The following is a 55441-nucleotide window of genomic DNA, read 5'->3' on the forward strand; positions in this document are numbered from 1 at the left end:
CCTGTTCTACACGGGCGTGAACCACAAGATCGGTGAAGTTCACGATGGCGCCGCCACCATGGACTGGATGGAACAGGAACAAGAGCGCGGCATTACCATTACCTCGGCAGCGACGACCTGCTTCTGGAAGGGTATGGCTAACAACTTCCCTGAGCACCACATCAACATCATCGACACGCCAGGCCACGTTGACTTCACCATTGAAGTTGAACGTTCGATGCGCGTGCTGGATGGTGCTTGCATGGTTTACTGCGCAGTGGGCGGTGTACAGCCACAGTCGGAAACCGTATGGCGTCAGGCTAACAAATACAAAGTGCCACGTCTGGCCTTCGTCAACAAGATGGACCGTACCGGCGCCAACTTCTTCAAGGTCTACGAGCAGATGCGCGCTCGCCTGAAGGCGAACCCGGTCCTGATCCAGATCCCTATCGGCGCTGAAGAAAACTTCAAAGGCGTGATCGATCTGGTCAAGATGAAAGCCATCCTGTGGGACGAAGCGTCCCAGGGCATGAAGTTCGACTACGTCGACATCCCTGCAGAGCTGGCCGAGTCGGCAGCCGAGTGGCGCGAGAAGATGGTTGAAGTCGCTGCTGAAGCGTCCGAAGACCTGATGAACAAGTACCTGGAAGAAGGCGACCTGTCGGAAGCCGAGATCAAGAAAGCGCTGCGCGAACGCACCATCGCTTCCGAAATCGTTCCGATGATGTGCGGTACCGCCTTCAAGAACAAGGGCGTACAGGCCATGCTGGACGCGGTCATCGAATACCTGCCGTCGCCACTGGACATCGACGACGTCGGCGGTACCGACGAGGACGAACAGCCGACCACCCGTAAAGCATCGGACGACGAGAAGTTCTCGGCGCTGGCTTTCAAGATCATGACCGACCCGTTCGTCGGCCAGCTGGCCTTCTTCCGCGTGTACTCGGGCGCCATCAATTCGGGCGACACCGTGTACAACTCGGTCAAAGGCCGTAAAGAGCGTCTGGGTCGTATTCTGCAGATGCACGCTAACCAGCGCGAAGAGATCAAAGAAGTTCGCGCCGGCGACATCGCCGCCGCAGTTGGTCTGAAAGACGTGACCACCGGCGAAACCCTGTGCGATCCGACCGCGATCATCATTCTGGAGCGTATGGTCTTCCCTGAGCCGGTGATTCAACAGGCTGTGGAACCAAAGACCAAGGCTGACCAGGAAAAAATGGGTCTGGCACTGAACCGTCTGGCTCAGGAAGATCCTTCGTTCCGCGTGAAGACCGACGAAGAGTCGGGCCAGACCATCATCGGTGGTATGGGCGAGCTGCACCTGGAAATTATCGTTGACCGTATGAAGCGCGAATTCGGCGTGGAAGCGACCGTCGGCAAGCCACAGGTTGCCTACCGCGAAACGATCCGCAAGGTTTGCGAAGAGTCCGAAGGCAAGTTCGTCAAGCAGTCCGGTGGTCGTGGTCAATACGGTCACGTGGTTCTGAAGATCGAACCGCAAGAACCAGGCAAGGGCTTCGAATTCGTTGACGCGATCAAGGGCGGTACCGTTCCTCGCGAATACATCCCTGCGGTGGAAAAAGGCGTGCGCGGCACCCTGAACACCGGTGTTCTGGCTGGCTACCCGGTGGTCGACGTCAAGGTCACGCTGTTCTTCGGTTCGTACCACGATGTGGACTCGAACGAAAACGCGTTCCAGATGGCCGCTTCGATGGCGTTCAAAGAAGGCTGCCGCAAAGCGTCGCCAGTTATTCTGGAGCCGATGATGGCTGTGGAAGTGGAAACGCCGGAAGACTACGCCGGTACCGTGATGGGCGATCTGTCGTCCCGCCGCGGTATGGTGCAGGGCATGGACGAGATCCCAGGCGGCGGTGGCAAGATCATCAAAGCTGAAGTGCCTCTGTCGGAAATGTTCGGTTACTCGACCACCCTGCGTTCCGCAACGCAAGGTCGTGCTACCTACACGATGGAATTCAAGCACTACTCGGAAGCGCCTAAGCACGTTATCGACGCGATCGTTACCGCTAAAGCTAAGTAATTTGTAATTTTTGCGCCCGGGGAGATCCTCCGGGCGCATATTTAAAACATTGTTCTAAGGAAGAATAAAATGGCAAAAGAGAAATTCGAACGGACCAAGCCGCACGTCAACGTCGGTACCATCGGCCACGTCGACCACGGCAAGACCACCCTGACCGCAGCGATCGCTACCGTTCTGTCGAAGAAATTCGGCGGCGAAGCTAAAGCCTACGACCAGATCGATGCAGCACCAGAAGAAAAAGCACGCGGCATTACCATCAACACCGCGCACGTCGAGTACGAAACCGCTACCCGTCACTACGCTCACGTTGACTGCCCAGGCCACGCCGATTACATCAAAAACATGATCACCGGTGCAGCGCAGATGGACGGCGCGATCCTGGTTTGCTCCGCAGCCGACGGCCCAATGCCACAGACCCGCGAGCACATCCTGCTGGCCCGTCAAGTTGGCGTTCCATACATCGTCGTGTTCCTGAACAAGTGCGATCTGGTCGATGACGAAGAGCTGCTGGAACTGGTCGAAATGGAAGTTCGCGAGTTGTTGTCGAAGTACGAATTCCCAGGCGACGACCTGCCTATCATCAAAGGTTCGGCACGTAAAGCGCTGGACGGCGACACCGGTCCTCTGGGCGAAGTAGCCATCATGGCTCTGGCCGACGCACTGGACAGCTACATCCCTACGCCAGAGCGCGCAGTGGACGGCGCCTTCCTGATGCCAGTGGAAGACGTGTTCTCGATCTCGGGTCGCGGTACCGTGGTTACCGGTCGTATCGAGCGCGGCATCATCAAGGTCGGCGAAGAGATCGAAATCGTTGGTATCACCGACACCGTCAAAACCATCTGCACCGGCGTGGAAATGTTCCGCAAGCTGCTGGACCAGGGTATGGCTGGCGACAACGTCGGTCTGCTGCTGCGCGGCACCAAGCGTGAAGACGTACAGCGTGGTCAGGTTCTGGCGAAGCCAGGCTCGATCAAGCCGCACAACCACTTCACCGGCGAGATCTATGTTCTGTCGAAAGACGAAGGCGGCCGTCATACTCCGTTCTTCAACAACTATCGTCCACAGTTCTACTTCCGTACGACTGACGTGACCGGTTCGATCGAACTGCCAGCGGACAAAGAAATGGTTATGCCAGGCGATAACGTGTCGATCACCGTCAAGCTGATCAACCCGATCGCGATGGAAGAAGGTCTGCGCTTCGCAATCCGCGAAGGCGGCCGTACCGTCGGCGCCGGCGTTGTTGCTAAAATCATCGCTTAATTTTTAAGCGCTGAGATGAAACAGGGTCGGCATGGTGTGATACCATGTCGACCCTGTTGCAGTAATACTCGTTCTTTTAAACATTGCTGACGCTACATAGTTGTCAGTTCGCTCTTTTGAGGAAATATCATGTCCGCACCAAACCAGAAAATCCGTATCCGCCTGAAAGCTTTCGACTACAAGCTGATCGACCAGTCCGCACTGGAAATCGTTGACACCGCTAAGCGCACCGGCGCCGTTGTCAAGGGCCCAGTCCCACTGCCAACCCGCATCCAGCGTTTCGACGTTCTGCGTTCGCCACACGTCAACAAGACCTCGCGCGACCAGTTCGAGATCCGTACCCACCAGCGCCTGATGGACATCGTCGACCCAACCGACAAGACCGTTGACGCACTGATGAAGCTGGACCTGCCAGCTGGTGTTGACGTCGAAATCAAACTGCAATAATCGCTTTTAAGCCGGCCGGCGGAGCTGTTTTTTCCGCCGCCAGCTGATGATGGGGCCGGGCCTGTTCGCCAACGCGAACGCGCCCGGCCCCATTGTCGTTTGCATCACTGTTTTTGGAAGAAATTGTTCCATAAAACAACAAACTCACAAATAAACTAACTAAATTGTAATGTAACGTTCTGTATCCCTTGTCAGGTGCACCATGTATGTGCAGAATTTGCGATTAGACGTGAAAAGCTAGGCTCATCGTACCCCGGTGAGCGATAGCGAACGCGCAGATTATCTACACCACATCTGGGAGCAGTTCTTGAATAAACCACTTTTTAAAAAAAGTGCGATCGCTATCGCATTGACCGTCGCGTTCTCGCAGCACGCCATCGCTCAGCAAGCCGCTGAAGCCGAACCTAAGCTCCAACGCGTTGAAATTACCGGTTCCAGCATCAAGCGTACCGACAACGAAGCTTCCGCCTCGGTCCAGATCCTGAACCGCGACGACATCGAGCGTACCGGTGAGCACACTGTGCTCGGCATCCTGCGTTCGTCGTCGGCCACCAGCACTAGCATCGATTCGGCAACCGCCAGCTCGGGCAGCTTCGCGACCGGTTCGTCCGGCGTCAGCATGCGCGGCCTGGGCAAGGTGTCGACGCTGATCCTGGTCAATGGTCGCCGCATCGCTTCCTATGGTCTGGCCGACGGCGCCCAGCAAAACTTCACCAATCTGGATGCGATCGCCAGCGAAGCGGTCGAACGCATCGAGATCCTGAAAGACGGCGCATCGGCTATCTACGGCTCCGACGCCATCGCCGGCGTGGTCAACATCATCCTGCGCAAGGACTACGAAGGCGGCCGGGTTTCGGTCAACTACACCACCGCCGACGGCTTCCAGGATAGCCGCAGCCGCAACGCTTCGGCCATCTACGGCTATGGCGACATCGACAAGCAAGGTTTTAATACCTACGTGACCTTCGAAGGTTACAAGAGCGACGGCTTCACCATCGGCGAACTGCGCAACAAGTATCCGACCTGGAACCGCCAGACCCCGGGTCGTTCGACCTGGGATGCCAAGAGCACCTACTCGCCGACCGGTAACTACTTCCTGAGCAGCACCAACATCGTTGCCGCCAAAGGTTGCCCAGCCGACCAGATCGACCCAGCCGACAAGCTGTGCAAATGGGACGCGCTGCCGTACTCCGGCCTGGCCACCAACGCCAAGCGCTACGCCGCCGTCAGCAACACCCATTTCAAGATCGGCGCCAACATCGACGCCAACCTTGAAATCACCAATGCCGGCGCCAGCAACGACTACATCGTTACCCCGTTCAGCTCCAACAATGGCGGCACCACCACCGCCACCAGCGTCTGGTACAACGCGGTCGCCGGCAAGATGGTCGGTCCGTTCTCGTATCCGAAACTGCCAGTTGGCAACAATGGCAACCCTTACACCTTCCCGGTTGAGTACCGCGCCCGCCTGCTGGACACCGGCGACGGCTTCAACTTCAACCGCACCGAGTCGGACCAGACCCGCGTCATGCTGGCACTGAACGGCACCATCGGCGAATTCGACTGGAAATCGGCGGCCGGTTACATGGACTCGGCGGCCACCAAGGCCACCCGCGCTGTCAGCGCCAAGGGCTACACCGACGCGATCGTCAACAACACCTATAAGTTCGGCCAGAAAAACGATACGGCGCTGCTGGAATCGATGTTCCCGGTCCGTACCACCAAGGGCAAGTCGAAGATTTCCTTCTTCGACGCCACCGTCTCGGGCGCCGTGGCGCAACTGCCGGCCGGTCCGCTGAGCATTGCAGTGGGTACCGACCTGCGTCGTGAATCGTATGAAATGTCGAGCTCGGACAACGTCCTGAACGGCGAGCTGGTCGGCGTGTTCGGCCTGCAAGTCAAGGATACCGTCAGCCACTACGCCGTGTTCACCGAAGCGACCATCCCGGTCGTCAAGAAGGTGGAACTGAGCGCCGCCCTGCGCGCCGACAAGACCAGCGGCAACGAAGCCCACATTTCGCCTAAGGTCGGCCTGAAATACAACGTCACCGACGCTCTGCTGCTGCGCGGCACCGCATCGGGCGGCTTCCGCGCGCCGAACATCGTCGAATCCGGCAATGGCCTGGGCCGCAGCTCGGTGGCTACCAACGTGGTCGACCCACGTCGCTGCCCGATCGCCTCGGACCTGAACAACCTGGTGCAGAACTCCAAAACCGCGAGCGCGGTCGACAAGCAGCAAGCCAACACCTATCGCAACTTCGACTGCCTGTCGTCGCTGCCGAGCTTTGTCAAGTCGAACCCCGACCTGAAGCCGGAAACCTCGCGTTCGTACACGCTGGGCATGGTGTTTGAACCGGTCAAGAACTGGACCCTGGCCCTCGACTACTACAACATCGAGCGCAAGGATGAGATCGGCACCCGTTCGGTTGGCGACGTGCTGAAAAACGAAGCCGCGCTGCCTGCCGGCCAGTTGATCCGCGTAGACAACACCGCCACCGACAACGAGTTCCTGGCGCTGGTGAAGAAATACGCTCCGGGCACCACCACCACCTTCCAGGGCATCGGCAAGCTGGGCCTGGTGTACAACCCGTATGTCAACTCCGGCAAGACCCGTGCTTCCGGCTTTGACTTCGACCTGACCGGCCGCATCAAGATCGCCAACGTTGGCGACCTGCGCCTGAAGATGGAAGGCACTTACGCGTTGAACTACCAGTCCTTCGTGGTGGCCGACAACGCCTACGGCATGAATGCGGCCGGCAACTACGACATCGGCGCGCGTCTGCGCACCAAGCTGCGTGCTTCGATGAAAGTTGGCGCGTTCGACCATGGCGCTACGCTGAACTACACCAGCGGCTACAGCCTGAACAGCGACGATACGCCAGACTACTGCATCACCAACAAGGTGGCGCCGGAGAACATGGCCGCTTGCAACCGTGTACGCAGCACCACCACCGTGGACTACAACCTGGCCTACACCGGTATCAAGAACGTCAAGCTGAGCCTGTTCATCAACAACCTGTTGAACCAGGATTCGCCGATCAACTATCGCGACGGCTACGCTGTGGCGGGCAATCCGCTGCCGCTGTTCCGCACCTTCGGTGTGAACGCCGCCTACACCTTCTAATCGCTTAGAACTGGAAGGCTGAAAGCCGGGCACTTGCTGCCCGGCTTTTTTTTTCGTCTGTTGCTGCTGGACAGGGGCGCGCCGTAGCGCTAGAGTCGCTTGCCAAATACTCGACCGTAACGACCATGCTTGCTGCGCTGGACCACCACCTGCTCGACCATTCCGCCCGCCAGGGCTTGCACGGCCGGACACGCTTCGCGGCCGAGTTCCTGTACTTCGGCCTGAAGGAGGCGAGGGCTTGCCTGTTCGTCGCGCTGTTCTTCGGCGCCGTGCTGCTGACGCCGCGCGCCGGCGTGCTCGGCTTGCCGCGCTACGATGTGCTGCTGATCGTGGCGCTGGCGATCCAGCTCGGCATGGTGTGGGCCGGGCTGGAGACCTGGGACGAGCTGAAGGCGGTCAGCCTGTTCCATGTGGTCGGCTTCGCGCTGGAAGTGTTCAAGGTGTCGGGCACGATCCAGTCATGGAGCTATCCCGACTTCGCCTACGCCAAGCTGTGGGGCGTGCCGCTGTTCTCGGGCTTTATGTACGCGGCGGTGGGCAGCTACATCATCCAGGCCTGGCGCCTGTTCGACTTGCGCATCCGGCATCATCCGCCGTACTGGATGGCGGTGCTGATCGCCGTGCTGATCTATGCGAATTTCTTTACCCACCATTACATCGGCGACTACCGCTGGTACCTGGCGACCTGCGCGCTGGGCCTGTACGCCCGCACCACGGTGGTGTTCCGGCCGCTGGACCGCGAGCGCCGCATGCCGATGCTGCTGGCCTTCGTGCTGATCGGCTTCTTCATCTGGCTGGCCGAGAACCTGAGCACCTTCTGGGGCGTGTGGCGCTATCCCAACCAGCTGGGCGCGTGGTCGGCGGTGCACGTGAACAAATGGAGCTCGTGGTCGCTGCTGGTGGTGATGACCTTCACCATCGTCGCCCACCTCAAGCACATCAAGGCCAGCATCCACGTGCCCGAGCATTGACAGCCCGCCGCCGGGGCGGGCGTGGCGCGGGGTTAGCCGGGCTTGCGGCGGCGCGCCATGAGGCCGAGGAACATCAGCCCGGCGCCCAGCATGGCGTAGCCTTCCGGCTCCGGCACCGAAGGTATCGGATCGGGAGTGAAGATCCAGGCTTGGGATGTCGTATAAATATTCCAGAAGAGGTACTGTGCGTCGTCGCTATTGTTCGCATACTCGAACAGAAAGTCGCCGCTGTACCCTGCCTGGCTGGTGAGTGCGTCCAGACTGACATTTTTGGAAAAATACCCGAGCTCCGCATGGTCGCTGCCCAATCTGGACAGTGAGGCGGCCGTCCGTGCGAGTCCCTGTCCGTTCTCCACCCCCGCATCGCGCTGGGCGAAGCCGGCCGCATGGCCGGAAAGGCTGATCGCGCTATGCGGCAGCAGCCAAAAAGTCATGCTTTGCCAAATGTTGGCTCGCGCGTCCGTAGGCATGTAAGGAGGCGGAATATTGCTACTTTCCGCGCGTGCCCGGAGGTCGCCGAAGTCACCGGTGCTAATCCACGCTTTTCTGTCCAGGTCGGTACGAGAGTCGCTTACTGCCCGGAAATCACTGTAGTCCTTGAAGGTGGCGAAGCCGGCCTCGACCTCATATGCGGTTTGGCGGTACTTCACCGTGATGCCGCCGGCCTGGGCGTCGCCGGGCGTCAGATCGGTCACCTGGAATTGAAGATTGGTCACGGATGAGCCGGCATTGGTCAGCGCCGCCTGGCTGAGCGGCGCGGTCAGCGAAAGGGTCAGTCCCAGCGTGGCGGCGAGGGCGAGGTGTTTCATTTTCATGGGATGCTCCGACGGTAGGGGCAGGGCGCCCGGGGTGAAAATGTTATCATATTTTTATTGTTAAAAATAAAATATAACGGATAAGGCAATCAGTGTCCCGGCCTTCCCTCCCTGCCGCGCAAATCGGCGGCGCGAAACCCGACATACCCCGTATTAAGTTGTTGCGTCAAGGGTCTTTTCGCGCTACACTAGCCGGCTTCGGTATGGATACGTCTTTTTATTGGTCCGTACTAATTTTAGTAGTTCAACATATCCCCGCCCAATCGTAGGTGGGAATTGGAGAAAAAATGAGCCTTGGCCTTCTCGGTCGCAAGGTTGGTATGATGCGCATCTTCACCGATGACGGGGATTCGATCCCAGTCACCGTGTTGGACGTATCGAACAACCGTGTTGCGCAAATCAAAACTCCTGAAACCGACGGTTATACCGCGGTTCAGGTCGCATTCGGTCAACGTCGCGCTTCCCGCGTAACGAAGGCTGTTGCTGGTCACCACGCTAAAGCCGGTGTCGAAGCTGGTACTCTGTTGAAAGAGTTCCGCGTTGACGCAGCTAAAGCCGCCGAACTGAAAGCTGGCGACGTAGTTGCTGCTTCCCTGTTCGAAGTCGGTCAGAAGATCGACGTTCAAGGTGTCACGATCGGTAAAGGCTACGCCGGTACCATCAAGCGTCACCACTTTGCTTCGGGCCGTGCTACCCACGGTAACTCCCGTTCGCACAACGTTCCAGGTTCCATCGGTATGGCGCAAGATCCAGGCCGCGTGTTCCCTGGTAAGCGCATGACCGGTCACCTCGGTGACGTCACCCGCACGGTGCAGAACCTCGAAATCGCCCGTATCGATGCCGACCGTCAGCTGCTGCTGGTCAAAGGCGCGATCCCAGGCGCGAAAAATGGCCAGGTTGTTGTATCGCCTGCTGTCAAAGTTAAAGCAAAGAAGGGAGCTTAAACGATGGAACTCAAGCTCTTGAACGCTCAAGGTCAAGCCGCCTCTAACGTAGCTGCCGCCGATACCATCTTCGGCCGTGACTACAACGAAGCCCTGATCCACCAAGTCGTCGTTGCTTACCAAGCCAATGCTCGCAGCGGCAACCGTAAACAAAAAGACCGTGAAGAAGTCCACCACACGACCAAGAAGCCATGGCGCCAAAAAGGTACCGGCCGTGCTCGTGCTGGTATGTCGTCGTCGCCACTGTGGCGCGGCGGTGGTCGCATCTTCCCGAACTCGCCTGACGAGAACTTCACCCACAAAGTGAACAAGAAGATGTATCGCGCAGGTATCTGCTCGATCCTGTCCCAGCTGGCCCGCGAAGATCGCCTGACGATCATCGAAGACCTGACGATCGAAGCGCCAAAGACCAAGCTGCTGTCGCAAAAGCTGACCGGCATGGGCTTTGACTCGGTACTGATCATCACCGACGTCGCCAACGAAAACCTGGAACTGGCATCGCGTAACCTGCCTAACGTACTGGTTGTTGAACCACGTCACGCAGATCCAATGTCCCTGGTGTTCTACAAGAAGATCCTGGTCACCAAAGCTGCACTGGCTAAGATTGAGGAGATGCTGGCATGAGCGCATTGAAATTTAGCGAAGAGCGCCTGATGAAGGTGCTGCTGGCTCCGGTCATTTCCGAAAAGGCCACCATGGTCGCGGAAAAGAACGAACAGATCGTGTTCCGTGTAACCACCGACGCGACCAAGCCAGAAATCAAAGCCGCTGTTGAACTGCTGTTCAAAGTGGAAGTGGAATCGGTGCAGACCGTCAACCGCGAAGGTAAGCAGAAGCGTTCCGGTGCTCACACCGGCCGCCGCAACCATACCAAGCGTGCTTTCGTGTGCCTGAAACCTGGCCAGGAAATCAATTTCTCCGAGGAGGCTAAATAATGGCACTCGTTAAGATGAAGCCAACCTCCCCAGGCCGTCGCGGCATGGTGAAAGTTGTGAACCCGGACCTGTACAAAGGTCGTCCGTTCGCAGCCCTGGTTGAGAAAAAATCGAAAACTGCTGGTCGTAACAACAACGGCCACATCACCACCCGCCACATCGGCGGTGGTCACAAGCAGCACTATCGCCTGATCGACTTCAAGCGTCAGAAGGATGGCATTCCAGCGAAAGTGGAACGTATCGAATACGATCCAAACCGCACCGCGAATATCGCCCTGCTGTGCTACGCCGACGGCGAACGCCAGTACATCATCGCAACCAAGGGCATGTCCGTTGGCGATGCGGTGATGAATGGTTCGGAAGCGCCGATCAAGTCGGGCAACTGCCTGCCGATCCGCAACATCCCGGTCGGTACCGTCATGCACTGCGTCGAAATGCTGCCAGGTAAGGGTGCCCAAATGGCCCGTTCCGCCGGCGCCGGCGTGGTCCTGATGGCCCGTGACGGCACCTACGCTCAGGTTCGCCTGCGTTCGGGTGAAGTGCGTCGCGTGCACATCGAGTGCCGTGCAACCGTGGGTGAAGTCGGCAATGCCGAACACAGCCTGCGTAAAATCGGTAAAGCTGGCGCGATGCGCTGGCGCGGTGTTCGTCCTACCGTTCGCGGTGTGGTCATGAACCCGGTCGATCACCCGCACGGTGGTGGTGAAGGTAAAACTGCAGCTGGTCGTCATCCAGTGTCGCCTTGGGGCCAACAGACTAAGGGTAAGAAGACCCGCAGCAACAAGCGTACTTCTTCCATGATCGTCTCGCGCCGCGGCAAGAAATAAGGGGTAGCACATGACTCGTTCATTGAAAAAAGGGCCGTTCTGTGACGCCCACCTGGTGAAAAAAGTCGAAGCCGCGCAAGCTGCCAAAGACAAAAAGCCAATCAAAACCTGGTCCCGTCGTTCGACCATCATGCCTGACTTCATCGGCCTGACGATCGCCGTCCACAATGGCAAGCTGCACGTGCCAGTGTACGTTTCCGAGAACATGGTTGGTCACAAGCTCGGTGAATTCGCGCTGACCCGCACGTTCAAGGGCCATGCCGCTGACAAGAAGGCGAAGAAATAATGGAAACCAAAGCTATCCTCAAGGGTGTGCGCTTGTCGGATCAAAAAGGTCGCCTCGTGGCTGACCAGATCCGCGGCAAGAAAGTTGACGCTGCACTCAACATTCTGCAATTCAGCCCAAAAAAGGGCGCGACCATCATCAAGAAAGTGCTGGAGTCCGCAATCGCGAACGCCGAGCACAATGATGGCGCCGACATCGACGAACTGTTCGTAAAAGTCATTTACGTCGAAAAGGGCCCGATCCTGAAGCGCTTCACTGCACGCGCTAAGGGCCGGGGCGATCGCATCTCGAAACAATCGTGTCACATTTACGTGACCGTCGGCAACTAAGGAGCTAAAAATGGGTCAAAAAATTCACCCAACCGGCTTCCGCCTGTCGGTTACCCGTAACTGGGCATCGCGTTGGTACGCGGGCAACAGCAACTTCGCTTCGATGCTGAACGAAGATCTGAAGGCGCGCGCTTACCTGAAGACCAAGCTGAAGAACGCTTCGGTCGGCCGCATCGTTATCGAGCGTCCAGCCAAGAACGCACGCTTCACGATCTACAGCTCGCGTCCAGGCGTGGTCATTGGTAAAAAAGGCGAAGACATCGAAGTGCTGAAGTCGGCGCTGACCAAGATCATGGGCGTTCCTGTCCACGTGAACATCGAAGAAATCCGCAAGCCGGAAATCGACTCGCAACTGATCGCCGATTCCATCGCTCAACAGCTGGAAAAACGCATCATGTTCCGTCGCGCCATGAAGCGCGCGATGCAAAACGCCATGCGTCTGGGTGCCCTGGGCATCAAGATCATGTCGTCGGGTCGTCTGAACGGTATCGAAATCGCTCGTAAAGAGTGGTATCGCGAAGGCCGTGTGCCACTGCACACCCTGCGCGCCGATATCGACTACGGCACCAGCGAAGCTTCGACCACCTACGGCATCATCGGTGTCAAGGTGTGGGTATACAAGGGTGACCGCGCGCCTAACGGCGATGCGCCAGTCATCGATACCCCGCCGGACGAGAAGAAGCCACGTGGCCCACGTCGTGACGACGGCAAACCAGCTGGCCGTCCGCGTCCAGCAGGCGCCGGCGCCAAGCCAGCGGCTCCAGGCGCTCGTGTTCGCACTGCCGCCAAGCCGGCCGAGAAAGCAGGAGAATAATCATGCTGCAACCAGCACGCAGGAAGTATCGTAAAGAGCAGAAAGGCCGCAACACCGGCATTTCGCATGGCACCGGCACTTCGGTGTCGTTCGGTGAGTTCGGTCTGAAAGCCGTTGCCCGTGGTCGTATCACGGCACGCCAGATCGAAGCCGCACGTCGCGCCATGACCCGTCACATCAAACGTGGTGGCCGTATCTGGATTCGTATCTTCCCGGACAAGCCAATTTCGAACAAGCCTGCCGAAGTCCGTATGGGTAACGGTAAGGGTAATCCGGAATACTACGTCGCTGAAATCCGTCCGGGCAAAGTCCTGTACGAAATGGACGGCGTAGACGAAGTACTGGCGCGCGAAGCATTCCGCCTGGCCGCTGCCAAACTGCCACTGGCGACCACCTTCGTGGTCCGTCAAGTCGGCCAATAACAGGAGTGAAATATGAAAGCATCTGAACTCCGCGGCAAAGACCAGGCAGCTCTGCAAAAAGAGCTGAATGACCTGTTGAAGGCCCAGTTCGGCCTGCGTATGCAAACCGCTACGCAGCAGCTGAGCAACACTTCGCAGCTCAAGAAGGTACGTCGCGATATCGCACGTGTAAAAACGGTAATGAACACGAAGGAAGCCAAATGACCGAACCAGTAAAGTCGCTCAAGCGCACCCTGATCGGTAAAGTGGTGTCCGACAAGATGGACAAAACCGTCACCGTTCTGATCGAACGTCACGTCAAGCATCCTTTGTACGGCAAGATCATCGTGCGCTCGAACAAGTATCACGCGCACGACGAGACCAACCAGGTGAAAGCCGGTGACACGGTGGAAATCGTGGAAGGTCGTCCGATCTCCAAAACGAAGGCATGGACCGTGACGCGCGTGGTGCAAGCCGCGCAAATCGTTTAATTGAAGTCGTCGCCTCCGGTCTTCGGGCCGGGGGCGATTTTCAATTAGTTCTTGCAAGCCCGCGAGTTGTATGTAATACTTGCGGGCTTCGTTCATGTAACGCCGCAAAGTGTCTGGCCACAGACGCTGAACCGTGCGGTCAGTAGCAAGACGAAGGTCAAGCACCCAAACAGTGGGCTCTTCATGAGCGCTCTGGCGGGACCAAGACTGACCGCAGGTCCGCATTGTGTGGATTCTTCGGCTTAAGTTGGGAAAGAGAATACTATGATTCAAACTGAAAGCCGGCTCGAAGTGGCTGACAATACCGGTGCCAAAGAAGTAATGTGCATCAAGGTATTGGGCGGCTCCAAGCGCCGTTATGCTGGCATTGGCGACGTGATCAAGGTAACCGTTAAGGTTGCTGCGCCACGTGGTCGTGTCAAAAAAGGTGAAATTTATAACGCCGTGGTAGTGCGCACCGCTAAAGGTGTTCGCCGCCAAGACGGTTCCCTGGTGAAGTTCGACGGCAACGCTGCCGTTCTGCTGAACGCCAAGCTGGAACCGATCGGTACCCGTATTTTTGGACCAGTGACGCGCGAGCTGCGTACTGAAAAGTTCATGAAGATCGTGTCCCTGGCACCGGAAGTCCTGTAAGGAGTCGTAATGGATAAGATTCGTAAAAACGACGAAGTCATCGTTCTGACCGGGAAAGACAAGGGCAAACGTGGCGTCGTTCAGCAGCGTATCGATGCTGAGCATGTCGTGGTTGAAGGCGTCAACGTCGCTAAAAAAGCGACCAAGCCTAACCCAATGACTGGCGTACAAGGTGGTATCGTCGATAAGACTATGCCGATTCACGTGTCCAACGTTGCATTGTTCAATGCAGCGACTGGCAAGGCAGACCGTGTCGGTTTCAAAGAAGTGGATGGCAAAAAAGTCCGCGTCTTCAAATCGTCCGGCGAAGTAGTGAAGGCTTAAGAAATCATGGCACGTCTCCAAGAATTCTATAAAGAAAAAGTCGTCGCTGACCTGACCGCGAAATTCGGTTACAAGTCGGTGATGGAAGTTCCACGTCTGACCAAGATCACCCTGAACATGGGTGTTGGTGAGGCCATCGCGGACAAGAAAGTCCTCGAACACGCTGTCGGCGACCTGACTAAGATTGCTGGCCAGAAGCCAGTGACCACCAAGTCGCGCAAAGCTATCGCGGGTTTCAAAATCCGTGAAGGCTACCCGATCGGTACCATGGTCACCCTGCGCGGCGCTCGCATGTACGAGTTCCTGGATCGCTTCATCACCGTGGCTCTGCCGCGCGTGCGCGATTTCCGTGGTGTCAATGGCCGTTCGTTCGATGGTCGTGGTAACTACAACATCGGTGTCAAAGAGCAGATCATCTTCCCGGAAATCGAGTACGACAAGATCGATGCGCTGCGTGGTATGAATATTTCGATCACCACCACCGCCAAGACCGACGACGAAGCGAAAGCTCTGCTCGCCGCCTTTAAATTCCCGTTCAGGAACTAAGAAGATCATGGCAAAACTCGCACTGATTAACCGTGAGCAGAAACGCGTCGACCTGGCAAACAAGTTTGCTGCCAAGCGCGCTTCGCTGAAGGCCATCATTGATGACCAGTCGAAGTCGGAAGAAGAACGTTACGAAGCGCGCCTGAAACTGCAAGCGCTGCCACGTAACTCGGCTCCGACCCGCCAGCGTAACCGCTGCGCCGTCACCGGTCGTCCACGCGGCACCTTCCGTAAATTCGGTCTGGGCCGTATCAAGCTCCGTGAATTCGCCATGCGTGGTGAGATCCCGGGTATGACTAAAGCAAGCTGGTAATAGGAGAATATGCAATGAGTATGAGCGATCCTATCGCCGATATGCTGACCCGCATTCGTAACGCCCAAGGCGTGCAAAAGACGACCGTGGCCATGCCATCGTCGAAAGTTAAAATTGCGATTGCCAACGTCCTCAAGGACGAGGGTTACATTGAAGATTTCGCCGTAGCCGAAGCTGGTGGCAAAGCGGAACTGAAAATCGGTTTGAAGTATTATGTTGGCCGTCCCGTCATTGAGCGCCTTGAGCGCGTGTCCCGTCCGGGCCTGCGCGTCTACAAGGGCAAAGACGAGATCCCTACTGTGATGAATGGCTTGGGTGTGGCGATCGTGTCGACTCCGCAAGGCGTCATGACTGACCGCAAAGCACGCGCTACCGGTGTCGGCGGCGAAGTTATTTGCTACGTCGCATAAGGAGTTAGACATGTCTCGTGTAGCTAAAATGCCAATCGCTGTGCCAGCTGGCGCTGAAGTCGCCATCTCCGCAGCAGCGATCACCGTCAAGGGCCCGCTGGGCGTCTTGACCCAGGCCCTGAACGGCCAGGTAACGGTGGAAAACAATGCAGGAACCCTGAGCTTTGCCGCCGCTAATGACAGCCGCGAAGCCAATGCCATGTCCGGTACGCTGCGCGCACTGGTCAACAACATGGTCACTGGCGTGACCAAGGGTTTCGAGAAAAAGCTGAACCTGGTTGGTGTGGGTTACAAGGCGCAAGCGCAAGGCGACAAGCTGAATCTGTCGCTGGGCTTCTCGCACCCTGTAGTGCACTCGATGCCAGCCGGCGTCACCTGCGCAACCGCAACGCCGACGGAGATCATCATCAAAGGGATCGACCGTCAGCAAGTGGGCCAAGTGGCTGCTGAAGTTCGCGCTTACCGCTCCCCTGAGCCTTACAAGGGCAAGGGCGTCCGTTATTCGGACGAAGTGGTTAAGATTAAAGAAACCAAGAAGAAGTAACTAGGGGCTGACGATGGACAAGAAAGAATCACGTCTGCGCCGCGGACGCCAAACCCGGATCAAGATCGCGCAACAGAAAGTGAACCGCCTGTCGGTACACCGCACTAACCTGCATATCTACGCGAACCTGATCTCGCCGGATGCCAAAATTCTGGTATCGGCGTCCACGGCAGAAGTCGAAGTGCGCAACGAACTGGCTGGCAAATCGGGCAAGGGCGGCAACGCTGCTGCTGCCGCGATCGTCGGCAAGCGCGTCGCAGAGAAAGCACTGAAAGCAGGGATTACCGAAGTCGCGTTCGACCGCTCCGGTTTCCGTTACCACGGCCGTGTGAAGGCGCTGGCAGAAGCCGCGCGCGAAGCCGGTCTGAAGTTCTAAGGAACGATCATGGCAAAAATGCAAGCAAAAATGGCAAGCGACAAGCCGGATGACGGCATGCGCGAAAAAATGATCGCGATCAACCGCGTGACCAAAGTGGTCAAGGGTGGTCGTATCATGGGTTTCGCCGCGCTGACCGTGGTTGGTGACGGCGATGGCCGCATCGGCATGGGCAAGGGCAAGTCGAAGGAAGTCCCGGTTGGTGTGCAAAAGGCAATGGAAGAAGCCCGTCGCAACCTGATCAAGGTCAACCTGAAGAACGGCACCCTGCAGCACACCGTTACCGGTCGTCACGGCGCGTCGAAAGTAATGATGTCGCCTGCTAAACCAGGTACCGGCGTCATCGCTGGCGGCGCAATGCGCGCAATCTTCGAAGTAATGGGCGTGACCGACGTCGTGGCGAAATCCACCGGCTCGAGCAACCCTTACAACCTGGTTCGCGCCACGCTGGATGGTCTGGCAAAAATGAGTACTCCTGCTGAGATTGCTGCGAAACGCGGCAAGTCGGTAGAAGAGATCCTGGGCTAAGGTGGACATTATGACAACTAAAACCGTCAAAGTACAATTGGTCAAGGGCTTGATCGGCACGCGTGAAGACCACCGTGCCACCGTTCGCGGTCTGGGTCTGCGTCGTGTTAACTCGGTCGCCGAGTTGCAGGACACCCCATCCGTGCGCGGCATGATCAACAAAGTCTCGTACCTCGTTAAAGTAGTTGCGTAAGCCCCCGGGCTTACACACGGAGAAATCATGGAACTGAATACCATACAACCAGCCGATGGCGCTAAGCACTACAAGCGTCGCGTCGGCCGCGGTATCGGCTCCGGTCTGGGTAAAACCTCGGGCCGTGGTCACAAGGGTCAAAAATCGCGTTCGGGCGGCTTCCACAAAGTCGGTTTCGAAGGCGGTCAGATGCCTCTGCAACGCCGTCTGCCTAAGCGCGGTTTCAAGTCGCTCAACGCCACCTTCAAAGCTGAAGTGCGTCTGTCCGACCTGAACAACCTGGCCGTTGGCGACATCGACATCCTGGTCCTGAAGCAAGCTGGCGTACTGGGCGTGCTGGCACGCGACGTACGCGTCATTCTGTCCGGCGAGATCACCAAAGCGGTGAACCTCAAAGGCCTGAAAGTGACCGCTGGCGCGAAAGCCGCCATCGAAGCAGCCGGCGGCTCGGTAGCCTGAGTTGACCGCTAACAGCTTGATCGGAGCGAAAATTGGCGACTAATCCACAATTGGCTAAAAGTGCAGCAGCTGGTTTCCCTTGGGGCCGGCTCTGGTTCTTGCTTGGCGCATTGGTGGTTTATCGTATCGGCGCTCACATCCCGGTTCCCGGGATCGATCCGGTACAATTGGCCTCGCTGTTCAAGTCGCAAGAGGGCGGCATCCTGGGCATGTTGAACATGTTCAGCGGTGGCGCTCTGGCGCGCTTCACAGTCTTTGCGCTGGGTATCACGCCTTACATCTCGGCCTCGATCATCATGCAGCTGGTGTCGATCGTGTCTCCGCAGATGGAAGCGCTCAAAAAAGAAGGCGAAGCTGGCCGTCGCAAGATCACCCAGTACACCCGGTATTTCACGGTGGTGCTGGCTACGTTCCAAGCGTTGGCCATCGCAGTCGCACTGGAGTCGCAAGCAGGTCTGGTGCTGGATCCAGGCTATGCATTCCGTTTCGTGACGGTCGTTACGCTGTTGACCGGAACCATGTTCGTGATGTGGTTGGGCGAGCAGATTACCGAGCGCGGTCTCGGTAACGGCATCTCGATCATCATTTTCGCGGGTATCGCTGCCGGTCTGCCGGGCGCGCTGGCGGGCTTGGCCTCGTCGGTGAGCAACGGTTCGATCGGTGCCTTCTCCGCGATCATCATCATGATCCTGGTTGTGGCGGTGACGTTCTTGGTGGTATTTGTGGAACGTGGCCAACGCAAGATTCTGGTGAACTATGCGAAACGCCAGGTGGGTAACAAGATTTACGGTGGACAAACGTCGCACCTGCCATTGAAGTTGAATATGGCCGGCGTGATCCCACCGATCTTCGCTTCGTCGATTATCTTGTTCCCAGCAACGATCGTGGACTGGTTTACGAAGGGCGCCGATACGGCCAACCCGGCGGTCCGGTTCCTGAAAGATTTGGCAGCATCGATGGGGCCAGGCGAGCCCATCCACGCACTGTTGTACGCCATTGCGATCGTGTTTTTCTGTTTCTTCTATACAGCGCTGGTCTTCAACAGCAAAGAAACAGCGGACAACTTGAAGAAGAGCGGGGCCTTTGTGCCAGGGATACGTCCCGGTGAGCAGACTGCCCGTTACATCGACAAGATCCTGACACGTTTGACACTGGCTGGCGCCATCTACATCACTTTGGTGTGTTTGTTGCCGGAATTCATGCAAGCCGAGTGGAAAGTACCGTTCTATTTCGGCGGCACTTCTCTGTTGATTATTGTGGTTGTTACCATGGATTTCATGGCGCAAGTGCAAAACTACGTGATGTCGCAGCAATATGAATCGCTGCTGCGCAAAGCAAATTTCAAGGGCGGAATTCCGACGCGATAAGCGCGGTAAACATACCGAATGGCAAAAGACGACGTCATACAGATGCAGGGCGAGATTCTTGAGAATCTCCCGAATGCAACATTTCGAGTGAAGCTGGAAAACGGACACGTGGTGCTCGGGCATATTTCGGGTAAAATGCGGATGAACTATATCCGCATTCTTCCTGGCGACAAGGTGACGGTAGAGCTGACACCTTACGACCTGAGCCGCGCACGCATCGTGTTCCGGACCAAGTAACTATAAATCGAACCAAGAAGAGAGAGCAAAATGAAAGTTAACGCCTCAGTCAAGCGGATCTGCCGCAACTGCAAGATCATCAAGCGCAAGGGCGTTGTTCGCGTAATCTGCGTCGAACCACGTCACAAGCAGCGTCAAGGTTAATAACCGTTATTTATCGAGGAATAACGAATGGCACGTATTGCAGGGGTTAATATCCCCAATCATCAGCACACCGTAATCGGCCTGACGGCCATCTACGGTGTAGGCCGTCCACGCGCAAAGTTCATCTGCGCCGCAACGGGTATCGCGACCACTAAAAAGGTCAAAGATCTGGACGACAGCGAACTGGAAAAGCTGCGCGATGAAGTAGCTAAATTCATCGTCGAAGGCGACCTGCGTCGTGAGCTGTCCATGAACATCAAGCGTTTGATGGATCTGGGTTGCTACCGCGGCATGCGTCACCGTAAGGGCCTGCCGGTCCGCGGTCAACGCACCCGCACCAATGCACGTACCCGCAAGGGCCCGCGCAAAGCCGCTCAATCGCTCAAGAAATAATCTAGGGAAATCACATGGCTAAGCAACAAAGCAGCGCAGCAGCAGCGCGCGTACGCAAGAAGGTCAAGAAGAACGTTGCCGAAGGTATCGCGCACGTTCACGCTTCCTTCAACAACACCATCATTACCATCACCGACCGTCAGGGCAACGCTCTGTCGTGGGCGACCTCCGGTGGTGCTGGCTTCAAGGGTTCGCGTAAATCGACCCCGTTCGCAGCGCAGGTTGCGGCTGAAGCAGCTGGTAAAGTCGCAGTCGAATGCGGCGTGAAGAACCTGGAAGTACGCATCAAGGGCCCTGGTCCTGGTCGTGAATCCGCAGTGCGCGCACTGAACAACCTGGGCATCAAGATCACCGAGATCCAGGACGTTACCCCAGTACCGCACAACGGCTGCCGTCCTCCAAAACGTCGTCGTATCTAATAGTCCGGTCGGCGGCGAAGTTCGCTTCGCCTCCTTCCGACTAGAAGAAATCGCTGGAGCAGGAGACCGGAAACGGTTATACTGCCCGGCTGTTGTCGCCTGTCGAACAGCGTTCGGCGGGTTATTCGCATTTTGAGCCACCGTCTGGCCCACCCTGAGGATCAGACTAGCGCCTAACCATCGCAGGATGGCTGGGGCGTTATTATTTAAAAAAAGGAAGCATCGTGGCACGTTATATCGGACCTAAAGCAAAACTCTCCCGTCGTGAAGGTACTGACCTGTTCCTGAAGAGCGCACGTCGCTCGCTGGACAGCAAGTGCAAACTGGACGTCAAACCAGGCCAGCACGGCGTGAAATCGGGTGCCCGCACCTCGGACTACGGCAACCAACTGCGCGAAAAGCAAAAAGTTAAGCGTATGTACGGCGTTCTGGAACGTCAGTTCCGTCGCTACTTCGCAGAAGCCGACCGTCGCAAAGGCAACACCGGCGAAACCCTGCTGAAGCTGCTGGAAACCCGCCTGGACAACGTTGCATACCGCATGGGCTTCGGCTCGACCCGCGCTGAAGCGCGTCAGCTGGTATCGCACAAAGCGTTCACCGTGAACGGCCAAGTGGTCAACATCGCTTCGTACGTGGTTAAAGTCGGCGACGTCATCGCTGTTCGTGAAAAATCGAAAAAGCAAGTGCGTATCGTTGAAGCGCTGTCGCTGGCTGAACAAGTTGGCATGCCAGCTTGGGTGTCGGTCGATGCCAAGAAAATGGAAGGTACTTTCAAGTCCCTGCCAGAGCGCAATGAGATCGCCAACGACGTCAACGAATCGCTGATCGTCGAACTGTACTCGCGTTAATCTGTAGTCTAAGTAGCACCAAAACCCGCCCGCTGTGACCAGCGGGCGTTTTCACTAATGCCATCAGCCTTATCGGCCTAACGCGCCGAGGGTATTGAAGAGGACATTTACATGCAAAACAGTCTGTTGAAGCCACGTATTATCGATGTAGAGGCGCTGGGCGCCGGCCACGCTAAAGTAGTGATGGAGCCGTTCGAACGCGGCTATGGCCATACATTGGGTAATGCGCTGCGCCGCGTACTGCTGTCGTCGATGGTGGGCTACGCGCCGACCGAAGTGACGATCGCGGGCGTTGTACACGAATACTCGTCGCTCGACGGCGTGCAGGAAGACGTCGTTGACCTGCTGCTGAACCTGAAGGGCGTGGTCTTTAAAGTCCACAACCGTGACTCCGTCACCCTGACCCTGAAAAAGGAAGGCGAAGGCGCCATCCTGGCTTCGGACATCGATCTGCCACACGACGTGGAACTGATCAATCCGGACCACGTGATCGCCCACCTGACCGCCGGCGGCAAACTGGACATGCAGATCAAAGTCGAAAAAGGCCGTGGCTATGTGCCGGGTAACGTTCGCCGCCTGTCCGAAGACACCAACAAGACCATCGGCCGCATCATTCTGGATGCATCGTTCTCGCCAGTACGCCGCGTTTCCTACTTCGTCGAGTCCGCTCGCGTGGAACAGCGTACCGACCTGGACAAGCTGATCATCAACATCGAAACCAACGGCGTCATCTCGCCGGAAGAAGCGATCCGTCAATCGGCCCGCGTGCTGGTCGATCAACTGAACGTGTTCGCCGCCCTGGAAGGCACCGAAGCCGCTGCTGAAGCTCCTTCGCGCGCACCGCTGGTCGATCCTATCCTGCTGCGTCCAGTGGACGACCTGGAACTGACCGTGCGTTCGGCCAACTGCCTGAAAGCCGAAAACATCTACTACATCGGCGACCTGATCCAGCGTTCGGAAAACGAACTGCTGAAGACGCCGAACCTGGGCCGCAAGTCCCTGAACGAAATCAAGGAAGTGCTGGCATCCCGCGGCCTGACCTTGGGCATGAAGCTGGAAAACTGGCCGCCTGCAGGCCTGGAAAAATAATCACTATTGCGTCGTCCCCGCGAAAGCGGGGACCCATGCCGAGCATGCTCAGTATGGACTCCCGCCTGCGCGGGAGCGACGCGGTTGCAGTACCGTCTCTGGCATGTTGCCCGGGGCGTATATCCCTAGAACCGGTCCGCGCTCACGGCTAACGTGAGCGATCGAAGAACTCGGATTTAAACACCTGAAAGGAAGTACCATGCGTCACCGTCACGGCCTCCGTAAACTGAATCGTACCTCGTCCCACCGTCTGGCAATGCTGCGCAACATGACCGTTTCCCTGCTGCGTCATGAAGCCATCAAAACCACGCTGCCAAAAGCTAAAGAGCTGCGCCGCGTAGTTGAGCCTATCCTGACCATGGGCAAGACCGACACCCTGGCTAACAAGCGTCTGGCATTCGCCCGTCTGCGCGATCGTGAAATGGTTCTGAAGCTGTTCGCAGAACTGGGCCCACGCTACGCAAACCGCAACGGCGGCTACCTGCGCATCCTGAAAATGGGTTTCCGTGTTGGCGACAACGCTCCTATGGCTTACGTTGAGCTGATGGACCGTCCAGAAGTCACCGACATCGACGCAGCGCCAACCGCAGAAGAGTAATCTTCGCCGTTGTCACCGTGTTATGAAGAAAGCCAGGCTCTGCCTGGCTTTTTTTATTTCAGGCGCTGATCGCCGGCCGCCTTGAACTCCGAGCCGGCGTTCCAGGTCGGCGTCGTCCCCTGGGCGATATCCAGCCCCACCTGGAACAGCAGCTGGATGTCCTGCACGCCGCCGCGGAAGTCCCAGTCGCCGCGGACATTGTCCGTCACCTGGTGGTAGTCATGCGCGACATAGCTGTCGACCACCTCGTGCGCATACGTGTCCGGCTGGTCCAGGAAGCCGCTGCGGGCCTTGGTGTACAGCACCGGCACGCCCGCGCGCGCGAACTCCAACTGGTCGGCGCGGTAGAAGCTGCCCAGTTCCGGCCGTGCATCCTTCGCCATCAACCGGCCCTGCGCGGCCGCATACTTGACCAGCAGTTCGTCGATGCTGGAATGGCCCGAGGTCACGTTCTCGATCTGCGCCGTCTTGCCCCAGGCGTTGATGCCGTCGATATTGATGTTGGCCACCGTCCGCTTGAGTGGATACAGCGGATGGGCCGCATAGTATTTCGCCCCCAGCAGGCCGCGTTCCTCGGCCGTGGTCGCCAGGAACAGGATGGAGCGCTTGGGCGCCTTCGGCAGCGTCTTGTAGGCCTTGGCCAGCGCCAGCAACGCGGCGGTGCCGGACGCGTTGTCCAGCGCGCCGTGATAGATCTGCTGCGTGCGCGTGCCCGGCAGGCGCTGGTCGATGCCCAGGTGGTCCCAATGCGCGCTGTAGATCACGTACTCATGCTTGAGCTTGGGATCGCTGCCCTCGATCAGGCCCAGCACATTGTTCGAATTGACCGTGCGCGCCGTGTTCTCCACCTTGAAGTCGGCCGTGCCCTTCAGGCTGACGGGGCGGAAGTCCTTGCTCAGCGCCTGCTGCTTGAGCGTGTCGAAATCGTAGCCGGCCGCCGCCATCATCTGTTTTGCCTTGTCCAGCTGGATCCAGCCCGGCACCGCCGGCGCATCGGGATCGGCGCCGTCGTGCAGCAGGCTGAACTGCTCGCCATTGCCGCCGCTGCGCACCACGTCCCACGGATAGGCCGCCGGCTTGGTCTCGTGGATGATGATGGCCGCCGCCGCGCCCAGTTTGGCGGCGATCTCGTATTTGTAGGTCCAGCGGCCGTAGTAGGTCATGGCGCTGCCCTTGAACATGGCCGGATCCAGCCGGGACGGGTCTTTCGGATCGGGCACGGCCGGATCGTTGATCAGCATCAGGATGGTCTTGCCGCGCACGTCGACGCCCTTGTAGTCGTCCCAGCCGTACTCGGGCGCCTGCACGCCGTAGCCGACAAACACGATCTCGGAATTGCCGACGCTGACGCTGGTGGGCTGGCTGGTCGAATGGGCCACGTAGTCTTCCGGGAAGTTCAGCGCCACCGTCCGGCCGCCTATCGTGTAGCTGAAGCTGGGCGTCGGTTGCAGGCCGCGCATCGGCACCGCCTGGGTCCAGCCGCCGTTGGGGTTGCCCGGCTTCAGTCCCAGCTTCTTGAACTGTTGCTGCAGGTAAGCCACGGTCTTGGCCTCGCCCGGCGAACCCGGCGCGCGGCCCTCGAAATCATCGGACGCCAGCGTCTTGATGTGGTCCAGCAAATCCTGTGGCGACACGCTGGCCAGCGCCTTGGCGGGCGCCTGGGCGCATGCGGCGCCGGCGGTCAGGGTTAGGGTTAGGGCGGAAAACAGCAGGGGACGTAGTGCGGTCATTGCTTGCTCCATCGCGGGAAAAAGCTGAGTTTAGCAGGCTTTAAGACTGGCCTCAGGCGCGAAAGGTAGCCTCGGTGTACTATGCTGGTGCTCGTTTCGTTGAAAGAAAACTCATGCTTCGTATTGCCCGCCTGCTCGTGTCGCTGCTGTCGCTGATCGCCCTGTTGATGGCGCGTCCCGCGCTGGCCGACGACGGCTTCCTGGAACCCGATGCGGCGTTCAAGTTCTCGGCCCGCATGGTCGATGGCCATACCGTGTCGGTCAGCTTCCAGATCGCCGATGGCTACTATATGTACCGGGAGCGCTTCAAGTTCAGCGCCAACGGCGCCAAGCTGGGCGCGCTGTCGATACCGGCCGGCACCGTGCATTTCGATGAAACCTTCGGCAAGAATGTCGAGACCTATCGCAAGAGCGTCACCATGACGCTGCCGGTCGACGTCGACGGCTCGTTCACGCTGATGGCGGTCGGGCAGGGCTGCTCGGACAAGGGCCTGTGCTACGCGCCGCAGGATTACAAGATCCAGCTGGTCGGCAGCGGCTCGGTGCCGTTGCCGGCCGCGCCCGCCGGCGCCAAGCCTGCAGCCGCCACAGCCACCACCGCCGCAGTGGCAACAACTCCAATCAACGCCACAGCGGCGCCGCTGACCGTGCTGCCGGCAGCGAGCGCACCGGCCGCCGGCGCAGCGCCAGCCGCCAGCACCACGGCCAGTGAAGGCAAGCCTGCGGCGTTGACGCCGGGCGTCACCATCCGCGCCATTCCGATGCCGACCGCCACCATCCTGCCGCCGCTGAAGCCGCCGGCGGCAGCCGTGCCGGTCAGCGATTCCGGCCACCTGGAAGCGGCGCTCAAATCGGGCAAGCTGCTGGTCATCCTGCCGTTGTTCGCCTTGCTGGGCCTGGGCCTGTCGTTCACGCCCTGCGTGCTGCCGATGGTGCCCATCCTGTCGTCGATCATCGTCGGCGAGGGCGCCAACAGCAGCCGTGGACGCGGCCTGCTGTTGTCGGTCACGTATTCGCTCGGCATGGCCATCGTCTACACCGCGCTGGGCGTCGCCGCCGGCCTGGCGGGCGAGGGCTTGGCCGCCGCGCTGCAAAACCCGTGGGTGCTGGGCGGCTTCGGCCTGCTGATGGCGGCGCTGTCGCTGTCGATGTTCGGCGTCTACGAGCTGCAAGTGCCGGCCGCGCTGCAATCCAAACTGAGTACGGTGTCGAACCGTCAATCTTCCGGCAAGCTGGCCGGCGTGTTCGTGATGGGCGCGATCTCGGCGCTGATCGTCGGTCCTTGCGTGGCCGCGCCGCTGGCCGCCGCGCTGGTCTACATCAGCCAGAGCCGCGACATCGTCATCGGCGGCAGCGCCCTGTTTGCGATGGCGGTCGGCATGAGCGTGCCGCTGATGCTGGTCGGCGTCTCGGCCGGCGCCTTGCTGCCGCGCGCAGGCATGTGGATGGACGCGGTCAAGCGCTTCTTCGGCGTGCTGATGCTGGCGATGGGCTGGTGGCTGGTGTCGCCGGTGCTGCCGGCCGCGGTGCAGATGATGGGCTGGGCCGCGCTGTTGGTCGGCTACGGCATGTACCTGCTGATGAATCGGGGTAAGTGGGTGGCCAAGTCGGTCGGCCTCGTCGTTGCCGTGCTGGGCCTGATGCAGCTGGTGGGCGTGGTCAGCGGTGGTCGCGACCCGCTGGCGCCGCTGGCGCATCTGACCGGCGGCAAGCACGAAGCGCCATTGGCCTTCCAGCGCATCAAGACTGTGCAACAGCTCGACGCGGTGCTGGCGCAGACCGGCGGCAAGACCGCCGTGCTGGACTTCTACGCCGACTGGTGCGTGTCCTGCAAGGAAATGGAAAAACTGACCTTCGTCGATCCGCAAGTGCGCGCCCGGTTGGCCAACAGCGTGCTGCTGCAAGTGGACGTGACCGCCAACGACGCCGACGACAAAGCCATGCTGAAACGCTTCGGCCTGTTCGGCCCGCCGGGCATCATCCTGTTCGACAAGCAAGGCAAGGAAATCGACGGCGCCCGCGTCATCGGCTTCCAGGATGCGGCCAAGTTTACGGCGTCCCTGTCCCGGTTGAACTAAGTTCCGTCACTCCCGCGCAGGCGGGAGTCCATAAGGCCGCTGCGTTGCCGGCTCAGCATGGATTCCCACTTGCTTGGGAAGTCACGTCCCCCAATGGGGGGCGTGACGCTGTTTAGCCGCGCTGGCCGTGCCAGCCGCCGCGTGGGCCGAAGTGATGGCCGCCATGCGCGCCGCCCCTGCTGTGGTCGTCAAAGATGGCTTTCTGCTCGGCCGTCAGCTGGCCGTAGAACGCCGTCAGCGCGGCCAGGTGCGCCTCCATCTTGACCTGATGTTGCTTGCTCAGGTCCAGCATCTTGGCCATGCGGTCCGGCGCCGACATCTTGGCGATCGCCGCGCGGTCCGGCAAGGTGCCGCCGGTCGCGGCCGGCCCGATGGCCGCCTGGTAGGTGGCCCACGCCGATTCCTGCTGCGCCGTCAGTTTCAGCAGATCGTGCATCTTGGCCTGGCGCTTGGCGTACATCTCCGCCATCTTGGCCTGCATCTGCTCCTTGTTGACAGCGGCGCCGTGACGGCCGGCCGGCGGCGCCGAATTTTCCGCCTGCGTTTGAGCCTGCGCTGCCGCCATGCCCAGCACGGTAAAACCGATCAATATGCTTTTGCGTAAGACGTTCATGGTCGTTCCTCTATCATTGAAAGTTAGGTATCGCGACGCATTTGGCACCGCGCTTGAATGCATAGTGGCAGCGCAAGGTTGCCGCCAAGTTTCGCGGGCCTGAGATTTTGTATCCAGATGTTTCGCCCCTAGGGGGATATACAAGACGATACAATTGGTGATTGGTCACGCACCGTCTAACTGGGGATAATTAGCACATGGAACCCACATCAACTATCTTGATCGTAGACGACGATCGCGACATCCGCACTTTGCTGGCCGACTACCTCGAATCGAATGGCTACCGCGCCCTGTGCGCCGCCGACGGCACCGCCATGTGGAAGCTGCTCGACGAAGGCCGGCCCGACCTGGTGGTGCTCGATCTCAACCTGCCCGGCGACGACGGCCTGACCCTGTGCCGCAAGCTGCGCGCCCACTCCACGCTGCCCGTCATCATGCTGACCGCCCGCAACGAACCGCTGGACCGCATCCTCGGCCTGGAAATGGGCGCCGACGATTACCTGCCGAAACCGTTCGAACCGCGCGAGCTGCTGGCGCGCATCCGCAGCGTGCTGCGCCGTAGTAACGCGATGCCGGTCGGCAGCGGCGCCGAGAAGGCGCAACAGCTGCGCTTCTCCGGCTGGACGCTGGACCTGACCGCGCGCCACCTGCTCAATCCGGACGGCATCGTCATCATGCTGTCGGGCGCCGAATTCCGCCTGCTCAAGGTCTTCCTCGAACATCCGAACCGCGTGCTCAACCGCGACCAACTGCTCAACCTGACCCAGGGCCGCGACGCCGATCCCTTCGACCGCTCGATCGACATCCAGATCAGCCGCCTGCGCCAGAAGCTGGGCGAGGATGCGCGCCTGCCGCAAATCATCAAGACCGTGCGCAACGGCGGCTACGTGCTGGCCGGCACCGTCAGCGTGGAGCCGCAAGCGTGAAAGTCTTCTTCGGATCCATGACCGGGCGGGTGTTCCTGATCCTGCTGCTCGGTATCGTCGCCTCGGCGGCGCTGACCCAGTGGCTGGCGGTGGGCGAACGCACGCGCGCGCTGGAGCGCTACCGCGACTTCCACGCGCTGGAGCGCGCCGAACAATTGATCACCACGGCGGACGTGCTGCCGGAAGCCTCGCGCCCGACCTACCTGCGCATGGCCAACCGCGGCACCGTCCGGCTGGAGGCGACCGACATGCCGCTGGCCACCGCGCTGCCGCCGACCGAGTTTTCCTCCACCCTGCAGCAGCGCCTGGGCGCGGGCTACAAGCTGGGTCCGTTGGCCGAGCATCCGGCCGCCTGCGACCTGCCGCGCAAGAGCAACAACATCTTCGCGCCGAGCCAGTGGCGCGGCACCTGCGAAACCATGAACGTGCAGCTGCACGACGGCCAGGTGCTCAAGCTGTCCGTGCTGCCGCCGCGCGCGCCGCCGCCGTCGGGTCATAGCGAGCTGATGGCCATGCTGCCCTTCCTGTTCAGCATTGCCGCGCTGGCCTACCTGGTGACCCGCATGACCGTGCGTCCGCTCAAGCAGCTGGCGCAGGCCGCCAAGGACCTGGGCAACGACATCAACCACGCGCCGGTGGCGCTGAGCGGCGCGGCCGAGATCCGCCAGGCCAGCGCCGCCTTCAACGCCATGCAGGCGCGCATCCGCCAGCACATCATGCAACGCACGCAGATGCTGGCGGCCATCACCCACGACCTGCAAACCCCGCTGACCCGCCTGCGCCTGCGGCTGGAAAAGGTCGGCGACCAGGAATTGCAGCAGCGCCTGATCGACGACCTGTCGGCGATGCAGCAAATGGTCAAGGAAGGCCTGGACCTGGCGCGCAGCATGGACACCACCGAAACCATGCAGGCGCTGGATCTCGATTCGCTGCTCGACAGCGTGTGCAGCGACGCCACCGACGGCGGCCAGCAGGTCGAACTGCGCGGCCGCGCGGCGATGGCGCTGATGGGCCGGCCGCTGGCGATACGCCGCTGCCTGGTCAACCTGATCGACAACGCCGTCAAGTATGGCCACTACGCCAATGTCACCGTCGAGCGCATGGTGGGCGCGGCCCGCATCCGCATCCGCGACGGCGGCCCCGGCATCGACCAGGACCAGATGGCGCGCGTGTTCGAACCGTTCTACCGCATCGAAACCTCGCGCTCGCGCGAATCGGGCGGCACCGGCCTGGGGCTGACCATCGCCCGCAACATCGCCGAACAGCACGGCGCCAACGTCATGCTGTCCAACCATGCGGACGGCGGCCTGGAAGTCACCTTGATCGTGCCCGAATACTACGCCGGCGCCTAAACCCCGCGCCCAACTCCAGCCCGGAAAAAAGCGCCCGCCGATGGCCACGGCGCGGTTTTCCCGGCAAATACTATGCGACAATATTCCGCCTGATGCAGGGCGGCAATGTTTTTCGACAGTAAACCTAGTTCAAAAAATAATGAAAAAATCTTCCTTAGCATTCCTGGTCGGCGCCATCGTGGTGGCAGGCGGTGGCGTCTGGTACCTGACGCATCCAACGGCCGAACAGCCTAAAGCCGCCAGCGGCGCCGGCGCACAAGGCCCGACCACCGTCAGCGTGATCGCGCCGGTGCGCCAGGATGTGCCGGTGGTGCTGCAAGCGAACGGCACCGTCACGCCGATCAGCACGGTGGACCTGCATCCGCAAACCACCAGCACCATCGCCAAGGTGCATATCAAGGAAGGCCAGTTCGTCAAATCGGGCGAGCTGATGTTCACGCTGGACGACCGCAGCGAGCGCGCCAACGTCGACAAGGCCCAGGCCCAGGTCGCGCGCGACCAGGCCGCGCTGGCCGACTACGAGCGCCAGTACAAGCGCTCACTGGAGCTGCTGTCCAAGAACTTCATCGCCCAGGGCGCGGTCGACACGCTCAAGAGCCAGGTCGATTCGGCGCGCGCGCTGCTGCAGTCCGATGTCGCCGCCGCCCGTTCGGTCGGGGTCGACGCCAGCTACACCGCGATCCGCGCGCCGATGAACGGCCGGGTCGGCGCCATCAACGTCTATCCGGGCAGCCTGGTGCAACTGGCCACCTCGCTGACCACCATCACCCAGCTCGATCCGATCAATGTGTCCTTCACCTTGCCGGAGTCGGCGCTGGCCGGCCTGCTGCAGGCGCAACACGCCGGCGCGGTGGCGGTCAAGGTCGCGCTGGGCAACTCCGACAAGGAAATCAGCGGCGCCCTGAGCTTCATCGACAACACCGTCGATCCGGTCGCCGGCGTGATCCGCGTGAAAGCCCAGTTCGACAACAGGGACACCAATCTGTGGCCGGGCCAGTACGTCAACACCAAGCTGGTCTCGCAAGTGTTGAAAGACGCCATGGTGATACCGCAAAACGCTATCATCAGCAATACCCGCGGCACCTTCATCTACGCGGTCGATGCCGACCAGTCCGCCAAGGTGGTGAACATCAAGCGCCTGTACGCGTTTGGCGAAAGCGCCGCCGTGTCCGGCCTGAGCGGCAATGAGAAAGTCATCGTCGACGGCAAGCAAAACCTGCGGCCGGGCGGCAAGGTGCGTATCGCCGCCGCCGACAAGCCTGCCGACGGCCAGGCCAACAGCGCCAAACAGAAGGGCTGAGCATGAACCTTTCCGAGTTATGCATCCGCCGGCCGGTGATGGTGGTGCTGCTGTCGCTGACCTTGATACTGGCCGGCGTGCTGTCGTACTTCTACATTCCGGTCGCCGCACTGCCGAGCTACAACACCCCGGTCATCAACGTCTCGGCCGACCTGCCGGGCGCCGCGCCGGACACGATGGCCTCGTCCGTCGCGCTGCCGCTGGAGAAGCAGTTCTCCACCATCGCCGGCCTGGCGCTGATCACCTCCACCAACACGCTGGGCAATTCCTCGCTGACCCTGGAGTTCGATCCCAGCGTCAACGTCAACGAAGCGGCGGTCGACGTGCAGGCGGCGCTGCTGCGCGCCCAGCGCCAGTTGCCGATCGAGATGACCGACCTGCCGTCCTACCGCAAGGTCAACCCGGCCGACGCGCCGGTGCTGTTCATGACCATGAACTCGCCGTCGCTGACCCTGGCCGAGCTGAACGACTACGCTGAAAACCTGATCGCGCCGTCGCTATCGACCTTGCCGGGCGTGGCCCAGGTCAGCGTCAACGGCCAGAAGCGTTTCGCGGTGCGCGTGCGCGCCAAGTCCGAGCTGATGAACGCCCGCAACCTGACGCTGGATGAATTGCAGCAGGCGATCAAGTCGGCCAACGCCAACACCCCGCTCGGCATCCTCGACGGCCCCAGCCAGACGCTGACCATCCAGGGCAACGCCCAATTGATGAAGGCTTCCGAATTCGCCGAGCTGATCGTCGCCCAGCGCAACGGCCAGCCGGTGCGCCTGAAGGACGTGGCGACGGTGGAGGACAGCTTCCAGTCGGTCAAGACCGCCGGCAGCTACAACGGCGAGCGCTCCATCGTGCTGCTGGTGCAGCGCCAGCCGGACGCCAACACCGTGCAGGTGGTCGACGGCGTGCGTCGCCTGCTGCCGCGCTTCAAGACCCAGTTGCCGGCATCGATCAACATCAACCTGGTCAACGACCGTTCGGTGTCGATCCGCGAAGCCATCCACGACGTTAACCTGACCCTGCTGCTGACCATCTTCCTGGTGGTGCTGGTGATCTTCCTGTTCCTGCGCCGCGCGGCCGCCACCTTCATCCCGGCCATCACGATGCCGATCTCGCTGCTCGGCGCGCTGGCCTTGCTGTATGCCTTCGGCTACAGCCTCGACAACGTTTCCCTGCTCGGCATCACGCTGGCGGTCGGCCTGGTGGTCGACGACGCCATCGTGGTGCTGGAGAACATCGTCCGCCACATCGAGCTGGGCAAGAAGCCCTTGCAAGCCTCGCTGGTGGGCGCCAAGGAAATGGGCTTCACGATTATCTCGATCTCGGTCTCGCTGGTGGCCGTGTTCATACCGATCTTCTTCATGCCGGGCGTGATCGGCCTGATGTTCCATGAATTCGCCGTGGTGGTGGCGCTGTCGGTGCTGGTGTCGGCGGCGGTGTCGCTGATGCTGGTGCCGATGCTGGCCAGCCGCCTGCTGCCGGCCGACGCCATCGACCCCGAGCATGACAAGGGCGGCTTCATCGGCCGCTGGTTCGAGGCCGGCTTTACCGCGCTGCGCAACGGCTATGTGCGCACGCTGGACATCGCGCTGCACCACCGCTACATCGTGCTGATGGCGGCGATCGGCACCTTCGCGCTGACGGCGGTGCTCTACATCACCATTCCGAAAGGCTTCTTCCCCGAGGAGGACCTGGGCCAGATCCGCGTCAACACCGAAGCGTCGGAAGACATCTCGTCGGCCTCGCTGATGGACTTGCAGGAGCGTGTGGCGGCCGTCATCAAGGCCGATCCCAACGTGCAGGACGTGACCTCGTTTGTCGGCGGCGGCAACGGCGGCCGCATGTTCCTGGTGCTCAAGCCGCGCAACCAACGGCAGAAGATGCCGCAAGTGCTGGACAGCCTGCGCAAGGCCACCAAGACGGTGGCCGGCATCTCGGTCTACCTGAGTCCGGTGCAGAACCTGCAGCTGGGCGGACGCCAGTCCAAGAGCCGCTACCAGTACACGCTGCAATCGGTCAGCCCCGGCGCGCTCAACGACTGGGCGCAAAAATACCTCGACAAGCTGCGCGCCGATCCCGACTTCCGCGACGTCACCAGCGATTCGCAGAACAAGGGCCTGCAGGCGTCGCTGAAGATAGACCGCGACAAGGCCAACAACCTCGGCGTGGCCATCGGCGACGTCCGCACCGCGCTCTACCTGGCCTTCGGTGAGCGGCAGGTGTCGACCATCTACTCGCCGGCCGCCAGCTACTACGTGATCCTGGAGGCGGCCACCGCCGACCGCCAGTTCGACGACGCGCTGACCCGCATCTCGGTGCGCAACAAGAGCGGCAACCTGGTGCAGCTGTCCAGCTTTGCCACGGTCGAGCGCACCATCGGCCCGACCGCCGTCAACCACCAGGGCCAGCTGCAGGCGATCACCTTGTCGTTCAACCTGGCGCCGGACGTCCCGCTGGGCAAGGCCACCGCCAAGATCGACCAGATGGGCATGGACATGCATTTGCCGCCGTCCATCATCACCAACTACGGCGGCGACGCGGCGGTGTTCCAGAGTTCGCAAAGCAGCCAGCTGATCCTGATCATCGCCGCGCTGGGCGTGATCTACGTGCTGCTGGGCGTGCTGTACGAGAGCTACATCCACCCGCTGACCATTCTGGCCGGCCTGCCGTCGGCCGCCGTCGGCGCCTTGTTGACCTTGCGTTTGTTCAACCTGGACCTGACGATGATCGCCATCATCGGCATCCTGATGCTGATCGGCATCGTCAAGAAGAACGCCATCATGATGATCGACTTCGCGCTGCATGTGCAGCGCAACGAAGGCCGCACGCCGGCCGAGGCGATCCGCGAAGCCTGCGTGCTGCGCTTCCGCCCGATCATGATGACCACCATGGCCGCGCTGATGGGCGCCTTGCCGATCGCGCTGGGCCTGGGCGCCGGCGCCGAGCTGCGCCAGCCGCTCGGCCTGGCGGTGGTGGGCGGCCTGATCTTCTCGCAAGTGATCACGCTGTACATCACGCCGGTCATCTACCTGTTCCTCGACAAGTACAGCGGCAGCGGCCCGATGAGCGATGCCGAGCTGGTCGCCGGCGACGTGCCGGCCGCCGAAGGTGTGCACGCCGTGCCACTGAAGGCCGTGAACACGGTCAAGCATTGAGCGGTAGCAAGTTGCTTTAAAGACCGTTTCTTTATCATGGGCAAGTCGCCCACGATAAAGGACGGTTGCACATGAAACGCTACAGTGTCACCATCATCGGCATGGGCCCGCGCGGGCTCAGCGCTTTTGAGCGCATCGCCGCCATCGCCGCCGGCCGTCAACTACCGCTCGACATCAACCTGATCGAACCGGGCGACTGCGGCCCTGGCGTGCACGGCACGCGCCAGCCGCAGCATCTGCTGATCAACACCATCGCCAGCCAGGTCACGCTGTTTCCCGCCCCCGGCGCGGTGCAATATGCGCCGGTGTGCGCCACGCCCTCGCTGACGGCGTGGGCGCGTCAGGCCGGCTACCGCCGCGTCGGCGAGCGCTACTACCAGCTGGGCGAACACGGCGGCGCCGACATCACCGAAGCCGACTACCTGCCGCGCAGCCTGCTGGGCGAATACCTGGCCTGGGCCTACCGCCAGATCGCCGCCGCGCTGCCGTCCAGCGTGCGCCTGAACCACCACCGCCTGCGCGCGCGCGACATGTGGCGCTTGCCGGACGGCGCTTGCACCGTCGAGCTTGACACGGGCTACCAGGTGCACAGCGATTTCGTCTTCCTGACCACCGGCCACGGCCGCAACCAGCCCAGCGAGCCGGACGAGAAGCTGGCTAAATTCGCGCAAGAGCACGCGCGCCACAACAGCCGGCTGGCCTTCGTGCGCCACGCCTATCCGCTGGAGCAGCTCAACGGCATCGCCGCCGGCGCCCGCGTCGCCATCCAGGGGCTGGGCCTGAGCGCGCACGACATCATTGCCGAGCTGACGGTGGGGCGGGGCGGGGCTTTCGTGCGCGGCGAGCATGGCTTGCGCTACCAGCGTTCCGGCGGCGAGCCGCAGCTGACCCTGTGCTCGCGCAACTGCCTGCCGGCCGCCGCGCGCGGCGTCAACCAGAAGGGGCTGGACGGCCGCCACCAGCCGCACTACTTCACGCCGGACGCGGTGGCCGCGCTGCGCCGCCTGGCGCTGGCCTCGCGCGGCAGCCGCCAGCTGGACTTCGAGCGCGAGCTGCTGCCGCTGCTCAAGCGCGAAATGGCCTGGGTCTACCGCAGCACGCTGGCCACGGCCGAGCCCAACGGCGCAGCCCCCGATCCCGCCGATTACCGGCTGACAGCCGACGACGACGCGTTGATCGAGCAGCTGCTGTTCCCGCTGCGCGGCCGCCAGTTCGCCACGCTGGACGAATTCCGCGCATTCTTCAACGGCTGGCTGCGGGAGGACCTGGCCGAGGCCAGGCTGGGCAATGTTGGCAGTGCGATCAAGGCCGCCACCGACGTGCTGCGCGACGTGCGCGCCACCTTGCAGGCGGCGCTCGAGCATGGCGGGCTGACGCCGGCTTCGCACCGCCAATTCATGGAGGTCTACCACCCGGCCCTCAACCGCAGCGCCTTCGGGCCGCCGCTGCGGCGCAACCAGGAACTGCTGGCGCTGCTGGACGCCGGCGTGATCGAGATCCAGTCCGGCCCCCGCAGCAGCATCGAGCTCGACGAGCAGAACGCCTGCTATGTGCTGAGCACCCAATTCGGCGGCGGGGTCGTCAAACATCCGGTCGATGTGTTGCTGATCGCCCGCCTGGACGGCTTTTTTCCCGCGATGGACGATTCCTTACTTATCCGTAATGTGCTCAAGCGGGGCCTGGCGCGGCCGTATTTCAACGGCAGTTTCCACCCCGGCGGCATCGACATCGACGCCGCCGGCCGGCCGCGCGACGACTTCGGCCAGCCGTCCCGCAACATCTGGGCGCTGGGCTACCTCGTCGAGGGAGCGCACTACTACACGCACGCCTTGCCACGGCCGCAAATGCGCTCGCGCCAGGTGCTGGACGCCGATCGCAGCGTGCACGCCATGGTGGCCCTGATGGACGTCATCCCCCAGCCCGACACCCGCCACGCGGCCGCTCCGGCCACCTCGACGGCGTTGCCGCATGTCACTTTGTAAAGCCGATTGATACATACGGTAACACCCGTCAAGACGCGGAACTTGTAAGCTCTTCCTGATAAATTCCCTGGAGCGCACGCGCCGCTGTCCGGCGCGCTATCATGGCCTTGCGCAGCGGTTCCCAAAACGGTGGGACTCTGGCACTATGGCCGCATTTTGTCGACTTCGTTCCAACCAAGGTTTGCTATTTTGCATCACGATTCCCATTTACTCTCTGCAAATTCCGAATATTGCGAAACTTGCGGCCAGCGTTTGCCGGAGGCTGGGGAGCGGTTCGCCGCATGGGATCGTAAGTCGCAGTCCAACCGGATAGGCGTCGGCATTTCCATCGCGCTGCACTTGCTGGGCGTGCTGTACTACTTCCTCTCGCCCACGCCCAAGAACACCCATTCCGCGCCGCCCAAGGGCGGGGTGATGGTCTACATCGCCCCGTTGCCGGACAAGCCGCAGAACAAGCCGCAGCAGAAGAAACCCGAAGTGTCCAAGGCCACCAAGCCGCCGCCGCCGCGCAAGCAGGTGGCCACCAAGGATGCGCCGGCCGCCATCCGTCCCAAGCTGGAGACCTATGTGCCGCCGGTGCAGGCGACGATGACGCCGCCACCCGAGCAGGACATGTCCGAGATGATCGCCAAGCGCCGCGCCGCGCGCGAGGCCAACAACCCGCAACCGGCGCCGAGCGCCCCGGCCGAGAGCGACAGCGAGCGTTCGCTGCGCATCGCCAAGGGCAATATCGCCGGCGCGCAGGGCCGCACCAGCGGCGCCGACAGGGACGACACCGGCGGCATCTTCCAGGTCGACAAGAGCTACCACAGCGCCGACGTGAAGTTCCGCGGCTGGAACACCAACTTCAAGCGCCGCTGGCTGCAGCAGATCCACGTCGAGCAGGGCGCCGAGCAGGATATCGAGACCGCCGTGGCCAAGGAAATGGTCAAGATCATCCGCAAGGAAAAGCCGGGCGACTTCGAATGGGATTCGCGCCGCCTGGGCAAAGTGGTGACGATGAGCGCGCGCAAGGAAGACGAAAAGGAGCTGATCGCCTTCTTGCTGAAGGAAATGTTCCCCGAGTACACGCGCGGCCCCGGACGCTGATCTAGAAAGAAGTCGGGGTCAAGTCTGACATTCGGACACGAGCTCTGCCGTAAGCAACGTTACGGCAGAGCTCGTGTCCGAATGTCAGACTTGACCCCGGTGTTATTTTTGCGCTTTGAGCAGGCGGGCGACGTCTAGGGCGAAGTAGGTCAGCACGGCGTCGGCGCCGGCTCGCTTGAACGCCAGCATCGATTCCATCATCACCTTGTCGTGATCGAGCCAGCCGTTTTGCGCGGCGGCCTTGATCATCGCGTATTCGCCGCTGACCTGGTAAGCAAAGGTCGGCACCTTGAATTCATCCTTCACGCGGCGCACGATGTCCAGGTAAGGCATGCCCGGCTTGACCATCACCATGTCGGCGCCTTCGGCCAGATCCAGTCCCACTTCACGCAGGGCTTCGTCGCTGTTGGCCGGGTCCATCTGGTAGGTGTTCTTGTCGCTCTTGCCCAGGTTTTTGGCCGAGCCGACCGCGTCGCGGAACGGGCCGTAGAACGCCGACGCATACTTGGCCGAATACGCCATGATGCGGGTGTGGATGTGCCCGTGCGCTTCGAGCGCCGCGCGCACCGCGCCGATGCGGCCGTCCATCATGTCCGACGGCGCCACCACGTCGACGCCGGCGTCAGCCTGGCACAGGGCCTGGCGCACCAGCATCTCGGTGGTGACGTCGTTGATCACGTAGCCGTTGTCGTCGATCAAGCCGTCCTGGCCGTGGCTGGTGTACGGGTCCAGCGCGACGTCGGTCAAAATACCCAGCTGCGGGAAAGCCTGCTTCAGCGCCCGCACCGCGCGCGGCACCAGGCCGTCCGGATTGGTGGCTTCGATGCCGTCCGGCGTCTTCCTGGCGGCGTCGATCACCGGGAACAGCGCCAGCACCGGGATGCCCAGTTCCACGCATTCCTGCGCCACTTTCAGCAGCACATCCACCGACACCCGCTCCACGCCCGGCATCGACAACACCGGCTCGCGCTGCTGCGTGCCTTCCAGGATAAACACCGGATAGATCAAGTCCGAGGCCGTGACGTTGTTTTCACGCATCAATGCGCGCGAAAACGGGTCGCGGCGCATGCGGCGCATGCGGATGGCGGGGAATTGGGCGGAAACGTGTGGATTGTGCATCGCTGAAAACTTTCCTGAAAGCTGAAGGGTTATTGCTCGTCGGGCTCGACGTCGTCTTCCATCTCGATCAATTGCACCTGGGCGGCGGCTACCTCGTCGGTGACGCCGGCCAGTTCCAGTATCTTGTCGTTGGCTTCGTCGATGCCGACGCGCTTGAGCGCGGAGAACAGTTGTACGGTGAACGGGAAACCTTCGCCGTCTTCGTCGACATAGCTGGCCAGCTTGGCTTTCGCCTGGCGCAGCACGTTGACGGATTCGTTGCGGTTCAATTTGTCAACCTTGGTCAGGATGCAATGAATCGGCTTGCCGGTCGGGGCAAACCATTCCAGCATCTGGATGTCGAGGTCGGTGAACGGGCGGCGCGAGTCCATGATCAGGATCAGCGCGGCCAGCTGTTCGCGGCGCTGGACGTAGTCGCCCAGCAGGCGTTGCCAGTGCAGCTTGGCCGAACCGGACACTTCCGCGTAGCCGTAGCCCGGCAAGTCGACCAGCAGGCACTCGATTTCCTCGACGATCGTCGGGTCCTTGCGGTGCTGCGCGATGTGCGCGCCGCCGATCGAGAAGTAGTTGATGTGCTGGGTACGGCCAGGGGTCTTGGACGCGAACGCCAGGCCTTTCTGGTTGCACAGGATGTTGATGGCGGTCGATTTGCCGGCGTTGGAGCGACCTGCAAAGGCGATTTCCGGCACGTGAGTGTCGGGCAGATCGCGCAATTGGTTAACGGTCGTAAAGAAGCGGGCTTGCCAGAGTTTGGACATGGGATGGGGGAAAATGCAACAAAAGGGAGCAAATATGCTGGAAAGCTATTGTACAATGAGTGGTTACGAAGTGTTGCCATAGCATCTCGTGCCAAGCCTGCGGCAAACTTTCGACAAACTTTTTTGAGGGTGCTTGAATGAATCGTGCGTTTTCACCGTTTGTAACTTCCTTGTTGGTCGGCCTGCTGGCAATTGCGGGCACCGCAACCGCCTCAGAAGAAAAAAAACCGGCCCACGCCGAAGCGGCAGCGCCTAAAGTCGACGCGGCCAAAGGCGGCACCCTGTTTGACAGCGGCGACAACGCGCGCGGCCTGCCGGCATGCGTCTCCTGCCACGGCGCCGGCGGCAACTCCACCATCGCAGTCAATCCAAAACTGGCCGGCCAGCACGAAGGCTATCTGTACAAGCAGCTGGTGAACTTTTCGGGCGATGACCGGAATCAACCGGTCATGACCACCTACGCGAAGATGCTGACGGACGAGGAAAAGCACAACATCTCGGCCTGGCTGGCCGCCCAGGCGCAAAAGCCGGGCGCAGCGAAGAACAAGGACACGGTTGAACTGGGCAAGAAGATCTATCGCGGCGGCATCGCCGAGAAGAACGTTCCAGCCTGCGCCAGCTGCCACGGCGCGGCCGGCGCCGGCATCCCGGTGCAATATCCGCGCATCGGCGGCCAGCACCAGGATTACACGGTAGCCCAGCTGGGCCTGTTCAAGGCCGGCGGCCGCAAGAACAGCGCGCAGATGACCACCATCGCCAAGCGCATGTCGGATGAAGAAATGAAAGCCGTGGCCGATTACGTCGCCGGTTTGAAATAAGCAGCTGGCCGCGCCCCTGGGTTGCGGCGCAACTGATAGTGCATAGAGGGCGGCAGCGTAAGCGGGCTGCCCTTTTTGTTGATATGCTGCCGGCAGCATACTTTTTTTGAGATAGTTCCAGCATGAGCAGCAGCCCCAGCACCACCGGCATCGAACTGAAGACCCGCCGCCCCATCGTCGGCGAAATGGTCGAACTGATTTCCTCCATGCGTTTCGCCATCGCGCTGCTGGCGATGATCGCGATCGCCGCCATCGTCGGCACCGTGATGAAGCAGGGCGAGGCCACCAACAACTACATCAACCAGTTCGGGCCGTTCTGGTTCGAGGTGTTCGGCAAGCTGGGCCTGTACGGCGTGTACTCGGCCTGGTGGTTCCTGTTGCTGATGACCGCGCTGGTGACGTCGACCTCGCTGTGCATCATCCGCAACGCCCCCAAGATGCTCAAGGACATGCGCAGCTGGCGCGAGAACGTGCGCGAGAACTCGCTGCTCAATTTCCACCACAAGATGCAATGGCGTTCGCCGCTGGCGCGCGCCGCGCTGGCGCAGCAGACCGCGGCCCGCCTGGCCGACACCGGCTATAAGGTCAAGCTGGTCGACAAGGAGCACGGCACGCTGGTGGCGGCCAAGCAGGGCGCGGCCAACAAGTTCGGCTACATCTTCGCGCACTCGGCCATCGTCATCATCTGCATCGGCGGCCTGCTCGATTCGGACGTGCCGATCCGCCTGCAGGAATGGTTCTTCGGCAAGGTGCCGTTCAACGGCAGCGGCTTGATCTCGGCGGTGCCGGCGCGGAGCCGCCTCGGCCTGGGCAATCCCACCTTCCGCGGCAACACCATGATCCCGGAAGGCCAGTCCAGCGAAAGCGCCATCATCACCCGTCCCGACGGCGTGCTGATCCAGGACCTGCCGTTCACCATCAAGCTGAAAAAATTCACCATCGACTTCTACAGCACAGGCATGCCCAAGCTGTTCGCCAGCGAGGTGGAAGTGCGCGACCACGCCAGCGGCGAAGTGGTCAAGGCCGTCATCGAAGTCAACAAACCCTTGCTGTACCAGGGCCTGGCGATCTACCAGTCCAGCTTTGACGACGGCGGCAGCAAACTCAAGCTGACCGGCTTCCCGATGGTGGGCGCGGCCACCACCAAGTTCGACATCGCCGGCGAAGTGGGCGGCAGCACGGCTATGGGTGACGCCTACAGCGTCGAATGGTCGGGCTTCCGTCCGTTCAACGTCGAGAACCTGGCCGCCGCGCAGGACGCGCGCGCCGTCACCAAGGGCAAGAGCCTGGAAGAGCAGTTCGCCAACAGCCTCGACAAGCACACCGGCTCGGCCGGCCGCAACGCCAACAACAAGGACCTGAAGAACGTCGGCCCCAGCGTGACCTACAAGCTGCGCGACAAGACCGGCCAGGCGCGCGAATACCAGAACTACATGCAGCCGGTGACGGTGGACGGCGCCACGGTGTTCCTGGCCGGCATGCGGGTCAATCCGTCGGACCCGTTCAGCTTCCTGCGCATTCCGGCCGACGACGGCCACAGCGTGACCGAATGGATGCGCCTGCGCGCCGCCCTCAGCGACGCCAGCCTGCGCGCCGCCGCCGCCAAGCGCTACGCCGAACGCGCCACGCCGCAGTCGGCCAATGGCGACGCGCTGCGCGGGCAGTTGCAAGCCTCGGCCGAGAAGAGCTTGACCATCTTCGCCGGCAACGACAAGGCGGCCGGCTTCGTCGCCATTTCGCAGTTCCTGGAAAAGATCCCGGGCGCCGAGCAGGAAAAGGCCGCCGACGTGTTCATGAAGATCCTCAACGGCAGCCTGTGGGACCTGTGGCAGGCCGCGCGCGCCAGGGACGGCCTGGAGCCGGTCAGCGCCGACGAGAACCACGCCCGCTTCCTGCAACTGGCCACCAACGCCTTGTCGGACGCCTTCTTCTACGGCGCGCCGGTCTACCTGCAACTGGACGACTTCACCCAGGTCCAGGCCTCGGTGTTCCAGGTCACCCGTTCGCCGGGCAAGAAAGTGGTCTACCTGGGCTGTGTGTTCCTGGTGCTGGGTGTATTCTCGATGTTCTACATCCGCGAACGCCGCCTGTGGGTCTGGATCAAGGACGACGGCAACGGCGCGGAAGCGTTGATGGCCATGAGCACCCAGCGCAAAACGCTGGACTTCGAACGCGAGTTTGAAACTTTGAAAGAAAAGCTGCCGCAATCGGCGTAAGCTATAGCGGCCACGGAGACAAATGATGGAACTGACGCAATCGAAACTAACCTATAGCCAGGCGCCCGGCTACTTCAAGCGCCTGACCGCGTTCGACTGGCTGTTCGCGCTGGCGCTGCTGGCCGGCTCGCTGTACGGCCTGGCCACCTACGGCCACTACATGGACGTCTACGAGAAGGGCATCCTGCTGGCCGCCGCGCCGGCGTTTGCCGCGCTGGGCTGGCACTGGAAGCCGGCGCGCTGGCTGATGCCGCTGGTGGCCCTGCTGGCGCTGGGCGCGATCGCCATGTATGCCGGCGAGCTGGATAACGGCACCAAGAAATTCTGGCTGCGCATGATGCTGTCTAGCCAGTCCGCGATTTTGTGGATGAGCGTGATGTTCTGCCTGTCGACGCTGTTCTACGTGATCGGCCTGGCCGCGCGCTCGGATTCGGCCTCCAGCATCGGCTCCAAGCTGTGCTGGGCCGCCGTGGTGCTGGGCCTGACCGGCATGATGGTGCGCTGGTACGAGTCCTACCTGATCGGCGCCGACGTCGGCCACATCCCGGTATCGAATCTGTATGAAGTGTTTATCCTGTTCTCGCTGATCACCGCGATGTTCTACCTGTACTTCGAGCAGCGCTACGCCACCCGCCAGCTGGGCGCCTTCGTCACCATGGTGATCACCGCCGCGATCGGCTTCCTGTTCTGGTACACCACCTCGCGCGACGCCGCCGACATCCAGCCGCTGCTGCCGGCGCTGCAAAGCTGGTGGATGAAGATCCACGTACCGGCCAACTTTATCGGTTATGGCAACTTTGCCCTGGCTGCCATGGTGGCGGCGGCCTATCTGCTGAAAACATCGGGCCGCCTGGTCGACCGCCTGCCGTCGGAAGAAGTGCTGGACGACGTCATGTACAAGGCCATCTCGGCCGGCTTCGCCTTCTTCACCATCGCCACCATCCTCGGCGCGCTGTGGGCGGCGGAAGCGTGGGGCGGCTACTGGTCGTGGGATCCGAAGGAGACCTGGGCGCTGATCGTCTGGCTGAACTACGCGGCCTGGCTGCACATGCGCCTGATGACGGGCCTGCGCGGCCGTCCGGCGGCCTGGTGGGCGCTGGTGGGCCTGCTGGTGACTACTTTCGCCTTCCTGGGCGTGAACATGTTCCTGTCCGGTTTGCACTCCTACGGCAAGTTGTAAACGCAATGTGAACTCTTGCTGGCCAAGATTGGTGTAAGGTTCAGGCTATTGGGGCGACCAAGTCTCAACCTTGCACTTTCTTTGGAGTCAGCATGCTGATCAAGCGTAGCCCCAACGGCATCGAGTTGCCGTTTTCATCAGAAATCACCTCGCGCGAAGTCTACGAATCGCGCCGCAGCTTCATGAAGCAGATCGCCGCCGGCGCCATCGGCAGCGCCGCGCTGCTGGAGATGGCCAACCGCGAAGCCTTCGCGCAGGGTATCAATCCCAAGCTGGCCGCCAAGCTCAATCCCTCCTATTCGGCGCTCGACAAGCATACGCCGTACAAGGACGCCACCAGCTACAACAACTACTACGAATTCGGCACCGACAAGAGCGAGCCGGCGATGTATGCCAACACGCTGAAGCCCCGGCCGTGGACGGTGAGCATCGAAGGCGAAGTGAACAAGCCGATGACCCTGGACATCGACGCGCTGCTGAAGCTGGCGCCGCTGGAAGAGCGCGTCTACCGCCTGCGCTGCGTCGAGGGCTGGTCGATGGTCATTCCGTGGATCGGTTATTCGTTCTCCGAGATCATCAAGAAGGTCGAGCCGACCGGCAACGCCAAGTACGTGGAGTTCGTCACGCTGGCCGACAAGAAGCAGATGCCGGGCGTGGGCAGCCGCGTGCTGCAATGGCCGTATACCGAAGGCTTGCGCATCGACGAAGCCAATCATCCGCTGGCGCTGCTGACGCTGGGCATGTACGGCGAAACGCTGGCCAACCAGAACGGCGCGCCGGTGCGCATGGTGCTGCCGTGGAAGTACGGCTTCAAGTCGGCCAAGTCCATCGTCAAGATTCGCTTCGTCAAGGAGCAGCCGCGCACCTCGTGGAATCTGTCCGCTCCGAACGAGTACGGCTTCTATTCGAATGTGAATCCCGAGGTGGACCACCCGCGCTGGTCGCAGGCGTCCGAGCGCCGCATCGGCGAGGACGGCTTCCTGGCCCGCAAGCGCAAGACCTTGATGTTCAATGGCTACGCCGACGTCGCGCCGCTGTACGCCGGCATGGACCTGAAGAAGTTCTTCTAAGCGTATGGCGTTCAATCCTACCGCGCGGCAGGCCAGCCTGATCAAGGCCGCGATTTTTCTGCTGGCATTGGTGCCGCTGGCGCGCATGGTTTACCTGACCTTGACCGGGCAGTTGGTCGAGCCGCTGGAGTTCATCACGCGCGGCACCGGCGACTGGACCTTGTACTTCCTGTGCTTCACGCTGGCGGTGACGCCGCTGCGTCGAATCAGCAAGTGGAACTGGCTGATCAAGCTGCGCCGCATGCTGGGGCTGTACATGTTCTTCTACGGCTTTCTGCACTTCATGACCTTCCTGTGGTTCGATCATTTCTTCGACGTGCAGGAGATGTGGAAGGATGTGCTGAAGCGGCCGTTCATCACGGTGGGCTTCATCGCCTTCGTGCTGTTGATACCGCTGGCGGCGACCAGCACCAACGCCATGGTCAAGCGGCTGGGTGGCAAGCGCTGGCAGTGGCTGCATCGTCTGGTGTACGTGATCGCGCCGCTGGCCATCCTGCACTTCTGGTGGATGAAGGCGGGCAAGCACAACTTCACCCAACCGATCTTCTTCGGCGTGATCCTCGGATCGCTGCTGCTGATGCGCATCTACTGGGCGCGCAGCAAGGCGCTGGCGGCCGCGCGCTGATGCCCCCTTGAGCGTGCCCAACAGCGGCGCGCCTCGCCTCGCTAGACTGGCTGAATGGCCAGTGAAGACGACACCGCATCCAAACAACTGTTCGCGTATCCAGAAATGGTGCGCGATTTGTTGCTGGGTTTCGTCCCCGGCGACTGGGTGCGCCAGCTGGAGCTGACCAGCTTGGAGCGGGTCAACGGCAGCTACGTCAGCGACGGCGGCGTTCAGCGCCACAGCGACATGGTCTGGCGCGTGCGCCTGGCCGGCGAATGGATCTACATCTACCTGCTGCTCGAATTCCAATCCCGCTCGGATCCATGGATGGCTTTGCGCATGCAGGTCTGTGTTGGGTTGCTGTATCAGGATCTGATCAAACGTCATGAACTCCCTCAGCCGGGCAGACTGCCGCCGGTATTTCCTGTTGTCTTGTATAACGGCATGAAGCCATGGTCAGCTTGCCGCGACCTGGCCGAACTTGTTTTACCCACTCATTCCGATCTTGCCTATCTTCAGCCGAGTCAACGATATCTGCTGATCGATCAACACCGGCTGGACAAATGCCTTCTTGAATATGGCGCCAATTTCTTGGCAACGGTTTTTCGCGTGGAGAGTTTGGTTACAACGGAAGCTCTCGTCGAGGAATCCAAGCATTGGAATCTGCTGTCGGAGAGCGACGTTGGCTCTGACTTTAAGCAGAGTTTTAATCGCTGGATTGCGTGCCGTTTGTGGAAAATGACCCGCAGGCGTAAACTTGATCTGCAAGGGTTGATCGTGAAGGAACGCATCGTGAACGTCCCACACTTTGATACTATTTTTGACGCCCTACGTTATGAGACTCAGCTCGTGGGGCAAAGGACGCAATTGCAGCGGCTGCTGATGCGGCGTTTTGGCAGCGTGTCAAAGCGGCTGCAGAAACGCATTGAAAACGGCGAAATTGACGATCTGGATCGGTGGTTTGATCGGTTTTATGATGCCAAGAATATCAAGGAAATTTTCGCCGAAGACCAGCCTGCATAAAAAAAGCCGCCGGCGGTGAGGCGGGCGGCTTTTACTTGCTGGTTGAACGGCTTACTTGATCAGCGACTCCAGCGCGTACAGGTCGGCCGGGTTCTCGCGCTTGCGCACCACGTGGCACACGGCGCCGTCGACGATGATTTCCGCCGCGCGGCCGCGCGTGTTGTAGTTGGACGCCATCGTCATGCCGTAGGCGCCGGCGCTGTGCATCACCAGCAGGTCGCCGGCTTCCACCGCCAGCTCGCGGTCGCGCGCCAGCCAGTCGCCGGATTCGCAGATCGGCCCCACCACGTCATACGTCAACGCGCCAGGCTTGCCCTGCACCACAGGCTGCATGTCCATCCACGCCTGGTACAGCGCCGGACGCGCCATGTCGTTCATCGCCGCATCGACCACGCAGAAATTCTTCTCTTCTCCGTGCTTGATGAACTCCACCTTGGTCAGCAGCACGCCGGTGTCGCCGACGATCGAGCGGCCCGGCTCGAAGATCACCTTGATCGGCTTGCCGGCGTAGCGCGCCGCGCGCCAGGCGTCGATCTTGGCGAACAGCCGGCCCAGGTAGTCGCCCACCGGCACCGGCGCCGCTTCGCCCGCTTCGCCGTAGTTGATGCCGATGCCGCCGCCGATGTCCAGGTGGTGCAGCACGATGCCTTCCTCGCCCAGCTTGTCGATCAGCTCGATCAGGCGGTCCAGCGCCTCCAGCAGCGGCGCGTCGTCCAGCAGCTGCGAGCCGATGTGGCAGTCGATGCCGGCCACTTCCAGGTGCGGCAGCTTGGCGGCCGCGCGGTAGGTGTCCAGCGCGTCGTCGAAGGCCACGCCGAACTTGTTGGCCTTGAGGCCGGTGGCGATGTAGGGATGGGTCTTGGCGTCGACGTTCGGGTTGACGCGCAGCGACACGCGCGCGGTCTTGCCCATGGAGCCGGCCACGTCGTTCAGGCGGTGCAGCTCGGGGATCGATTCGACGTTGAAGCACAGGATGTCGTGCGACAGCGCCAGGCGCATTTCATCGACGCTCTTGCCGACGCCGGAGAAGATCACCTTGCGCGGATCGCCGCCCGCCGCCAGCACGCGCAGCAGCTCGCCGCCGGAGACGATGTCGAAACCGGCGCCCTGGCGCGCCAGCAGGTCGAGGATGGCCAGGTTGGAGTTGGCCTTCATGGCGTAGCAGACCAGCGCGTCGCGGCCGGCGCAGGCGTCGGCGTAGGAGGCGAAATTGGCCAGCAGCGCCGCCTTCGAGTAGACGTAGGTCGGGGTGCCGAACTGCTCGGCGATGGCGGCAAGCGACGCGCCCTCGGCGTGCAGCACGCCATTTACATAGGAAAATTGCGACATAAGGATTATTTTTGGGGTGCTGGAGTGGATAGAACCGGGGCAGCTTCAGTGCTCTTGGCAGGCTTGGCCGGTGGAGCCTTGGGCAGGTACAGCGGGCCGGGTTGGCCGCAGCCGCTCAACAAGACGGTCAGGCACAGGGCGGTTATGCCGCAAACTGGGCCGATAAACAAACGGAATGTGGACTTCACGATAAAATCATGGATTGACTATAGATACTGGAGTGTAGCATGGGCGAATCAGAATTCCTGGCGCAGGCCGAGGCCACCCTTACCGCCATCGCGGCCGCGCTGGACCGTCTGAACGACGAAGACATGCTCGACGTCGAGTGCAGCCGCAGCGGCAACGTGCTGGAAATCGAATTTATCGACAATGGTTCCAAGATCATCGTCAACAGCCAGGCCGCGATGCTGGAGCTGTGGGTGGCCTCCCGTTCGGGTGGCTACCACTACAAGCAGAAGGACGGCAAGTGGCTCAATACCCGCGACGGTTCCGAGCTGTTCGCGTCGCTGTCCGAGATGGTCAGCACCCAGGGCGGTAGCCCGGTTGTACTAGGATAAAAAAAGGGGCCGAGGCCCCTTTAACTTCAAAATAACTCGTTTTTCACGGCGTCCTTGGCTTTTTCCTCGGCCGGCGTGCCGTGCGAGCCGCCGTCGATGTTATGCACGCCGCTGCCCGGCGGATTCTCCGCATAGTAGTACTCGTCGCCCACCAGCATCACACCCTCGGGCACCGCCCGTTCCTCGATCGGGATATTCTTCAGCGCCTTCTGCATATAGCTGATCCAGATCGGCAGCGCCAGGCCGCCACCGGTTTCCTTGTTGCCCAGGTTCTTGGGCTGGTCGTAGCCGATCCAGGCGATGCCCACCAGATGCGGCTGGTAGCCGGCGAACCAGGCGTCGATCGAATCGTTGGTGGTGCCGGTCTTGCCCGACAGGTCGGGACGCTTGAGCACCAGCGCCTTGGTCGCCGTGCCGAAGCGCACCACGTCTTTCAACATGCTGTCCATCATGAAGGCGTTGCGCTCGTCGATGACGCGATTCTTCTCGTCGCCGGCCTTGTCCGGATTGGCCTGCGACAGGATCTTGCCGTCCGCGTCGGTCACCTTGGAAATCAGGTAAGGACTGACCTTGTAGCCGCCGTTGGCGAACACCGCGTAGGCGCCGGCCATCTGCAGCGGCGTGACGTTGCCCGCGCCCAGCGCCAGCGTCAGGTAGGGCGGGTTCTTGTCGGCGTCGAAGCCGAAGCGGGTGGTGTATTCCTGGCCGTACTTGGCGCCGATCTTGTGCAGGATGCGGATCGAGACCATGTTCTTGGACTTGGTCAGGCCGCGCCGCATGGTCATCGGGCCTTCATACTTGCCGTCGTAGTTCTTCGGCTCCCAGGCCTGGCCGCCGGTCTGGCCGGCGTCGAACGAGATCGGCGCATCGTTGATGATGGTGGCCGGCGACAGGCCGCGCTCCAGCGAGGCCGAGTAGATGAAGGGCTTGAACGACGAGCCCGGCTGACGCCAGGCCTGGGTCACGTGGTTGAACTTGCTGCGGTTGTAGTCGAAGCCGCCCACCATGGCCTTGATGGCGCCATCGTGGGTGTCGGCCGCGACAAACGCCGATTCGATTTCCGGCAGCTGCGTCACTTGCCAGTCCTTACCCTCCTGCATGACGCGGATCACCGCGCCGCGACGGATGCGCTTGTTCGGCGCGGCCTTGTCGGACAGCCACGAGCGGCCCATCTCCAGCCCGGCGCCGCTGATCTTGATTTCCTCGCCGGTGGCGGTGACGGCGGTGATCAGCTGCGGCGTGGCGGCCAGCACCATGGCGGCCACGATGTCGTCGCTGTCCGGGTGGTCGGCCAGCTCGGTCTCGACCGCGTCGTCGGCTTCTTCCTTGTTCTGCGGGATGTCGATGTAGGCTTCCGGGCCGCGATAGGCGTGGCGCTTCTCGTAGTCCATCACGCCCTTGCGCAGCGCCAGGTAGGCGGCGTCCTGGTCGGCCTTGGTGATGGTGGTGAAGACGTTCAGGCCGCGGGTGTAGGTGTCTTCCTTGAATTGCTCGTAGACCAGCTGGCGCGCCATCTCGGCCACGTACTCGGCGTGCACGCCGAACTCGCTGCTGTCGGTCTTGACCTTCAGTTCCTCGGCCTTGGCGGTTTCGAATTGCTTGTCGGTAATGTAGCCGAGGTCATGCATGCGCAGCAGGATGTACTGCTGGCGGGTGCGCGCGCGCTTCGGGTTGACCACCGGGTTGTAGGCCGACGGCGCTTTCGGCAGGCCGGCCAGCATGGCCGCCTCGGCCACGCTAATGTCTTTCAGATTCTTGCCGAAATAGATTTGTGCGGCCGACGAAAAACCGTAGGCGCGCTGGCCCAGGTAGATCTGGTTCATATACACCTCGAGGATCTGGTCCTTGCTGAGGTTTTTCTCGATCTTCCAGGCCAGCAGCACCTCGTAGGCCTTGCGCTTGAGCGTTTGTTCGCTCGACAGGAAGAAGTTGCGGGCCACCTGCTGGGTGATGGTGGAGGCGCCCTGCTTGGCGCCGCCGGTGGCGTTGTGCACGGCCGCGCGCAGGATGCCGGTGTAGTCGACGCCGCCGTGCTCGTAGAAGCGGTCGTCCTCGATCGCCAGCACGGCCTTCTTCATCACATCGGGGATGTCCTTGATGCGCACCAGGTTGCGGCGCTCTTCGCCGAACTCGCCGATCAGCACGTTATCGGCCGAGAAGATGCGCAGCGGCATTTTCGGCCGGTAGTCGGTCAGCGTGTCGAGCTCGGGCAGGTTGGGGTAGGCCATCGCCAGGCCGAACACCACCAGCAGCAGCCCGACCAGCCCCAGCCCGACCACGGACAGGCCGGCCAGCAGGAAGAAGCGGGATGCGGGTTTGCCTTTGGTGGAGGCGCCAGGCGGATTCGATGGTGGAGGTGCCGAATTGGAAGAAGAAGCCATGCAGTTCGATCTTTCTGTTATGTATGCGAAGCATTATAAGCGAGCGGCAAGTGCCACGGCGCGCACTGCCAACCGTCAGGGATTTTTGCTCGTAGGTAACAAAACAACTGAGTTGTTTTTGAGGCTACAGCAGGTCAAAAAAGTGTGGTGAAACCCTCACACCAAGGCAATTGTGCACAATAGAAATACCTTTACACTTATATAGGCAGGATTTAATGTACGGTCTTATATAAGCAGTCTAAACGCTGGTTTTCAAACGAGTTCCTAAATGCAAACTGTTCGAATGTTGATTCGGCGGCAAAGAAGCACGGGCGCCAGCCATGGCGCCGGGAGGCTCGTATGATCGATATCAAGGTGTTGCTGGGGCAGGGCAATCCGCCGCTGGTGGGCATCGACATCAGCACCTCCAGCGTGCGCCTGGTCGAGCTGGCCCAGGGCGGCAAGGGCGAATACCGGCTGGAACGCTACGCGGCCGAACCGTTGCCGCGCGGCGCCGTGGTCGACGGCAATATCGAAAACATGGACCAGGTGGTCGACGCCGTGCGCCGGCTGTGGAAGAAAAGCGGCACCCGCACCAAGCTGGTGGCGCTGGGCATGCCGCCCGCTTCCGTCATCACCAAGAAAATCATCCTGCCGGCCGGCATGTCGGAAGACCAGCTGGAAGTGCAGGTCGAATCCGAAGCCAGCCAGTACATTCCGTTCGCGCTTGACGAGGTCAGCCTGGACTTCGACGTCATCGGCCCGGCCGCCAACTCGCCGGAAGACATCGAAGTAATGCTGGCCGCCTCGCGCCGCGAGAAGGTCGAGGACCGCGTCGCCATCGCCGAAGCGTCCGGCCTCAAGGCCACCGTGATGGATATCGAATCCTACGCCGCCCGCGCCGCGCTGGATCGCGTGACCGCCCAGCTGCCCGAAGCGGGCGCCGGCCAGGTGGTGGCGCTGTTCCAGATCGGCGCCCAGGTCACCCATATTTCCGTGATGCTGGACGGCGTCACCGTCTACGAGCGCGAGCAGCCCTTCGGCGGCAACGCGCTGACCCAGGACATCGTGCGCTCCTACGGCATGAGCTTTGACGAGGCCGAGACCCGCAAGAAATCCGGCGACCTGCCCGACAATTACAGCGCCGAGCTGCTGTCGCCCTTCCTCGAAAGCGCGGCGCTGGAAGTGACGCGGGCGATCCAGTTCTTCTACACCTCCACCCCCTACACCCGGGTCGACCAGCTGTTCCTGGCCGGCGGCTGCGCGCTGCTGCCCGGCCTGCTGGAGCTGGTGGCCAGCCGCACCAAGATCTCCAGCGCCGTGATCTCGCCGTTCAAGGGCATGCAGCTGGCCGCCTCGGTGCGCGAATCGCAGCTGCGCAGCGACGCCCCGGCCTACCTGGTCGCCTGCGGCCTGGCCATGCGGAGGTTCGGCTGATGATTAAAATTAACCTGTTGCCGCACCGCGAGGAAAAGCGCAAACAGAAAAAGGCGGCCTTCTTCGCGCTGCTGGCGCTGGGCGCCATCGTCGGCGTCGGCGTGGTGCTGCTGGTGGGCGGCTACAACGCCCGCGAAATCTCCATCCAGAACGAACGCAACCACGTGATCAAGACCGCGATCTCCGGCCTCGACAAGAAGATCGCCGAGATCGCCACGCTGAAGCAGGAAATCGAAGCGCTGAAGGCGCGCCAGCAGGCGGTGGAAGACTTGCAGGGCGACCGCAACCAGCCGGTCTATCTGCTCGACGAGCTGGTCAAGCAGATCCCGTCCGGCGTCTACCTCAAGGGTTTCAAGCAGGAAGGCCAGAAAGTGGCGATCGGCGGTTATGCGCAGTCGCAGGAGCGGGTCTCCGAACTGCTGGGCAACCTGGCCGGCGTGTCGCCGTGGCTGGAGCGGCCGGAACTGATCGAAGTGAAGTCCACCGGCCTGGGCCAGGGCAAGACCGCCAAGAAGGTGGTGGAGTTCAACCTGTCGGTCAACATCAAGCGTCCGCGCGACAAGGATGCGGCCGCCACCGGCGCCAAGGGCAAGAACGCCGCACCCGGCGACGCCCCGGCCGCCGGCCCGTCGCCGGCCAAGAGCCAGGAGCGCGGATAACCATGGCCAAGCTGAATCTCAATCTGATGGGCGCGCAACTGGCCGACCAGTTCCGCAACCTCGGCGACCGCCACCCTGGCCAATGGCCGCTGGCGCCGCGCGTGCTGTGCAGCATCGGCGTGATGGCGGCGGTGGTGGTGGCCGGCTACTTCGGCTACTGGAGCTCGCAGTTCGACGAGCAGGAAGCCGGCGCCCAGGCCGAAATCAAGCTGCGCGACGAGTACAAGTTCAAGACCGCGCAGGCGGTCAACCTGGAGGCGCTGCGGGCGCAGAAGATGCAGGTCGACCAGTATGTCGACCGCCTGCAGAAACAGCTGCCGAGCAAGGCCGAGATGGACGCGCTGCTGAAGGACATCGGCCGCGCCGGCACCGGCAGCGGCTTGCAGTTCGAGTCCTTCAAGCCGGCGCAGGTGGTGGTCAAGGACTACTACGCCGAACTGCCGATCGACATCCGCGTCACCGGCAGCTACCACGACATCGGCGCGTTTGCCGGCAACATGGCCAACCTGTCGCGCATCGTCACGCTCAACAACATGAGCCTGAACACCGGCAAGGACGGCGTGCTGACGCTGGAGGCGGTGGTCAAGACCTTCCGCTACCTCGATCCCGAGGAGGTCAACGCCCAGCGCAAGGCCGCCGCCGACAAGAAAAAGGCGGCGAAAAAATCATGAGAACCTTGATACCCGCGCTGCTGCTGGCCCCCGTGCTGGCGCTGCTGGCCGGCTGCGGCGACAGCGACGTGCAGGAAGTGCGCGCCTGGATGAAACAGGTCGATTCCCAGGCCAAGGTGGCGGTGCCGCCGCTGGCCGAGCCCAAGACCTTCATCCCCTTCGCCTACGCCCAGGCCGAGGCGATCGATCCCTTCAATCCCAACAAGTTGCTGGCCGAGCTGGCCAAGGCCTCGGCCAAGGGCAACAACGGCATCAAGCCGGACACGGAGCGGCGCAAGGAGTTGCTGGAGAGCTTCCCGCTCGACACCGTCAAGATGGTCGGCACCGTGCAGCAGAAAGGCGTGCTGTACGGCCTGCTGCAGGTCGACCGCAACCTGCACCATGTGGTCGTCGGGCAGCACGTGGGCCAGAATTTCGGCCTGATCACGGCCATCAACGACAACAGCGTCAGCGTCAAGGAAATCGTACAGGATGCGGGCGGCGATTGGGTCGAACGCATGTCCAAGTTGGAACTGCAGGAAAGCAAGGAGAACACCAAATGACCGCTCACATCACGCCCCGGCGCGCCCTGGCCGTCGCCAGCTGGATGCCGGTGCTCGCTTTTGCCTTCGCCATGCAACTGGCCGGCGTCGTCCACGCCCAGGCCGCGCCGGACGCGCCGCCCTCCAACGCCATCGAAGCCATCACCGCCAACCAGCAGGGCTCCAACGTGATCGTCAAGATCGCGCTGAAGAACCCGCCCGGCAAGCTGCCGATCGGCTTCGCCATCACCAACCCGCCGCGCATCGCGCTGGACTTCGGCGCCACCTCCAACGCCACCGGCAAGACCGTGCAGGAGCTCAGCCTGGGCGACCTGCGCGGCGTCAACGTGGTGCAGGCCGGCGAACGCTCGCGCCTGGTGTTCAACCTGAAGCGCAGCCTGAACTACGCCACCGCGATCGACGGCAACGCCGTGATCCTGACCATCGACGGTTCCGGCGGCCTGGCCCAGGCGGTCGACGCCCGCGGCTTGCCGGTGGCGGTCGCCGCGCCGGCCGTGCCGCCCGGTCGTCAACTGCTGCGCGACATGGACTTCCGCCGCGGCGCCAACGGCGAAGGCCGGGTGGTGGTCGACCTGCCCAACAGCCAGGTGGCGGTCGACGTGCGCCAGACCCCGAACGGGGTGGTGGTCGATTTCCTCAAGACCGGCGTGCCGGAAAGCCTGCGCCGCCGGCTCGACGTCAGCGACTTCGGCACCCCGGTGGCGCTGGTCACCACCGTGCCGCAGGGCGACAACACGCGCATGACGATCGAGGCGCGCGGCCTGTGGGAACAGACCGTCTACCAGAGCGACACCCAGCTGGTGATCGACGTCAAGCCGATCAAGGAAGACCCGAACAAGCTGACCCAGGGCACCCAGGGCTATCGCGGCGAGAAGCTGTCCTTCAATTTCCAGAACGTCGAAGTGCGCGCGGCCCTGCAGGCGATCGCCGACATCTCCGGCCTGAACATCATCACCAGCGACAGCGTCAGCGGCAACCTGACCCTGCGCCTGAAGGAAGTGCCGTGGGACCAGGCGCTCGACGTGGTGCTGCAGGCCAAGGGCCTGGACATGCGCAAGAACGGCTCGGTGCTGTGGATCGCGCCCAAGGAAGAACTGCTGACCAAGGAAAAGCTGGAGCTGGAGCAGCGCGCCCAGATCGCCGACCTTGAACCGCTGAAGTCCGAGATCTTCCAGCTGAACTACCAGAAGGCCGACGCCTTCAAGACCGTGTTCGGGCTGGAAGGCGCCGGCGACGGCAAGAACCGCATCCTGTCCAAGCGCGGCAGCGCCATCATCGAGCCGCGCACCAACCAGCTGTTCGTCACCGACATCGCCTCCAAGCTGGAGGACATCCGCAAGCTGATCGCCAAGACCGACATCGCCTCCAAGCAGGTGCTGATCGAGGCCCGCATCGTCGAGGCCAGCGACACCTTCACCCGCAACCTCGGCGCCAAGCTGGGCTTTGCCGACCTGCGCACCCAGCGCGGCGGCGACTCCGGCTACCAGCTCGGCACCAGCAACACCCGGGTCGCCATCGGCGGCAATATCAACGGCGTGGGCGAGGTGACCGGCCAGATCAAGGCCTCCGACGCCAGCTACAGCAACAGCCAGTTCATCAACCTGCCGGCCGGCGCCATCAACGGCGCCCAGGCCGGCAACCTGGCGGTCAGCCTGTTCTCGTCGGCCGCCAACCGCTTCCTCAACCTGGAACTGTCCGCGCTGGAAGCGGACGGCACCGGCAAGATCATCTCCAGCCCGCGCGTGATCACGGCCGACAAGGCGATCGCGCTGATCGAGCAGGGCATCGAGCTGC

The 55441-nt window shown here is 61.4% G+C and carries 61 protein-coding genes (2 of these 61 only partly in view); 53 read left to right on the forward strand and 8 right to left on the reverse strand.

Features of this window, described 5'->3' with window-relative positions:
* From fusA to V6M89_RS11155, 5 genes are all read left to right on the forward strand, one after another.
* On the forward strand, window positions 1-2017 hold the 3' portion of the coding sequence (gene fusA / locus V6M89_RS11135; protein ID WP_332853251.1) for an elongation factor G. 89 nt of this gene lie to the left of the window's left edge; only the last 2017 of its 2106 coding nucleotides appear in the window; its start codon lies off the left edge, out of view; its stop codon occupies window positions 2015-2017.
* A gap of 69 nt (window positions 2018-2086) precedes the next feature.
* Window positions 2087-3277, forward strand: coding sequence for an elongation factor Tu (tuf, locus tag V6M89_RS11140; protein WP_020704295.1), 1191 nt, complete (start codon window positions 2087-2089; stop codon window positions 3275-3277).
* Window positions 3278-3406: 129 nt separating this feature from the next.
* Window positions 3407-3724, forward strand: coding sequence for a 30S ribosomal protein S10 (gene rpsJ / locus V6M89_RS11145; protein ID WP_005663509.1), 318 nt, complete (start codon window positions 3407-3409; stop codon window positions 3722-3724).
* 307 nt (window positions 3725-4031) lie between these two features.
* Window positions 4032-6848 carry a TonB-dependent receptor plug domain-containing protein gene (locus V6M89_RS11150; RefSeq protein WP_332853253.1) on the forward strand — a complete coding sequence of 939 codons (2817 nt, stop codon included), beginning with the start codon at window positions 4032-4034 and terminating at the stop codon, window positions 6846-6848.
* A 125-nt stretch (window positions 6849-6973) separates the two neighbouring features.
* On the forward strand, window positions 6974-7819 hold the full coding sequence (locus V6M89_RS11155; protein ID WP_332853254.1) for a DUF817 domain-containing protein: 846 nt from the start codon (window positions 6974-6976) through the stop codon (window positions 7817-7819).
* A gap of 32 nt (window positions 7820-7851) precedes the next feature.
* Here the strand turns inward: V6M89_RS11155 and V6M89_RS11160 are convergent, their stop codons facing one another.
* A complete protein-coding gene (locus V6M89_RS11160; protein ID WP_332853255.1) occupies window positions 7852-8634 on the reverse strand; it encodes a PEP-CTERM sorting domain-containing protein in 783 nt (260 codons plus the stop codon).
* A gap of 287 nt (window positions 8635-8921) precedes the next feature.
* On the opposite strand from V6M89_RS11160, the gene rplC reads away from it, so the two are divergent.
* The 28 genes from rplC to rplQ all read left to right on the forward strand — a co-directional run bounded on the left by rplC (window position 8922) and on the right by rplQ (window position 23082).
* Window positions 8922-9578: a 50S ribosomal protein L3 gene (gene rplC, locus V6M89_RS11165; protein ID WP_020704370.1), complete on the forward strand. Its 657-nt coding sequence runs from the start codon at window positions 8922-8924 to the stop codon at window positions 9576-9578.
* Window positions 9579-9581: 3 nt separating this feature from the next.
* Window positions 9582-10202: a 50S ribosomal protein L4 gene (rplD, locus tag V6M89_RS11170; RefSeq protein ID WP_026334873.1), complete on the forward strand. Its 621-nt coding sequence runs from the start codon at window positions 9582-9584 to the stop codon at window positions 10200-10202.
* Window positions 10199-10513, forward strand: a complete 315-nt coding sequence (gene rplW, locus V6M89_RS11175) for a 50S ribosomal protein L23 (protein ID WP_008444291.1) — start codon at window positions 10199-10201, stop codon at window positions 10511-10513. The genes rplD and rplW overlap by 4 nt, the downstream gene beginning before the upstream one ends.
* Entirely contained in the window at window positions 10513-11340 is an 828-nt protein-coding gene (gene rplB, locus V6M89_RS11180) for a 50S ribosomal protein L2 (protein WP_020704372.1), read from the forward strand. Before rplW ends, rplB begins: the two co-directional genes overlap by 1 nt.
* A 10-nt stretch (window positions 11341-11350) precedes the next feature.
* Window positions 11351-11626 (forward strand): 30S ribosomal protein S19, encoded by a 276-nt coding sequence (gene rpsS / locus V6M89_RS11185; RefSeq protein ID WP_008444295.1) that lies wholly within the window; start codon window positions 11351-11353, stop codon window positions 11624-11626.
* Complete coding sequence (rplV, locus tag V6M89_RS11190; protein ID WP_173595008.1) at window positions 11623-11955, forward strand: 50S ribosomal protein L22; 333 nt, start codon at window positions 11623-11625, stop codon at window positions 11953-11955. The genes rpsS and rplV overlap by 4 nt, the downstream gene beginning before the upstream one ends.
* 10 nt (window positions 11956-11965) lie before the next feature.
* Window positions 11966-12769, forward strand: a complete 804-nt coding sequence (gene rpsC, locus V6M89_RS11195) for a 30S ribosomal protein S3 (RefSeq protein ID WP_008444300.1) — start codon at window positions 11966-11968, stop codon at window positions 12767-12769.
* Between the two features lie 2 nt (window positions 12770-12771).
* A complete protein-coding gene (gene rplP, locus V6M89_RS11200) occupies window positions 12772-13191 on the forward strand; it encodes a 50S ribosomal protein L16 (protein ID WP_020704376.1) in 420 nt (139 codons plus the stop codon).
* A gap of 12 nt (window positions 13192-13203) precedes the next feature.
* The gene (gene rpmC, locus V6M89_RS11205; RefSeq protein ID WP_020704377.1) at window positions 13204-13395 is read left to right on the forward strand and encodes a 50S ribosomal protein L29; all 192 of its coding nucleotides are present in this window, start codon (window positions 13204-13206) and stop codon (window positions 13393-13395) included.
* Window positions 13392-13661, forward strand: coding sequence for a 30S ribosomal protein S17 (gene rpsQ / locus V6M89_RS11210; protein WP_008444314.1), 270 nt, complete (start codon window positions 13392-13394; stop codon window positions 13659-13661). The genes rpmC and rpsQ overlap by 4 nt, the downstream gene beginning before the upstream one ends.
* 264 nt (window positions 13662-13925) lie before the next feature.
* Window positions 13926-14294 (forward strand): 50S ribosomal protein L14, encoded by a 369-nt coding sequence (rplN, locus tag V6M89_RS11215; protein WP_008444317.1) that lies wholly within the window; start codon window positions 13926-13928, stop codon window positions 14292-14294.
* A 9-nt stretch (window positions 14295-14303) separates the two neighbouring features.
* Entirely contained in the window at window positions 14304-14618 is a 315-nt protein-coding gene (rplX, locus tag V6M89_RS11220) for a 50S ribosomal protein L24 (RefSeq protein WP_008444319.1), read from the forward strand.
* 6 nt (window positions 14619-14624) lie between these two features.
* Window positions 14625-15164 carry a 50S ribosomal protein L5 gene (gene rplE, locus V6M89_RS11225; protein ID WP_008444321.1) on the forward strand — a complete coding sequence of 180 codons (540 nt, stop codon included), beginning with the start codon at window positions 14625-14627 and terminating at the stop codon, window positions 15162-15164.
* Window positions 15165-15171: 7 nt separating this feature from the next.
* Window positions 15172-15477, forward strand: a complete 306-nt coding sequence (gene rpsN / locus V6M89_RS11230; RefSeq protein ID WP_008444324.1) for a 30S ribosomal protein S14 — start codon at window positions 15172-15174, stop codon at window positions 15475-15477.
* Between the two features lie 14 nt (window positions 15478-15491).
* Entirely contained in the window at window positions 15492-15887 is a 396-nt protein-coding gene (rpsH, locus tag V6M89_RS11235) for a 30S ribosomal protein S8 (RefSeq protein ID WP_008444325.1), read from the forward strand.
* 10 nt (window positions 15888-15897) lie between these two features.
* On the forward strand, window positions 15898-16431 hold the full coding sequence (gene rplF / locus V6M89_RS11240) for a 50S ribosomal protein L6 (protein ID WP_116992807.1): 534 nt from the start codon (window positions 15898-15900) through the stop codon (window positions 16429-16431).
* Window positions 16432-16444: 13 nt separating this feature from the next.
* Window positions 16445-16807, forward strand: coding sequence for a 50S ribosomal protein L18 (gene rplR, locus V6M89_RS11245; RefSeq protein WP_020704378.1), 363 nt, complete (start codon window positions 16445-16447; stop codon window positions 16805-16807).
* A gap of 9 nt (window positions 16808-16816) precedes the next feature.
* Entirely contained in the window at window positions 16817-17335 is a 519-nt protein-coding gene (gene rpsE / locus V6M89_RS11250) for a 30S ribosomal protein S5 (RefSeq protein WP_026334874.1), read from the forward strand.
* Window positions 17336-17345: 10 nt separating this feature from the next.
* Window positions 17346-17528 (forward strand): 50S ribosomal protein L30, encoded by a 183-nt coding sequence (rpmD, locus tag V6M89_RS11255; RefSeq protein WP_036623375.1) that lies wholly within the window; start codon window positions 17346-17348, stop codon window positions 17526-17528.
* Window positions 17529-17555: 27 nt separating this feature from the next.
* Window positions 17556-17987: a 50S ribosomal protein L15 gene (gene rplO, locus V6M89_RS11260; protein ID WP_116992806.1), complete on the forward strand. Its 432-nt coding sequence runs from the start codon at window positions 17556-17558 to the stop codon at window positions 17985-17987.
* 32 nt (window positions 17988-18019) lie between these two features.
* Complete coding sequence (gene secY, locus V6M89_RS11265) at window positions 18020-19354, forward strand: preprotein translocase subunit SecY (RefSeq protein WP_008444335.1); 1335 nt, start codon at window positions 18020-18022, stop codon at window positions 19352-19354.
* 18 nt (window positions 19355-19372) lie between these two features.
* Window positions 19373-19591: a translation initiation factor IF-1 gene (gene infA, locus V6M89_RS11270; protein WP_005663428.1), complete on the forward strand. Its 219-nt coding sequence runs from the start codon at window positions 19373-19375 to the stop codon at window positions 19589-19591.
* A gap of 30 nt (window positions 19592-19621) precedes the next feature.
* Complete coding sequence (gene rpmJ, locus V6M89_RS11275; RefSeq protein ID WP_005663407.1) at window positions 19622-19735, forward strand: 50S ribosomal protein L36; 114 nt, start codon at window positions 19622-19624, stop codon at window positions 19733-19735.
* Window positions 19736-19762: 27 nt separating this feature from the next.
* Complete coding sequence (gene rpsM / locus V6M89_RS11280) at window positions 19763-20128, forward strand: 30S ribosomal protein S13 (protein WP_020704383.1); 366 nt, start codon at window positions 19763-19765, stop codon at window positions 20126-20128.
* Between the two features lie 14 nt (window positions 20129-20142).
* Complete coding sequence (gene rpsK / locus V6M89_RS11285; protein ID WP_008444339.1) at window positions 20143-20547, forward strand: 30S ribosomal protein S11; 405 nt, start codon at window positions 20143-20145, stop codon at window positions 20545-20547.
* 224 nt (window positions 20548-20771) lie between these two features.
* Complete coding sequence (rpsD, locus tag V6M89_RS11290; protein ID WP_008444341.1) at window positions 20772-21395, forward strand: 30S ribosomal protein S4; 624 nt, start codon at window positions 20772-20774, stop codon at window positions 21393-21395.
* A 111-nt stretch (window positions 21396-21506) separates the two neighbouring features.
* Window positions 21507-22484 (forward strand): DNA-directed RNA polymerase subunit alpha, encoded by a 978-nt coding sequence (locus tag V6M89_RS11295; protein WP_008444343.1) that lies wholly within the window; start codon window positions 21507-21509, stop codon window positions 22482-22484.
* 199 nt (window positions 22485-22683) lie between these two features.
* Entirely contained in the window at window positions 22684-23082 is a 399-nt protein-coding gene (rplQ, locus tag V6M89_RS11300) for a 50S ribosomal protein L17 (RefSeq protein ID WP_026334876.1), read from the forward strand.
* A 53-nt stretch (window positions 23083-23135) separates the two neighbouring features.
* Here the strand turns inward: rplQ and V6M89_RS11305 are convergent, their stop codons facing one another.
* On the reverse strand, window positions 23136-24812 hold the full coding sequence (locus V6M89_RS11305; protein WP_332853256.1) for a M28 family peptidase: 1677 nt from the start codon (window positions 24810-24812) through the stop codon (window positions 23136-23138).
* Window positions 24813-24925: 113 nt separating this feature from the next.
* Between V6M89_RS11305 and dsbD the strand changes: the two genes are divergently transcribed.
* Entirely contained in the window at window positions 24926-26890 is a 1965-nt protein-coding gene (gene dsbD, locus V6M89_RS11310) for a protein-disulfide reductase DsbD (protein WP_332853257.1), read from the forward strand.
* Between the two features lie 112 nt (window positions 26891-27002).
* On the opposite strand, the gene V6M89_RS11315 is transcribed toward dsbD, so the two are convergent.
* Window positions 27003-27503: a Spy/CpxP family protein refolding chaperone gene (locus V6M89_RS11315; RefSeq protein ID WP_332853258.1), complete on the reverse strand. Its 501-nt coding sequence runs from the start codon at window positions 27501-27503 to the stop codon at window positions 27003-27005.
* Between the two features lie 197 nt (window positions 27504-27700).
* Here V6M89_RS11315 and V6M89_RS11320 point away from each other — a divergent pair, with 197 nt between their 5' ends.
* The 6 genes from V6M89_RS11320 (at window position 27701) to V6M89_RS11345 (ending at window position 37301) form a co-directional block, all read left to right on the forward strand.
* Window positions 27701-28429 (forward strand): response regulator, encoded by a 729-nt coding sequence (locus V6M89_RS11320; RefSeq protein WP_332853259.1) that lies wholly within the window; start codon window positions 27701-27703, stop codon window positions 28427-28429.
* Window positions 28426-29781 (forward strand): ATP-binding protein, encoded by a 1356-nt coding sequence (locus V6M89_RS11325; protein ID WP_332853260.1) that lies wholly within the window; start codon window positions 28426-28428, stop codon window positions 29779-29781. The genes V6M89_RS11320 and V6M89_RS11325 overlap by 4 nt, the downstream gene beginning before the upstream one ends.
* A 139-nt stretch (window positions 29782-29920) precedes the next feature.
* The gene (locus V6M89_RS11330; protein WP_332853261.1) at window positions 29921-31081 is read left to right on the forward strand and encodes an efflux RND transporter periplasmic adaptor subunit; all 1161 of its coding nucleotides are present in this window, start codon (window positions 29921-29923) and stop codon (window positions 31079-31081) included.
* Window positions 31082-31083: 2 nt separating this feature from the next.
* Window positions 31084-34230, forward strand: coding sequence for an efflux RND transporter permease subunit (locus V6M89_RS11335; RefSeq protein ID WP_332853262.1), 3147 nt, complete (start codon window positions 31084-31086; stop codon window positions 34228-34230).
* A 71-nt stretch (window positions 34231-34301) separates the two neighbouring features.
* Window positions 34302-36212, forward strand: coding sequence for an FAD/NAD(P)-binding protein (locus tag V6M89_RS11340; RefSeq protein WP_332853263.1), 1911 nt, complete (start codon window positions 34302-34304; stop codon window positions 36210-36212).
* A gap of 252 nt (window positions 36213-36464) precedes the next feature.
* Window positions 36465-37301, forward strand: coding sequence for a hypothetical protein (locus V6M89_RS11345; protein WP_332853264.1), 837 nt, complete (start codon window positions 36465-36467; stop codon window positions 37299-37301).
* A gap of 102 nt (window positions 37302-37403) precedes the next feature.
* Here V6M89_RS11345 and hemB read toward each other — a convergent pair whose 3' ends face one another.
* Together hemB and yihA are read right to left on the reverse strand one after the other, a co-directional pair.
* A complete protein-coding gene (gene hemB, locus V6M89_RS11350; RefSeq protein ID WP_332853265.1) occupies window positions 37404-38420 on the reverse strand; it encodes a porphobilinogen synthase in 1017 nt (338 codons plus the stop codon).
* Window positions 38421-38449: 29 nt separating this feature from the next.
* The gene (gene yihA, locus V6M89_RS11355; RefSeq protein WP_332853266.1) at window positions 38450-39178 is read right to left on the reverse strand and encodes a ribosome biogenesis GTP-binding protein YihA/YsxC; all 729 of its coding nucleotides are present in this window, start codon (window positions 39176-39178) and stop codon (window positions 38450-38452) included.
* Between the two features lie 137 nt (window positions 39179-39315).
* Here yihA and V6M89_RS11360 point away from each other — a divergent pair, with 137 nt between their 5' ends.
* From V6M89_RS11360 to V6M89_RS11385, 6 genes are all read left to right on the forward strand, one after another.
* The gene (locus V6M89_RS11360; protein WP_332853267.1) at window positions 39316-39996 is read left to right on the forward strand and encodes a c-type cytochrome; all 681 of its coding nucleotides are present in this window, start codon (window positions 39316-39318) and stop codon (window positions 39994-39996) included.
* Between the two features lie 122 nt (window positions 39997-40118).
* Window positions 40119-42212, forward strand: coding sequence for a cytochrome c biogenesis protein ResB (locus V6M89_RS11365; RefSeq protein ID WP_332853268.1), 2094 nt, complete (start codon window positions 40119-40121; stop codon window positions 42210-42212).
* A gap of 25 nt (window positions 42213-42237) precedes the next feature.
* Complete coding sequence (gene ccsB / locus V6M89_RS11370; protein WP_332853359.1) at window positions 42238-43392, forward strand: c-type cytochrome biogenesis protein CcsB; 1155 nt, start codon at window positions 42238-42240, stop codon at window positions 43390-43392.
* Window positions 43393-43484: 92 nt separating this feature from the next.
* Entirely contained in the window at window positions 43485-44462 is a 978-nt protein-coding gene (msrP, locus tag V6M89_RS11375) for a protein-methionine-sulfoxide reductase catalytic subunit MsrP (protein ID WP_332853269.1), read from the forward strand.
* A gap of 4 nt (window positions 44463-44466) precedes the next feature.
* Window positions 44467-45087, forward strand: a complete 621-nt coding sequence (locus V6M89_RS11380) for a sulfite oxidase heme-binding subunit YedZ (RefSeq protein WP_332853270.1) — start codon at window positions 44467-44469, stop codon at window positions 45085-45087.
* Between the two features lie 54 nt (window positions 45088-45141).
* Window positions 45142-46092 carry an Rpn family recombination-promoting nuclease/putative transposase gene (locus V6M89_RS11385; RefSeq protein ID WP_332853271.1) on the forward strand — a complete coding sequence of 317 codons (951 nt, stop codon included), beginning with the start codon at window positions 45142-45144 and terminating at the stop codon, window positions 46090-46092.
* 51 nt (window positions 46093-46143) lie between these two features.
* Here V6M89_RS11385 and lysA read toward each other — a convergent pair whose 3' ends face one another.
* Both lysA and lptM read right to left on the reverse strand, forming a co-directional pair.
* On the reverse strand, window positions 46144-47421 hold the full coding sequence (gene lysA / locus V6M89_RS11390) for a diaminopimelate decarboxylase (protein WP_332853272.1): 1278 nt from the start codon (window positions 47419-47421) through the stop codon (window positions 46144-46146).
* Window positions 47422-47426: 5 nt separating this feature from the next.
* Window positions 47427-47609 (reverse strand): LPS translocon maturation chaperone LptM, encoded by a 183-nt coding sequence (gene lptM / locus V6M89_RS11395; protein WP_332853273.1) that lies wholly within the window; start codon window positions 47607-47609, stop codon window positions 47427-47429.
* 39 nt (window positions 47610-47648) lie between these two features.
* Here lptM and cyaY point away from each other — a divergent pair, with 39 nt between their 5' ends.
* On the forward strand, window positions 47649-47978 hold the full coding sequence (cyaY, locus tag V6M89_RS11400; protein WP_332853274.1) for an iron donor protein CyaY: 330 nt from the start codon (window positions 47649-47651) through the stop codon (window positions 47976-47978).
* Between the two features lie 26 nt (window positions 47979-48004).
* Here the strand turns inward: cyaY and V6M89_RS11405 are convergent, their stop codons facing one another.
* Entirely contained in the window at window positions 48005-50359 is a 2355-nt protein-coding gene (locus tag V6M89_RS11405) for a penicillin-binding protein 1A (protein ID WP_332853275.1), read from the reverse strand.
* Here V6M89_RS11405 and V6M89_RS11410 point away from each other — a divergent pair.
* The 6 genes from V6M89_RS11410 to pilQ form a co-directional block, all read left to right on the forward strand.
* On the forward strand, window positions 50358-50510 hold the full coding sequence (locus tag V6M89_RS11410; protein ID WP_332853276.1) for a hypothetical protein: 153 nt from the start codon (window positions 50358-50360) through the stop codon (window positions 50508-50510). The genes V6M89_RS11405 and V6M89_RS11410 overlap by 2 nt on opposite strands.
* A 188-nt stretch (window positions 50511-50698) precedes the next feature.
* On the forward strand, window positions 50699-51775 hold the full coding sequence (locus V6M89_RS11415; protein WP_332853277.1) for a pilus assembly protein PilM: 1077 nt from the start codon (window positions 50699-50701) through the stop codon (window positions 51773-51775).
* The gene (locus tag V6M89_RS11420; RefSeq protein ID WP_332853278.1) at window positions 51775-52434 is read left to right on the forward strand and encodes a PilN domain-containing protein; all 660 of its coding nucleotides are present in this window, start codon (window positions 51775-51777) and stop codon (window positions 52432-52434) included. The genes V6M89_RS11415 and V6M89_RS11420 overlap by 1 nt, the downstream gene beginning before the upstream one ends.
* 2 nt (window positions 52435-52436) lie before the next feature.
* A complete protein-coding gene (locus V6M89_RS11425; RefSeq protein WP_332853279.1) occupies window positions 52437-53105 on the forward strand; it encodes a type 4a pilus biogenesis protein PilO in 669 nt (222 codons plus the stop codon).
* A complete protein-coding gene (locus V6M89_RS11430; RefSeq protein WP_332853280.1) occupies window positions 53102-53647 on the forward strand; it encodes a pilus assembly protein PilP in 546 nt (181 codons plus the stop codon). Before V6M89_RS11425 ends, V6M89_RS11430 begins: the two co-directional genes overlap by 4 nt.
* On the forward strand, window positions 53644-55441 hold the 5' portion of the coding sequence (gene pilQ, locus V6M89_RS11435; RefSeq protein WP_332853281.1) for a type IV pilus secretin PilQ. It continues 392 nt past the right edge of the window; 1798 of the gene's 2190 nt are visible here — the first part of the coding sequence; the start codon lies at window positions 53644-53646; its stop codon lies off the right edge, out of view. Before V6M89_RS11430 ends, pilQ begins: the two co-directional genes overlap by 4 nt.

Origin of the sequence: Duganella sp. S19_KUP01_CR8, assembly GCF_036688705.1 — a bacterium.
Classification (GTDB): Bacteria; Pseudomonadota; Gammaproteobacteria; order Burkholderiales; family Burkholderiaceae_D; genus Rugamonas.

Bases quoted from the DNA above. Each gene is read 5' to 3' on its own strand.
- tuf (WP_020704295.1), top strand. From the start codon at position 2,087: ATGGCAAAAGAGAAATTCGAACGGACCAAGCCGCACGTCAACGTCGGT.
- rpsJ (WP_005663509.1), top strand. From the start codon at position 3,407: ATGTCCGCACCAAACCAGAAAATCCGTATCCGCCTGAAAGCTTTCGAC.
- V6M89_RS11155 (WP_332853254.1), top strand. From the start codon at position 6,974: ATGCTTGCTGCGCTGGACCACCACCTGCTCGACCATTCCGCCCGCCAG.
- V6M89_RS11160 (WP_332853255.1), bottom strand. From the start codon at position 8,634: ATGAAAATGAAACACCTCGCCCTCGCCGCCACGCTGGGACTGACCCTT.
- rplC (WP_020704370.1), top strand. From the start codon at position 8,922: ATGAGCCTTGGCCTTCTCGGTCGCAAGGTTGGTATGATGCGCATCTTC.
- rplD (WP_026334873.1), top strand. From the start codon at position 9,582: ATGGAACTCAAGCTCTTGAACGCTCAAGGTCAAGCCGCCTCTAACGTA.
- rplW (WP_008444291.1), top strand. From the start codon at position 10,199: ATGAGCGCATTGAAATTTAGCGAAGAGCGCCTGATGAAGGTGCTGCTG.
- rplB (WP_020704372.1), top strand. From the start codon at position 10,513: ATGGCACTCGTTAAGATGAAGCCAACCTCCCCAGGCCGTCGCGGCATG.
- rpsS (WP_008444295.1), top strand. From the start codon at position 11,351: ATGACTCGTTCATTGAAAAAAGGGCCGTTCTGTGACGCCCACCTGGTG.
- rpsC (WP_008444300.1), top strand. From the start codon at position 11,966: ATGGGTCAAAAAATTCACCCAACCGGCTTCCGCCTGTCGGTTACCCGT.
- rplP (WP_020704376.1), top strand. From the start codon at position 12,772: ATGCTGCAACCAGCACGCAGGAAGTATCGTAAAGAGCAGAAAGGCCGC.
- rpmC (WP_020704377.1), top strand. From the start codon at position 13,204: ATGAAAGCATCTGAACTCCGCGGCAAAGACCAGGCAGCTCTGCAAAAA.
- rpsQ (WP_008444314.1), top strand. From the start codon at position 13,392: ATGACCGAACCAGTAAAGTCGCTCAAGCGCACCCTGATCGGTAAAGTG.
- rplN (WP_008444317.1), top strand. From the start codon at position 13,926: ATGATTCAAACTGAAAGCCGGCTCGAAGTGGCTGACAATACCGGTGCC.
- rplX (WP_008444319.1), top strand. From the start codon at position 14,304: ATGGATAAGATTCGTAAAAACGACGAAGTCATCGTTCTGACCGGGAAA.
- rplE (WP_008444321.1), top strand. From the start codon at position 14,625: ATGGCACGTCTCCAAGAATTCTATAAAGAAAAAGTCGTCGCTGACCTG.
- rpsN (WP_008444324.1), top strand. From the start codon at position 15,172: ATGGCAAAACTCGCACTGATTAACCGTGAGCAGAAACGCGTCGACCTG.
- rpsH (WP_008444325.1), top strand. From the start codon at position 15,492: ATGAGTATGAGCGATCCTATCGCCGATATGCTGACCCGCATTCGTAAC.
- rplF (WP_116992807.1), top strand. From the start codon at position 15,898: ATGTCTCGTGTAGCTAAAATGCCAATCGCTGTGCCAGCTGGCGCTGAA.
- rplR (WP_020704378.1), top strand. From the start codon at position 16,445: ATGGACAAGAAAGAATCACGTCTGCGCCGCGGACGCCAAACCCGGATC.
- rpsE (WP_026334874.1), top strand. From the start codon at position 16,817: ATGGCAAAAATGCAAGCAAAAATGGCAAGCGACAAGCCGGATGACGGC.
- rpmD (WP_036623375.1), top strand. From the start codon at position 17,346: ATGACAACTAAAACCGTCAAAGTACAATTGGTCAAGGGCTTGATCGGC.
- rplO (WP_116992806.1), top strand. From the start codon at position 17,556: ATGGAACTGAATACCATACAACCAGCCGATGGCGCTAAGCACTACAAG.
- infA (WP_005663428.1), top strand. From the start codon at position 19,373: ATGGCAAAAGACGACGTCATACAGATGCAGGGCGAGATTCTTGAGAAT.
- rpmJ (WP_005663407.1), top strand. From the start codon at position 19,622: ATGAAAGTTAACGCCTCAGTCAAGCGGATCTGCCGCAACTGCAAGATC.
- rpsM (WP_020704383.1), top strand. From the start codon at position 19,763: ATGGCACGTATTGCAGGGGTTAATATCCCCAATCATCAGCACACCGTA.
- rpsK (WP_008444339.1), top strand. From the start codon at position 20,143: ATGGCTAAGCAACAAAGCAGCGCAGCAGCAGCGCGCGTACGCAAGAAG.
- V6M89_RS11295 (WP_008444343.1), top strand. From the start codon at position 21,507: ATGCAAAACAGTCTGTTGAAGCCACGTATTATCGATGTAGAGGCGCTG.
- rplQ (WP_026334876.1), top strand. From the start codon at position 22,684: ATGCGTCACCGTCACGGCCTCCGTAAACTGAATCGTACCTCGTCCCAC.
- V6M89_RS11305 (WP_332853256.1), bottom strand. From the start codon at position 24,812: ATGACCGCACTACGTCCCCTGCTGTTTTCCGCCCTAACCCTAACCCTG.
- dsbD (WP_332853257.1), top strand. From the start codon at position 24,926: ATGCTTCGTATTGCCCGCCTGCTCGTGTCGCTGCTGTCGCTGATCGCC.
- V6M89_RS11315 (WP_332853258.1), bottom strand. From the start codon at position 27,503: ATGAACGTCTTACGCAAAAGCATATTGATCGGTTTTACCGTGCTGGGC.
- V6M89_RS11320 (WP_332853259.1), top strand. From the start codon at position 27,701: ATGGAACCCACATCAACTATCTTGATCGTAGACGACGATCGCGACATC.
- V6M89_RS11330 (WP_332853261.1), top strand. From the start codon at position 29,921: ATGAAAAAATCTTCCTTAGCATTCCTGGTCGGCGCCATCGTGGTGGCA.
- V6M89_RS11335 (WP_332853262.1), top strand. From the start codon at position 31,084: ATGAACCTTTCCGAGTTATGCATCCGCCGGCCGGTGATGGTGGTGCTG.
- V6M89_RS11340 (WP_332853263.1), top strand. From the start codon at position 34,302: ATGAAACGCTACAGTGTCACCATCATCGGCATGGGCCCGCGCGGGCTC.
- hemB (WP_332853265.1), bottom strand. From the start codon at position 38,420: ATGCACAATCCACACGTTTCCGCCCAATTCCCCGCCATCCGCATGCGC.
- yihA (WP_332853266.1), bottom strand. From the start codon at position 39,178: ATGTCCAAACTCTGGCAAGCCCGCTTCTTTACGACCGTTAACCAATTG.
- V6M89_RS11360 (WP_332853267.1), top strand. From the start codon at position 39,316: ATGAATCGTGCGTTTTCACCGTTTGTAACTTCCTTGTTGGTCGGCCTG.
- V6M89_RS11365 (WP_332853268.1), top strand. From the start codon at position 40,119: ATGAGCAGCAGCCCCAGCACCACCGGCATCGAACTGAAGACCCGCCGC.
- ccsB (WP_332853359.1), top strand. From the start codon at position 42,238: ATGGAACTGACGCAATCGAAACTAACCTATAGCCAGGCGCCCGGCTAC.
- msrP (WP_332853269.1), top strand. From the start codon at position 43,485: ATGCTGATCAAGCGTAGCCCCAACGGCATCGAGTTGCCGTTTTCATCA.
- V6M89_RS11380 (WP_332853270.1), top strand. From the start codon at position 44,467: ATGGCGTTCAATCCTACCGCGCGGCAGGCCAGCCTGATCAAGGCCGCG.
- V6M89_RS11385 (WP_332853271.1), top strand. From the start codon at position 45,142: ATGGCCAGTGAAGACGACACCGCATCCAAACAACTGTTCGCGTATCCA.
- lysA (WP_332853272.1), bottom strand. From the start codon at position 47,421: ATGTCGCAATTTTCCTATGTAAATGGCGTGCTGCACGCCGAGGGCGCG.
- cyaY (WP_332853274.1), top strand. From the start codon at position 47,649: ATGGGCGAATCAGAATTCCTGGCGCAGGCCGAGGCCACCCTTACCGCC.
- V6M89_RS11410 (WP_332853276.1), top strand. From the start codon at position 50,358: ATGCAGTTCGATCTTTCTGTTATGTATGCGAAGCATTATAAGCGAGCG.
- V6M89_RS11405 (WP_332853275.1), bottom strand. From the start codon at position 50,359: ATGGCTTCTTCTTCCAATTCGGCACCTCCACCATCGAATCCGCCTGGC.
- V6M89_RS11415 (WP_332853277.1), top strand. From the start codon at position 50,699: ATGATCGATATCAAGGTGTTGCTGGGGCAGGGCAATCCGCCGCTGGTG.
- V6M89_RS11420 (WP_332853278.1), top strand. From the start codon at position 51,775: ATGATTAAAATTAACCTGTTGCCGCACCGCGAGGAAAAGCGCAAACAG.
- V6M89_RS11425 (WP_332853279.1), top strand. From the start codon at position 52,437: ATGGCCAAGCTGAATCTCAATCTGATGGGCGCGCAACTGGCCGACCAG.
- V6M89_RS11430 (WP_332853280.1), top strand. From the start codon at position 53,102: ATGAGAACCTTGATACCCGCGCTGCTGCTGGCCCCCGTGCTGGCGCTG.